This is a genomic window from Actinokineospora terrae (assembly GCF_900111175.1).
Taxonomy (GTDB): domain Bacteria; phylum Actinomycetota; class Actinomycetes; order Mycobacteriales; family Pseudonocardiaceae; genus Actinokineospora; species Actinokineospora terrae.
On the sequence record NZ_FOGI01000010.1, the window covers coordinates 1 to 56,775 of the forward strand.

At 72.2% G+C, this 56,775-nt stretch carries 54 protein-coding genes (1 of these 54 only partly in view); 25 read left to right on the top strand and 29 right to left on the bottom strand.

Annotated elements, in window-relative coordinates:
* Positions 1-115 precede the first annotated feature (115 nt).
* Both BMY07_RS22805 and BMY07_RS22810 read left to right on the top strand, forming a co-directional pair.
* Complete coding sequence (locus BMY07_RS22805) at positions 116-1,531, top strand: sugar ABC transporter permease (protein ID WP_092782345.1); 1,416 nt, start codon at positions 116-118, stop codon at positions 1,529-1,531.
* Positions 1,532-1,556: 25 nt separating this feature from the next.
* Positions 1,557-2,732 carry an ROK family transcriptional regulator gene (locus BMY07_RS22810; RefSeq protein WP_092782348.1) on the top strand — a complete coding sequence of 392 codons (1,176 nt, stop codon included), beginning with the start codon at positions 1,557-1,559 and terminating at the stop codon, positions 2,730-2,732.
* A 108-nt stretch (positions 2,733-2,840) separates the two neighbouring features.
* On the opposite strand, the gene BMY07_RS22815 is transcribed toward BMY07_RS22810, so the two are convergent.
* From BMY07_RS22815 to ppgK, 3 genes are all read right to left on the bottom strand, one after another.
* Positions 2,841-3,023, bottom strand: coding sequence for a DUF7455 domain-containing protein (locus BMY07_RS22815; protein ID WP_092782351.1), 183 nt, complete (start codon positions 3,021-3,023; stop codon positions 2,841-2,843).
* A 462-nt stretch (positions 3,024-3,485) separates the two neighbouring features.
* A complete protein-coding gene (locus tag BMY07_RS22820) occupies positions 3,486-4,778 on the bottom strand; it encodes an RNA polymerase sigma factor (RefSeq protein WP_092782354.1) in 1,293 nt (430 codons plus the stop codon).
* A 190-nt stretch (positions 4,779-4,968) separates the two neighbouring features.
* A complete protein-coding gene (gene ppgK / locus BMY07_RS22825) occupies positions 4,969-5,730 on the bottom strand; it encodes a polyphosphate--glucose phosphotransferase (RefSeq protein WP_092782357.1) in 762 nt (253 codons plus the stop codon).
* Positions 5,731-5,805: 75 nt separating this feature from the next.
* Between ppgK and BMY07_RS22830 the strand changes: the two genes are divergently transcribed.
* Entirely contained in the window at positions 5,806-6,591 is a 786-nt protein-coding gene (locus BMY07_RS22830; RefSeq protein ID WP_245782585.1) for an inositol monophosphatase family protein, read from the top strand.
* Positions 6,592-6,613: 22 nt separating this feature from the next.
* On the opposite strand, the gene cei is transcribed toward BMY07_RS22830, so the two are convergent.
* Positions 6,614-7,303, bottom strand: a complete 690-nt coding sequence (gene cei / locus BMY07_RS22835; RefSeq protein ID WP_245782586.1) for an envelope integrity protein Cei — start codon at positions 7,301-7,303, stop codon at positions 6,614-6,616.
* 485 nt (positions 7,304-7,788) lie between these two features.
* Between cei and BMY07_RS22840 the strand changes: the two genes are divergently transcribed.
* Entirely contained in the window at positions 7,789-8,097 is a 309-nt protein-coding gene (locus BMY07_RS22840) for a DUF4193 domain-containing protein (protein ID WP_092782363.1), read from the top strand.
* A 240-nt stretch (positions 8,098-8,337) separates the two neighbouring features.
* Here the strand turns inward: BMY07_RS22840 and BMY07_RS22845 are convergent, their stop codons facing one another.
* The gene (locus tag BMY07_RS22845) at positions 8,338-8,862 is read right to left on the bottom strand and encodes a DUF3093 domain-containing protein (protein ID WP_092782366.1); all 525 of its coding nucleotides are present in this window, start codon (positions 8,860-8,862) and stop codon (positions 8,338-8,340) included.
* Positions 8,863-8,886: 24 nt separating this feature from the next.
* Here BMY07_RS22845 and dut point away from each other — a divergent pair, with 24 nt between their 5' ends.
* Both dut and BMY07_RS22855 read left to right on the top strand, forming a co-directional pair.
* Positions 8,887-9,375, top strand: a complete 489-nt coding sequence (gene dut / locus BMY07_RS22850; RefSeq protein ID WP_092782369.1) for a dUTP diphosphatase — start codon at positions 8,887-8,889, stop codon at positions 9,373-9,375.
* The gene (locus BMY07_RS22855) at positions 9,375-10,013 is read left to right on the top strand and encodes a DUF3710 domain-containing protein (RefSeq protein ID WP_092782372.1); all 639 of its coding nucleotides are present in this window, start codon (positions 9,375-9,377) and stop codon (positions 10,011-10,013) included. The genes dut and BMY07_RS22855 overlap by 1 nt, the downstream gene beginning before the upstream one ends.
* 47 nt (positions 10,014-10,060) lie before the next feature.
* Here the strand turns inward: BMY07_RS22855 and BMY07_RS36075 are convergent, their stop codons facing one another.
* On the bottom strand, positions 10,061-10,501 hold the full coding sequence (locus BMY07_RS36075; protein ID WP_342741553.1) for a hypothetical protein: 441 nt from the start codon (positions 10,499-10,501) through the stop codon (positions 10,061-10,063).
* A 368-nt stretch (positions 10,502-10,869) separates the two neighbouring features.
* Between BMY07_RS36075 and BMY07_RS22865 the strand changes: the two genes are divergently transcribed.
* Positions 10,870-11,250 (top strand): OB-fold nucleic acid binding domain-containing protein, encoded by a 381-nt coding sequence (locus tag BMY07_RS22865; RefSeq protein ID WP_092782378.1) that lies wholly within the window; start codon positions 10,870-10,872, stop codon positions 11,248-11,250.
* Positions 11,251-11,263: 13 nt separating this feature from the next.
* Positions 11,264-12,031 carry a DUF3159 domain-containing protein gene (locus BMY07_RS22870; protein ID WP_092782381.1) on the top strand — a complete coding sequence of 256 codons (768 nt, stop codon included), beginning with the start codon at positions 11,264-11,266 and terminating at the stop codon, positions 12,029-12,031.
* A 139-nt stretch (positions 12,032-12,170) separates the two neighbouring features.
* Here the strand turns inward: BMY07_RS22870 and BMY07_RS22875 are convergent, their stop codons facing one another.
* Together BMY07_RS22875 and BMY07_RS22880 are read right to left on the bottom strand one after the other, a co-directional pair.
* Positions 12,171-12,827, bottom strand: coding sequence for a potassium channel family protein (locus BMY07_RS22875; protein WP_092782383.1), 657 nt, complete (start codon positions 12,825-12,827; stop codon positions 12,171-12,173).
* Positions 12,827-13,492 (bottom strand): potassium channel family protein, encoded by a 666-nt coding sequence (locus BMY07_RS22880; protein ID WP_092782386.1) that lies wholly within the window; start codon positions 13,490-13,492, stop codon positions 12,827-12,829. The genes BMY07_RS22875 and BMY07_RS22880 overlap by 1 nt, the downstream gene beginning before the upstream one ends.
* A gap of 124 nt (positions 13,493-13,616) precedes the next feature.
* On the opposite strand from BMY07_RS22880, the gene BMY07_RS22885 reads away from it, so the two are divergent.
* On the top strand, positions 13,617-15,620 hold the full coding sequence (locus tag BMY07_RS22885) for an APC family permease (RefSeq protein WP_092782389.1): 2,004 nt from the start codon (positions 13,617-13,619) through the stop codon (positions 15,618-15,620).
* A complete protein-coding gene (locus BMY07_RS22890) occupies positions 15,617-16,849 on the top strand; it encodes a class I SAM-dependent RNA methyltransferase (protein WP_092782392.1) in 1,233 nt (410 codons plus the stop codon). The genes BMY07_RS22885 and BMY07_RS22890 overlap by 4 nt, the downstream gene beginning before the upstream one ends.
* On the opposite strand, the gene BMY07_RS22895 is transcribed toward BMY07_RS22890, so the two are convergent.
* Positions 16,846-17,577, bottom strand: coding sequence for a hypothetical protein (locus tag BMY07_RS22895; protein WP_092782395.1), 732 nt, complete (start codon positions 17,575-17,577; stop codon positions 16,846-16,848). The two genes, BMY07_RS22890 and BMY07_RS22895, sit on opposite strands and share 4 nt — an antisense overlap.
* A 366-nt stretch (positions 17,578-17,943) precedes the next feature.
* Here BMY07_RS22895 and dxs point away from each other — a divergent pair, with 366 nt between their 5' ends.
* Complete coding sequence (gene dxs / locus BMY07_RS22900) at positions 17,944-19,866, top strand: 1-deoxy-D-xylulose-5-phosphate synthase (RefSeq protein WP_092782398.1); 1,923 nt, start codon at positions 17,944-17,946, stop codon at positions 19,864-19,866.
* A gap of 53 nt (positions 19,867-19,919) precedes the next feature.
* Here dxs and BMY07_RS22905 read toward each other — a convergent pair whose 3' ends face one another.
* Entirely contained in the window at positions 19,920-20,570 is a 651-nt protein-coding gene (locus tag BMY07_RS22905; RefSeq protein ID WP_092782401.1) for a class II aldolase/adducin family protein, read from the bottom strand.
* A gap of 55 nt (positions 20,571-20,625) precedes the next feature.
* Between BMY07_RS22905 and BMY07_RS22910 the strand changes: the two genes are divergently transcribed.
* Both BMY07_RS22910 and BMY07_RS22915 read left to right on the top strand, forming a co-directional pair.
* Positions 20,626-21,306 carry a response regulator transcription factor gene (locus BMY07_RS22910; protein WP_092782404.1) on the top strand — a complete coding sequence of 227 codons (681 nt, stop codon included), beginning with the start codon at positions 20,626-20,628 and terminating at the stop codon, positions 21,304-21,306.
* Positions 21,303-22,430 carry a sensor histidine kinase gene (locus BMY07_RS22915; RefSeq protein ID WP_092782407.1) on the top strand — a complete coding sequence of 376 codons (1,128 nt, stop codon included), beginning with the start codon at positions 21,303-21,305 and terminating at the stop codon, positions 22,428-22,430. The genes BMY07_RS22910 and BMY07_RS22915 overlap by 4 nt, the downstream gene beginning before the upstream one ends.
* On the opposite strand, the gene BMY07_RS22920 is transcribed toward BMY07_RS22915, so the two are convergent.
* The 6 genes from BMY07_RS22920 to BMY07_RS22945 all read right to left on the bottom strand — a co-directional run bounded on the left by BMY07_RS22920 (position 22,427) and on the right by BMY07_RS22945 (position 28,532).
* Positions 22,427-22,768: an HNH endonuclease gene (locus BMY07_RS22920; protein ID WP_092783008.1), complete on the bottom strand. Its 342-nt coding sequence runs from the start codon at positions 22,766-22,768 to the stop codon at positions 22,427-22,429. The genes BMY07_RS22915 and BMY07_RS22920 overlap by 4 nt on opposite strands.
* Positions 22,769-22,788: 20 nt before the next feature.
* Positions 22,789-23,592 (bottom strand): DUF72 domain-containing protein, encoded by an 804-nt coding sequence (locus BMY07_RS22925; protein WP_245782587.1) that lies wholly within the window; start codon positions 23,590-23,592, stop codon positions 22,789-22,791.
* A 71-nt stretch (positions 23,593-23,663) separates the two neighbouring features.
* Complete coding sequence (locus BMY07_RS22930) at positions 23,664-24,404, bottom strand: DUF72 domain-containing protein (protein ID WP_092782413.1); 741 nt, start codon at positions 24,402-24,404, stop codon at positions 23,664-23,666.
* Positions 24,405-24,451: 47 nt separating this feature from the next.
* Complete coding sequence (locus BMY07_RS22935) at positions 24,452-26,557, bottom strand: 3-hydroxyacyl-CoA dehydrogenase NAD-binding domain-containing protein (RefSeq protein ID WP_092782416.1); 2,106 nt, start codon at positions 26,555-26,557, stop codon at positions 24,452-24,454.
* Entirely contained in the window at positions 26,557-27,783 is a 1,227-nt protein-coding gene (locus BMY07_RS22940) for a thiolase family protein (protein WP_092782419.1), read from the bottom strand. Before BMY07_RS22940 ends, BMY07_RS22935 begins: the two co-directional genes overlap by 1 nt.
* 83 nt (positions 27,784-27,866) lie before the next feature.
* Positions 27,867-28,532, bottom strand: coding sequence for a TetR/AcrR family transcriptional regulator (locus tag BMY07_RS22945; RefSeq protein ID WP_092782422.1), 666 nt, complete (start codon positions 28,530-28,532; stop codon positions 27,867-27,869).
* A 144-nt stretch (positions 28,533-28,676) separates the two neighbouring features.
* Between BMY07_RS22945 and BMY07_RS22950 the strand changes: the two genes are divergently transcribed.
* Positions 28,677-29,144 carry a nitroreductase family deazaflavin-dependent oxidoreductase gene (locus BMY07_RS22950; RefSeq protein WP_092782425.1) on the top strand — a complete coding sequence of 156 codons (468 nt, stop codon included), beginning with the start codon at positions 28,677-28,679 and terminating at the stop codon, positions 29,142-29,144.
* 8 nt (positions 29,145-29,152) lie between these two features.
* Here BMY07_RS22950 and BMY07_RS22955 read toward each other — a convergent pair whose 3' ends face one another.
* On the bottom strand, positions 29,153-30,397 hold the full coding sequence (locus BMY07_RS22955) for a ribonuclease D (protein WP_177215721.1): 1,245 nt from the start codon (positions 30,395-30,397) through the stop codon (positions 29,153-29,155).
* 98 nt (positions 30,398-30,495) lie between these two features.
* A complete protein-coding gene (locus BMY07_RS22960) occupies positions 30,496-31,212 on the bottom strand; it encodes a response regulator (protein ID WP_035282988.1) in 717 nt (238 codons plus the stop codon).
* A 257-nt stretch (positions 31,213-31,469) separates the two neighbouring features.
* Between BMY07_RS22960 and BMY07_RS22965 the strand changes: the two genes are divergently transcribed.
* Entirely contained in the window at positions 31,470-32,621 is a 1,152-nt protein-coding gene (locus BMY07_RS22965; protein WP_245782588.1) for a dipeptidase, read from the top strand.
* Between the two features lie 259 nt (positions 32,622-32,880).
* Positions 32,881-35,316 (top strand): M14 family zinc carboxypeptidase, encoded by a 2,436-nt coding sequence (locus BMY07_RS22970; RefSeq protein ID WP_092783014.1) that lies wholly within the window; start codon positions 32,881-32,883, stop codon positions 35,314-35,316.
* A gap of 491 nt (positions 35,317-35,807) precedes the next feature.
* On the opposite strand, the gene BMY07_RS22975 is transcribed toward BMY07_RS22970, so the two are convergent.
* Positions 35,808-36,368 (bottom strand): DUF3000 domain-containing protein, encoded by a 561-nt coding sequence (locus tag BMY07_RS22975; RefSeq protein WP_092782431.1) that lies wholly within the window; start codon positions 36,366-36,368, stop codon positions 35,808-35,810.
* A gap of 141 nt (positions 36,369-36,509) precedes the next feature.
* Here BMY07_RS22975 and hemE point away from each other — a divergent pair, with 141 nt between their 5' ends.
* The 4 genes from hemE (at position 36,510) to BMY07_RS22995 (ending at position 41,490) form a co-directional block, all read left to right on the top strand.
* Entirely contained in the window at positions 36,510-37,577 is a 1,068-nt protein-coding gene (gene hemE, locus BMY07_RS22980) for a uroporphyrinogen decarboxylase (protein ID WP_245782589.1), read from the top strand.
* Positions 37,574-38,977, top strand: coding sequence for a protoporphyrinogen oxidase (gene hemG, locus BMY07_RS22985; protein WP_092782437.1), 1,404 nt, complete (start codon positions 37,574-37,576; stop codon positions 38,975-38,977). Before hemE ends, hemG begins: the two co-directional genes overlap by 4 nt.
* Before the next feature lie 567 nt (positions 38,978-39,544).
* Positions 39,545-40,237 carry a hydrogen peroxide-dependent heme synthase gene (gene hemQ / locus BMY07_RS22990; RefSeq protein WP_092782440.1) on the top strand — a complete coding sequence of 231 codons (693 nt, stop codon included), beginning with the start codon at positions 39,545-39,547 and terminating at the stop codon, positions 40,235-40,237.
* Positions 40,234-41,490 carry a CoA transferase gene (locus BMY07_RS22995; RefSeq protein ID WP_092782443.1) on the top strand — a complete coding sequence of 419 codons (1,257 nt, stop codon included), beginning with the start codon at positions 40,234-40,236 and terminating at the stop codon, positions 41,488-41,490. The genes hemQ and BMY07_RS22995 overlap by 4 nt, the downstream gene beginning before the upstream one ends.
* 50 nt (positions 41,491-41,540) lie before the next feature.
* Here BMY07_RS22995 and BMY07_RS23000 read toward each other — a convergent pair whose 3' ends face one another.
* A complete protein-coding gene (locus tag BMY07_RS23000; RefSeq protein WP_092782446.1) occupies positions 41,541-44,762 on the bottom strand; it encodes a S8 family peptidase in 3,222 nt (1,073 codons plus the stop codon).
* A 290-nt stretch (positions 44,763-45,052) separates the two neighbouring features.
* Between BMY07_RS23000 and BMY07_RS23005 the strand changes: the two genes are divergently transcribed.
* Positions 45,053-45,811 carry a VOC family protein gene (locus BMY07_RS23005; RefSeq protein WP_092782449.1) on the top strand — a complete coding sequence of 253 codons (759 nt, stop codon included), beginning with the start codon at positions 45,053-45,055 and terminating at the stop codon, positions 45,809-45,811.
* Positions 45,812-46,151: 340 nt separating this feature from the next.
* Here BMY07_RS23005 and BMY07_RS23010 read toward each other — a convergent pair whose 3' ends face one another.
* The 6 genes from BMY07_RS23010 to hisS form a co-directional block, all read right to left on the bottom strand.
* A complete protein-coding gene (locus BMY07_RS23010; protein WP_092782452.1) occupies positions 46,152-46,484 on the bottom strand; it encodes an SCO6045 C-terminal-like domain-containing protein in 333 nt (110 codons plus the stop codon).
* Complete coding sequence (locus tag BMY07_RS23015; protein WP_092782455.1) at positions 46,481-47,284, bottom strand: MbnB/TglH/ChrH family RiPP precursor modification enzyme; 804 nt, start codon at positions 47,282-47,284, stop codon at positions 46,481-46,483. The genes BMY07_RS23010 and BMY07_RS23015 overlap by 4 nt, the downstream gene beginning before the upstream one ends.
* 38 nt (positions 47,285-47,322) lie before the next feature.
* Positions 47,323-48,234: a TIGR04222 domain-containing membrane protein gene (locus BMY07_RS34490; RefSeq protein WP_092782458.1), complete on the bottom strand. Its 912-nt coding sequence runs from the start codon at positions 48,232-48,234 to the stop codon at positions 47,323-47,325.
* Positions 48,235-48,430: 196 nt separating this feature from the next.
* Positions 48,431-48,853 carry a peptide-methionine (R)-S-oxide reductase MsrB gene (msrB, locus tag BMY07_RS23025; protein WP_092782461.1) on the bottom strand — a complete coding sequence of 141 codons (423 nt, stop codon included), beginning with the start codon at positions 48,851-48,853 and terminating at the stop codon, positions 48,431-48,433.
* Positions 48,854-48,902: 49 nt separating this feature from the next.
* Entirely contained in the window at positions 48,903-49,235 is a 333-nt protein-coding gene (locus BMY07_RS23030; protein ID WP_245782590.1) for a hypothetical protein, read from the bottom strand.
* Between the two features lie 35 nt (positions 49,236-49,270).
* Positions 49,271-50,524, bottom strand: coding sequence for a histidine--tRNA ligase (hisS, locus tag BMY07_RS23035; RefSeq protein ID WP_245782614.1), 1,254 nt, complete (start codon positions 50,522-50,524; stop codon positions 49,271-49,273).
* Positions 50,525-50,613: 89 nt separating this feature from the next.
* On the opposite strand from hisS, the gene BMY07_RS23040 reads away from it, so the two are divergent.
* On the top strand, positions 50,614-51,654 hold the full coding sequence (locus BMY07_RS23040; protein ID WP_092782467.1) for a DNA polymerase domain-containing protein: 1,041 nt from the start codon (positions 50,614-50,616) through the stop codon (positions 51,652-51,654).
* Between the two features lie 368 nt (positions 51,655-52,022).
* Positions 52,023-52,217, top strand: coding sequence for a hypothetical protein (locus tag BMY07_RS23045; RefSeq protein WP_092782470.1), 195 nt, complete (start codon positions 52,023-52,025; stop codon positions 52,215-52,217).
* A gap of 113 nt (positions 52,218-52,330) precedes the next feature.
* Here the strand turns inward: BMY07_RS23045 and BMY07_RS23050 are convergent, their stop codons facing one another.
* The gene (locus BMY07_RS23050; RefSeq protein WP_092782473.1) at positions 52,331-52,570 is read right to left on the bottom strand and encodes a hypothetical protein; all 240 of its coding nucleotides are present in this window, start codon (positions 52,568-52,570) and stop codon (positions 52,331-52,333) included.
* Between the two features lie 107 nt (positions 52,571-52,677).
* Here BMY07_RS23050 and BMY07_RS23055 point away from each other — a divergent pair, with 107 nt between their 5' ends.
* Positions 52,678-53,310, top strand: a complete 633-nt coding sequence (locus BMY07_RS23055) for a DUF6319 family protein (protein ID WP_092782476.1) — start codon at positions 52,678-52,680, stop codon at positions 53,308-53,310.
* A 13-nt stretch (positions 53,311-53,323) separates the two neighbouring features.
* Here BMY07_RS23055 and BMY07_RS23060 read toward each other — a convergent pair whose 3' ends face one another.
* Complete coding sequence (locus BMY07_RS23060; protein WP_245782591.1) at positions 53,324-54,223, bottom strand: EamA family transporter; 900 nt, start codon at positions 54,221-54,223, stop codon at positions 53,324-53,326.
* Between the two features lie 140 nt (positions 54,224-54,363).
* Here BMY07_RS23060 and BMY07_RS23065 point away from each other — a divergent pair, with 140 nt between their 5' ends.
* Entirely contained in the window at positions 54,364-55,899 is a 1,536-nt protein-coding gene (locus BMY07_RS23065) for an alpha/beta fold hydrolase (protein ID WP_092782482.1), read from the top strand.
* Here the strand turns inward: BMY07_RS23065 and BMY07_RS23070 are convergent.
* Positions 55,810-56,775, bottom strand: partial view of a caspase family protein gene (locus tag BMY07_RS23070; RefSeq protein WP_092782485.1) — the 3' portion only. It continues 1,101 nt past the right edge of the window; only the last 966 of its 2,067 coding nucleotides appear in the window; its start codon lies off the right edge, out of view; its stop codon occupies positions 55,810-55,812. The genes BMY07_RS23065 and BMY07_RS23070 overlap by 90 nt on opposite strands.

A 56,775-nucleotide genomic window follows, 5' to 3' on the forward strand; every position in this document is an offset into this window, starting at 1 on the left:
GCCACCCGCCCTCCCTGCCCTGCCCTCTTGCCACCCGCCCTCCCTGCCCTGCCCTCTTGCCACCCGCCCTCCCTGCCCTGCCCTCTTGCCACCCGGAAGCCACGAGCGAGGAACCATGACCAGTACCGCCACCCCCCGCGGTGAGGGGGCCATCGCCGACTTCGGCATCGACACCACGGCGCAGTCCACCGGCGAGGCCGTGCGCGACTACGCCGCCCGGCTGCGCGGCGGCGACCTCGGCTCGCTGCCCGCGGTGCTCGGGCTGGCCGCGCTGGTCGTCGTGTTCTGGGTGCTGTCGGAGGGCTTCATGACCCTCGACAACACCGCCAACCTGCTGGCCCAGGGCGCGGGCAAGATGATCATCGCGATGGGGCTGGTGTTCGTCCTGCTCCTGGGCGAGATCGACCTGTCCGCGGGCACCGCGTCCGGGGTCTGCGCCGCGGTGATGGCCATGCACTACGTCCGGTCCGGCAATCTGCTCGGCGGCATGGGCAACACCGTGTTCTACGTCTTCGTCGGCGGCCTCGTCGTCGCCGCCCTGCTCGCGGTGCTGATGCGGATCTGGGCGGGCGCGGTCCTGGCGCTGGTGGCCATCGGCATCGCGCTGTCCGGCGCCGCCCCGAACCCGTGGCTGGAGATGCTGCTCGCGGTGTGCGTCGGCGCGGCCATCGGCGTCATCACCGGGTTCCTGGTCTCCAAGATCGGCATGCCGTCGTTCGTGGTGACGCTGGCGCTGTTCATCACCTGGCAGGGCGTCATCCTGCAGTTCATCGGCGACGGCGGCGTGTTCGGCATCGGCACCCAGCCGGTGCTGTTCGCCGTGGCCAACGGCAACATGTCCGTCGCGGGCAGTTGGGTGCTGTGCGGGGTCGCGGTCGGCGGCTACGCGCTGGTCGTGCTCGGCGAGCACCTGGGCAGGCTCGGCAGGGGGCTGGTCACCGCGCCCACCCCGATCGTGGTCGCCAAGATCGTCGCGGTCGCCGCCGTCGCCGTGCCCGCCACCTACGCGCTGACCCTCAACCGGTCCTCCAACGACTTCATCGTCATCCAGGGCGTCCCGTACGTGGTGCCGATCGTGCTCGTCCTGCTGGTCGCGGGCACCTACGTGCTCAACAGGACCCGCTACGGCAGGCACATCTACGCCGTCGGCGGCAACGCGGAGGCGGCCAGGCGCGCGGGCATCAACGTCGGCCACATCCGGGCCAGCGTGTTCGTCGTCGCCTCGGCCACCGCCGCGCTGGGCGCCATCGTCTACTCGTCCAAGGTGGGGTCGGTCGACCCGCAGGCCGGTGGCCTCAATACGCTGCTGTTCGCCGTCGGGGCGGCGGTCATCGGCGGTACCTCGCTGTTCGGCGGGCGCGGCAAGGTCTTCCACGCCGTGGTCGGCGGCCTGGTGCTCGCGGTGGTGGAGAACGGGTTGGGCCTGCTCAAGCAGCCCGCCGCCGTGGTGAACATCGTGACCGGGCTCGTACTGCTGCTCGCGGCCACCGTCGACGCGCTGTCGCGGCGCAGGGCGGCGCTGAGCAGGTAGGACGGTCGGCGGAGGGGCGAGCAAGGTGAGCAGCACACCCACCGCGGGCGCGCGCCCGGACGAGGTGCGCAGGCACAACCGCACCGCGCTGTTGCGCAGGCTGCACGTCGTCGGACCGTGCACCAGGGCGGCGCTGGCCACCGAGCTCGGCCTCAACCGCAGCACCATCAAGGCCCTGGTCGACGGGCTCGCCGAGTCCGGGGTGGTCGAGGAGCGCGTGCCCCGCGCCCGCTCCGGCGCCGGGCGGCCGTCGCTGCTGGTGCTGCCGCAGCCGCTGGCCGCGGTCGTGCTCGCGGTCGACATCCGGGTCGAGCAGGTCGCCATCGCGCTGGTCGGCCTCGGCGGGCAGCTGCTGGGCCGCGACAGCTGGAACCTGCGCGGCCGGGCCGGGGAACCCGCGGAGATCATCACCAGGATCATCGAGTCGACCAGGCTGCTGACCGAGGAGCTCGGCGTGCAGGTGGTCGGCGCGGGCGTCTCGGTCCCCGGCGTGGTCCGCCGCGGCGACGGGTACGTGCACGAGGCGCCCAACCTGAAGTGGACCGACGTCCCGCTCGGCGACCGGCTCACCGGCGCGTTCGGCGTCCCGGTCCGCGTCGCCAACGACGCCGAGATCGCCGCACTCGCCGAGCACCTGCGCGGCGCCGCCCGCGGCTCCCTCGACGCCGTCTACGTCTCGGCCGACATCGGCGTCGGCGGTGGTGTCATCTCCGACGGCACCACGCTGCGCGGCACCGCGGGCTACGTCGGCGAACTCGGCCACATCGTGGTCAACCCCGACGGCCGCGCCTGCTACTGCGGCAGCCACGGCTGCTGGGAGACCGAGGTCGGCGAACTCGCCCTGTGCCGCGCGCTCGACCTGCCGGAGCACTCCCCGCGCGGCATCGTCGTCGCCGAACTGCGCGCCCTGTCCACCGACCCCGACCGGGTCGCGGCCACCCTCGGCGACTTCACCCGCTGGCTCACCCTCGGGCTGATCACCATCGTCAACGTCTTCGGCCCCGAACTGGTCGTCCTCGGCGACCTGTTCACCGCCCTGCCCCCCGCCCTGGTCACCGACGTGGCCGCCGCCATCGCCGAGCGCAGCCTGGTCAGCAGGGCCATCGGCGGCACCAGGGTGGTCACCTCCACCATGGGCGCCGACGTCAAGCTCATCGGCGCCGCCGAACTCGCCTTCGAACCGGTGCTCGACCTGGTCTGACCCGTTCGGCCCCGGTCTTACCCCCCGGAACGCGGAAACGGGCGGGGCCCGTCGGCCCCGCCCGTTCCCGGTCGGTTCTGTCGTTGGAGTCGTGTCCGCCGGGGCTTCTCAGCCCTTCTGCAGCTCCGCGGCCATCTCGCGCAGCCTGTCCTCGTGCGCACGGGCGTGGTGCCCGCAGAACAGGAGCTCGCCTCCGGAGGGAAGTACGGCGCGGACCTGGGCCGCCGCTCCGCACCGGTCGCACCGGTCGGCCGCGGTCAGCTCGGGGCGGGTGAGCGTCGTAGTCGTCATGGGAGTTCTCCCTCCGTCCCGGCACCGGTGAGGCCCGGTGCCCTTTTCGGCTGCGGTCACGGAGGCGAACTCTCCGCCGTGGTCGCGCTTCCTACTCTTACAGACGCTCGAGCCTCCGGCAGTGTTCCCGCGCCCGTTCTCCGAGAGCGGGAACACGGATTAACCCGGATGGCCCAGAGCTACCTGGAATTTCGGCCCTACGCTGGGCTTCTCCCGGCGCAGAGTTGGTGCGTACCCGTCGTTCTGCCCTACGTCGTTCACCATCGGCGAACACGGAGCCAACCGTAGGAAAACCGCGAACGCCACACCTGAGTGTTGCCGGACAGCACTCCCGATGTCCACAGCCCACTCCAGGTAGCCGCACGACCCCCGCGAGCGACGACCGCCCCGCCCACAACGGCAAGGGGCCGCCCACTCGCGCGAGTGGGCAGCCCCTGGTGTCCGCTGGGTGTGGGTCGCGGTTTATTCGAGGTAGTCGCGCAGGACCTGGGAGCGCGAGGGGTGGCGGAGCTTGGACATGGTCTTGGACTCGATCTGGCGGATCCGCTCGCGGGTGACGCCGTAGACCTGGCCGATCTCGTCGAGGGTGCGGGGCTGGCCGTCGGTGAGGCCGAAGCGCAGCCGGACGACGCCCGCCTCGCGCTCGGACAGGGTGGCCAGGACCGACTGGAGCTGGTCCTGCAGGAGAGTGAAGGAGACCGCGTCGACGGCGACGACGGCCTCGGAGTCCTCGATGAAGTCGCCGAGCTGGCTGTCGCCCTCGTCGCCGATGGTCTGGTCGAGCGAGATGGGCTCCCGGGCGTACTGCTGGATCTCCAGCACCTTCTCCGGGGTGATGTCCATCTCCTTGGCGAGCTCCTCCGGGGTCGGCTCGCGGCCGAGGTCCTGGAGCAGTTCGCGCTGGATGCGACCGAGCTTGTTGATGACCTCGACCATGTGCACCGGGATGCGGATGGTGCGGGCCTGGTCGGCCATCGCGCGGGTGATCGCCTGGCGGATCCACCACGTCGCGTAGGTGGAGAACTTGTAGCCCTTGGTGTAGTCGAACTTCTCCACCGCGCGGATCAGCCCCAGGTTGCCCTCCTGGATCAGGTCCAGGAACGCCATGCCGCGGCCGGTGTAGCGCTTGGCCAGCGACACCACCAGGCGCAGGTTCGCCTCGAGCAGGTGGTTCTTGGCCCGCTCGCCGTCGCGCACGATCCACCGCAGGTCGCGGCGCATCTGCGGCTGGAGCTTCTCGTTCTCGTCCTCGGACTTGCGCACCCGCTCCGCGGCGTAGAGGCCTGCCTCGATCCGCTTGGCGAGCTCGACCTCCTCCTCGGCGTTGAGCAGGGCGACCTTGCCGATCTGCTTGAGGTACGCGCGGACCGAGTCGGCGGAGGCGGTGAGCTCGGCGTCCTTGCGGGCCTGCCGCAGCGCCTCGGACTCCTCCTCGTCCCAGACGAAGTCACCGTCCTTGCCCGACTCCTTGGGGTCCTTCTCCTCGGGTTCCTCGACGGGCTCCTCGACCGGCTCGACCTCGACCTCTTCCAGGTCGGACAGGTCGGGGTTCTCCAGGTCCTCGGGCTCCTCGCCCTCGGGCCCGTCGCCTGCCTTCTTGGGGCCGCCCTTGGCCGCGACGGCCTTCTTCGGGGCGCGCGCGCCAGCGGCCTTCTTGGCGGCGCCGGTGGTCTCTTCGTCCTCGGCGCCCTTGGTCGTCTTGGCGGCGCTGGCCGACGCCGTCGAGCGTCGGGTTGCGGTTCGTGCGGCTGCCACGTACGCCCTTTCACAACAGTCCATCGCGGCCGCGGCCTGAAATGGTGCGATGACCAGGCCGTTGCCGGGAGTTCGGGGGAGAGCCCTCTGGCTTGTTCCGCCGTGGGCCGTGTTCCATTGTAGCGACGTACGGCGTGTCCCCGGGAAACGCCAAGGCCGAAATGTCTCGACCGGTGTCGCGAAGGGGGTGCTACCCCGCTGTGACCTGGCGCGCGGCGTACGCGGCGCCCACGATCCCGGCGTCGTTGCGCAGCTCGGCGGCCACCACCTTGGTGCGCACCTTGAGCAGCGGGAGCCACTTGTCGGCCTTCTTGCTGACCCCGCCACCGGCGATGATCAGGTCGGGCCAGATCAGGTCCTCCAGCCCGGAGACGTACCGGCTCACCCGGTGCGCCCACTGCTCCCACGACAGGTCCTTCTCCTCCTTGACCGAGGCCGCCGCCCTGGTCTCGGCGTCGTGGCCGTCGATCTCCAGGTGCCCGAACTCGGTGTTGGGCACCAGCCGCCCGTCCAGGAACAGCGCGCTGCCGATGCCGGTGCCGAAGGTCAGCAGGACCACCACGCCGTCGCGGTCGTCGGTCCGGCCGTAGTTGATCTCGGCGATCCCGGCGGCGTCGGCGTCGTTGAGCACCACGACCTCGCTGTCGGCCCGGCCGAGCCGCTTGGCGAACAGCGCGGCGGCGTCGGTGCCGATCCAGCCCTTGTCGATGTTGGCCGCCGAGTGCGCGACCCCGCGCTTGACCACCGCGGGCAGCGTCACGCCCACCGGCCCGGTCCAGCCGAACCGCTCGACGATCTCGGCCACCACGTCGGCCACCGCGTCGGGCGTCGACGGCACCGGGGTCGGGATCCGCAGGCGGTCGCCGACCAGCGCGCCCGCGTCCAGGTCGACCTCGCACCCCTTGATGCCCGATCCGCCGATGTCCACGCCGAAGCCGCGGGCTGCACCCATCCCCGGTCCTCTCGTACTCGATTCAGTCCTTGGGCAGACCCTAGCCGCCGGGTCGGGGTGTGGTCGGATAGCCGGGTGCGTGACCTAGCTGAGATCGCGGTGGCCGTCGCCACCGAGGCGGGGGAGCTGGCCAAGTCCACCCGCGAGAACGCCATCCGCGACATCGACACCAAGAGCACCGGCACGGACGTGGTCACCGCCGCGGACAAGGCCGCCGAGGAGTTGATCCGGGACCGGCTCGCGGAACTCCGGCCGGGTGACGCCGTCCTGGGGGAGGAAGCTGGGGGCGCTACCGGATCCGGTGTCACCTGGGTTGTTGATCCCATCGACGGAACAGTGAACTACCTGTACGGCTACCCCTGGTACGCGGTCTCCGTGGCTGCCCAGATCGAGGGAGTCTCTGTCGCGGGCGCGGTCGTGGAGCCCGCGTCCGGCCGGACTTGGTGGGCGGCTCAAGGGGCTGGGGCGTGGCTCAACGGCGAGCGGTTGACCGTGTCGGCTCCGGTTGACCTGTCTGTCACGTTGATGGCCACGGGCTTCGCCTACTCCGCCGAACGTCGGCGCGCGCAAGCGGCCGCGGTCGCGAACCTGATCGGGACAATCCGGGACATCCGCCGCAACGGGTCGGCTGCCCTGGACCTCTGCGCGGTGGCCGCGGGGTGGGTCGACGCCTACTGCGAGCGCGGCTTGTCCCGCTGGGACTGGGCGGCGGGTGCCTTGATCGCGGCCGAGGCCGGTGCCGTGGTGGCGCTGCCGGGCGCGGCGGGCGAGCTGGGCGCCGACGCGATCTTCGCCGCCTCGCCCGCGATCGCCGAGCCGCTGCGGGCCGCGTTGGTCGAGGCCGGGATGGGCGCCTTCTAGCGGCGCGGCCGGGCCCGCCGGGTCAGCAGTTGACCTGGCGGGCGGACTCCAGCAGGGACTGGTCGATCGGGGCGGCGGTGGAGCCGTCGTTCTGCAGGCCGCCCTGGGTGTCGGGGTTGGCCTGGGACCACTCGGTCAGCTGCTCGAGCGCGCGCCGCGCGGCCGGGGTGGGCTGGAGGTGGTCGAAGCGCTTGCCCAGCGCCAGGTCGACGGTCGCGTCCTGGCGCTCGTCGCGGACCAGCTCGGCGCACGGGTCGACCAGGCTGAGGGTGCGGGCGACGCCCATGCCCTGCTGGCCGAAGCGGATCTGGGCGCGGCAGCCGAGGGTGCCGTTGGGGTACAGGGTGTCGTTGCCCGGTTCGCCGATCTGGGTGAAACCCAGGTCGCGCAGGGACTCGGTGACCGCGCCCGCCAGCCGGTTCTGGCCGCTGGCGTTGATCACCCGGACCAGGGCGCCCGGCGCCGGGCTCGGCGGGGTGCGGTCGAGCGCGTCGGTGGGCAACTGCTGGCCGAGCGTGGGCAGCGGCTGGCCCTCCACCGGGACCACGGTCGGCGGCGGGGCGCAGGCCTGGGCGGTGGTGACCGCGCCGTCGGACTGGATCACCCGCAGCCACACGATCCCGGCGACCAGCCCGAGCACCGCCATCAGGATCACCGCGGGCAGCGGCCGCCGCCTGCGGTAGCGCTGGGTCCTCAGACCGCCTGTCGACACGCGCGGACCCTCCCTACGGACCCCATGGCCCCACCCCCCTGGACGCGCGGCCCGGGTCGCACACCAGGGCCGTCAGACGTCGCTGCTCAGCCTATTCGTTTCGGCGCGGGACGCGGCACGGACCCGCCGGTGCGCTGGTGTGCCGCGCGCGACCGGTCGGTGGCGGGACGTCACCCCCGGGCATCGCACCACGCGCGACCGGCGCGGGGCAAGCGGGTTCGCCCGGTTCGCGACACGCCGGGCACCCGGTGTCACCACGGCGGACACCCCCAGCGGGGTGACGCTATGCGCGGCGCGGTCCGTCATGGGCTACCCTCTGCCCGCTCCAGTCGCCGAGGACGGCCTGCGGAATCGATTCCGACGGGCGGGCGGACCCGACGCGGCCTGCGAGACCTCCGTCACTCGGGTGGCGGGCACAAACCGGGGCGCTGGAACGTTGTCCAGCGGCACGACCCACATCCTGAAGGACCGCAGGGGTGAAATAGATGGCGACCGACTACGACGCACCACGGCGCAGCGAGGCCGACGATCTCGCGGAGGACTCCCTCGAGGAGCTCAAGGCGCGCCGCAACGAGAACCAGTCCGGAGTCGTGGACGTCGACGAGACCGACACCGCCGAGAGCTTCGAGCTGCCCGGTGCCGACCTCTCCGCGCTCTCCGGCGAGGACCTGACCGTCCGCGTGGTGCCGAAGCAGGCTGACGAGTTCACCTGCTCCAAGTGCTTCCTCGTGCACCACCGCAGCAGGCTGGCCGAGGACGACGGCGGCGTGTTCGTCTGCCGCGACTGCGCCTGAGACCGAGGACCTCGGTGCCCCGCGCGGGCACCGGGGGAGTTTGGGCTGGGGAACAGCCGGGTCGCCCGCGGATCCAGGGGCACCCGGCTGTTGCTGTCCCCAGGTTCGGCCCCGCCCGCGAGTCGACGGCGGGCACAGCCAAGAAAATGCCCTGAGCTGGGCCGCCGTGCCGGGCGGTTCAGCCCTCGGCGCGTTCAGTCCCGATGCGTTCAGTCCCCGACGCGTTCAGTCTCGGAGAGCTCAGCCTTCGGTGCGCTCGGCGCGGCCCGCGGCGATGGCCTCGGCCAGTTCCCGCGGCCGCCGGGTGCTGAACACCCAGTACGGGGTCGGGTCGTCCGGGTCGGTCACCCGCACCCGCAGCAGCGGGCGCACCCAGCCGCGGTGCAGCAGGAACGCGGCCGGGTCCAGGTTCGGCCCGAGCACCTTGCGCTTGGCGGCCGCCTGCCCGCTCGCCCCGGCCACGTCGAAGACCTCGACCTCGCCCGCGTGCTCCAGCGGCAGGTGCGCGTCGCCGACCCACAGCTCGCCGTCGGCGACGGCGACCCTGGTCGTGCCCGCGCGCAGGATCAGCACCAGCGTCAGCGGGATGATCACCAGGTACGGCAGCCAGGCCCGCACGCCCGGGTGGCCCATGTGGATCTCGGCGGCCAGCAGCGTCGCGGCGACCAGCGGCAACGGCCACCAGTACCAGGTGACGTACAGCCGTTCCCGGTAGGCGGCGCGCGGTGGCGCCGCGGTGGCTGCCGTGCCTGAGGTGTCGGTCACGGGCCCAGGGTAGTCTCGCCGCTCGTGCCCAGCGTGGAGGTCCTGCTCACCCGTACCGACCCCGGAGTCCCCATCCCGGCCTACGCCAGGCCGGGTGACGCCGGGGCCGACCTGGTGACCACATCGGACGTGGTCATCGCGCCGGGGGAGCGGGTGGTGGTGGGCACCGGGATCGCGATCGCGCTGCCGGAGGGCCACGCCGGGTTCGTGCACCCGCGCTCCGGGCTGGCCGCGAGGCTGGGGCTGAGCGTGGTCAACACCCCGGGCACCATCGACGCGGGCTACCGCGGCGAGATCAAAGTCTGTTTGATCAACCATGACCCGCGCGAGTCCATCGCGCTGCGCCGGGGCGACCGGATCGCGCAGCTGGTGGTGCAGCGGGTCGAGCACGCGGTGTTCCGCGAGGTCGACGCGCTGGGCGGCTCCCAGCGCGGCGACGGCGGGTACGGGTCGACCGGCGGGCACGACGTGCTCGCGGGTTCGGCGGTGTCGGGAAACGCGACGGAGGAGTAGTGGGACTGTTCGGGCGCGGTAGACGCGGGCGCGACGAGGACGTCGAGGTCGGCGCCATCACCGATGAGGACGACGTTGACCTGCCGGTCGCGGTCGAGGCACCGGACGGCCCCTACGACGAGGCCGACGCCCCCGACGACGACTTCCCCCGGCTCGACCTGGGCTCGGTCCGGGTCCCGGTGCCCGACGGCGCCCAGCTCCAGGTGGAGATGGACCCGTCCGGCTCGGTCCGGGCGGTGCACGTGCTGACCCCGGTCGGCCAGGTGACCCTCAACGCCTACGCCGCGCCCCGCTCCGGTGGGCTGTGGCGCGAGGTGTGCGGTGAGCTGGCCGAGCAGCTGCGCGGTGACGGGGCCACGGTCCGCAGCCACGCCGGCGACTGGGGCCAGGAGCTCAGCGCCTCCCTCGGCGAGATGAGCCTGCGCTTCGTGGGGGTCGACGGCCCCCGCTGGATGCTGCGCGGCGTGGTCGCCGGTCCCCCTGAGCTGGCCGACACCAGCGCGGCCGCCCTGCGCGAGCTGGTCCGCAACTCCGTCGTGGTGCGCGGCCAGCAGCCGATGCCGGTGCGCACCCCGCTGCAGATCGACCTGCCCAAGGCGATCGCCGAGCACATCGCGGCCCAGCAGCCCGGCGAGTAGCCCTCCCGGCGGGCGCGCGGCCTCGACCGGCGGCGCGCCCGACCGGGTCAGCGGGTGAACCGGGCCCGGAGCCAGGCCAGCACGGCGGCGCGGCCGAGGGATTCGCGGTCCGCGCCGAGCGCGGCGAGCGTGGTGGTGCCCAGGTGGGCTCGCGGGAGCGCGTCGACCCACGTTCGGGCGATCTCGGACGGGTGAATCGGGTCGTCCGTGCAGCACGCCACCCCGGCCGGGACGTCCAGGGACGCCAGGTCGGCCGCGGTCGGCGCGGGCTGGTCGGCCGCCACCACCAAGGAGTCGGCCAACCCGGCGCCATAGGTGGGCCACGCGCGGGACAGCTCCGCGGCCAGCCACGGGTCCACCCCGGCAACGGCGGCCGCCAATGCCGTCTCAGTACCTCTAGCGCGCACGTCAGCAGCGCTGTACCGCGCCGCGACGGCCGCAGGAGCGTTGCCAGGTTCACCGGTCCAGGCAGGTAGCGCTAGCAGCAAACCAGTGCACCGCTCGGGATTTCGAGCCGCCCACAAAGCCGCCAGGTGCGCGCCGAGGGAAATACCGCCGACCAAGACCGGGCCTGTTGTGGCGTTCAGCGCCTCTAGATGGCCTCTGACCAGGTCTTTCCCCGGTCGCGGATCAGGAGTACGCAGGGTTACGCCAACAGCGGCGAGAGGTCCGGCGAAAACGGACCGAACGAACATCGCGTCCGATCCGGTACCCGGTAGTAGTACCGCCATTAGCGGCTGGGTCACACTCACGCCGCGATCCTTGTCCAGTGACCACCCGGCGCGGTTACGCTGATTCGGCATGGGCCGCGAAAAAGGTTGTCGGGGACGGCCCCCTCACGGGAGAAGACTGCGCTATGGCCACCAAGGGGGACGGATATTGGCACCGTCTCGTCAAGCGGCTCACGGTCGACGTGGACCAGCTCGACGCGGACGACCTGTCCACGCACGCCGAGGCCCAGGGTGCCAGGCGGGCCTGCGACTGCCGATCCGGTGAGGAGGTCACGGTGTTCGGCCGGTTACGCACCGTCGAGCTGTGCCCGAGGGACGCCGCGGCCACGCTGGAGGCGGAGCTGTTCGACGGGACCGAGGGCGTGACACTAGTGTGGCTCGGGCGTCGCCGTATCCCGGGCATCGAGCCTGGCCGGACCGTCAAGGCCCAGGGCAGGATCGCGGTCAGGGACGGGCGCAAGGTGCTCTACAACCCGTACTACGAGCTGCAGACCACGGCTCCCTGACGAAACCGGTGCCATGACCAACCCGGCCGCACATGCCAACGGTTCGGGTGATCCCGACCGTCGCGACGACCTCGACGAGCAGCGGGACCCCGGCGAGCGGGGCACCGAGGAGACCGAGGAGTCGCAGCCCACGCTGCTGGAGCAGATGGGCGGCATCAGCGGGCTGATCTACTCGTCGCTGCCGGTCCTGGTGTTCGTGCTGGCCAACCAGCTCGGCGGGCTGACCGTCGGCATCTGGAGCGCGCTGGGCAGCGCCGTGCTGATCACCGTCGTCCGGGTGGTCCGCAAGGAGCCGCTGCAGCCCGCGATCTCCGGGTTCTTCGGCGTCGGCATCGCCGCGTTCATCGCCTACCAGACCGGGTCGGCGAAGGGGTTCTTCCTCTTCGGCATCTGGACGAGCCTGGTCTACGGCGGGGTGTTCGCCCTGTCCATCCTGTTCCGGTGGCCGCTCGTCGGCGTCATCTGGTCCAGTTTGAACGGGCACGGTCAGGGCTGGCGCAAGGACAAGAAGTCGGTCTTCGCCTATGACCTCGCGACGGCCACCTTCGTGCTCATCTTCGCTGCCCGCTACGTGGTGCAGAAATGGCTCTACGACGAGGACCTCACGGGCTGGCTCGCCGCCGCCCGCCTGGCGATGGGGTACCCGCTGTTCGCGGTGGCCCTCGTGGTCACGGTGTGGGCGGTCCGCAAGGCCAAGCTCCGGCAGGAAGAGCTGGAGCAGACCGAGTCTGTCGACGACGAAACCGTCGAGGCAGCCCTACGCGCGAAGTACTCGGACTGACTTCTCCCGCCACCCGCCCCCTCGTCCCCGCCCGGCACGGTTCCCGACTTGGTCGGTCGGCTCGCCCAAGACGTCCCCGACCCGGTCGCCGGGAACGATGCCGGGTGGGGACGAGGGCGGGTGGCGGGAGGAATGAACCTCAGTGCCCTAGTGCCTTGCGGATCTCGCCCTCTACCTGCGCGGATGCCACGAACAGCAGCTCGTCGCCGCCCTCCAGGGGGTCGTCCGGCTGCGGCACGATCACCCGGCCGCCGCGCAGGATCGTCACCAGGGCGGCGTCGCGGGGCAGCTTCACGTCCCGCACCGGTCGGCCTGCCCACGGCGTGTCGTCCGGCAGGGTCATCTCGACCAGGTTGGCCTGACCCTGCCGCAGCGTCAGCAGCTGCACGAGCCCGCCAACGCTGACGGCTTCCTCGACCATCGCGGCCAAGACCCTCGGTGTCGACACGGCGACGTCAACGCCCCACGCGCTGGTGAACAGCCACTCGTTGCTCGGGTCGTTGACCCTGGCCACGACGCGTTTGACCGCGAACACGGTCTTGGCCAGCAGCGACACCACCAGGTTCACCTTGTCGTCGCCGGTGGCGGCGATGACGCAGTCGCACAGCTGCACGCCCGCGTCCTCCAGCGAGGCCAGCTCGCAGGCGTCGGCGAGCACCCACTCGGCCTGCTCGACGGTGTGCGGCTCGAACTGGGTGGCCTCGCGCTCGATGAGCATGACCTGGTGGTCCCCGCCCACCAGCTCCGCGGCGATGGAGCGGCCTACCGCGCCCGCTCCGGCGATGGCGACGCGCATCAGTTGCTCTCCTCGGGTGCCTGTGCCGCTGCCGCGGTGACGTCGCTGAGGGTGCCGGACAGGGCAGCGACGTAGACGTGGTCGTCGGACTGGATGACGGTCTTGGCGACCGGCAGCACGGCGGTGCCGAACCGCATCACGAACGCGACCCGGCAGCCGGTCGCGCCCTGGAACTCCTTGACCGTGTGGCCGATCCAGTCCTCGTGGTAGGGCACCTGCAGCACCGCGACCCGGCCGGTGGGGTCGCGCCACGCGGAGGCGACCCCGTCGGGCAGCAGCGTGCGCAGCAGCCGGTCGGTCGTCCACGGCACGGTCGCCACGGTCGGGATGCCGAGGCGCTCGTAGACCTCGGCCCGCTTGGGGTCGTAGATGCGGGCCACCACGTGCTCCACGCCGAAGGTCTCCCTGGCCACCCTGGCGGAGATGATGTTGGAGTTGTCGCCGCTGGACACCGCCGCGAACGCCCCGGCCCGCTCGATGCCCGCCTCGATGAGCACCTGCCGGTCGAACCCGGTGCCCACGACCTGCTGGCCGTGGTAGTCCGAGCCGAGCCTGCGGAAGGCCTGCGCGTCCTTGTCGATCACCGCGACGCTGTGGTCGAGCCGCTCCAGGGCCGCGGCCATCATGGCCCCGACCCGGCCGCAGCCCATGATCACCACGTGCACGCCAACCGCCTCCTCGCTCCGGTGAACCCGATCGGCACCCACCGCGGGTGATGCTGCCCGATCGTGGACGAACCTACCGGTGGGTGCGCCGGATCGGTGATGTGACCGCCTACGCTGTGCGTCCGTGTCCAAGTTCTCCACGGCGGCGAAACGACTGGTGGTCGGGCGTCCGTTCCGCAGCGACCGGCTGGCGCACACGCTGCTGCCCAAGCGCATCGCGCTCCCGGTCTTCGCCTCCGACGCGATGTCGTCGGTCGCCTACGCGCCGGAAGAGATCTTCCTCATGCTCTCGGTGGCCGGGCTCTCGGCGTACACCTTCGCGCCCTGGGTCGGCGTGGTGGTCGTCGTCGTGATGCTCACCGTGGTCGCCAGCTACCGGCAGAACGTGCGCGCGTACCCCTCCGGCGGCGGTGACTACGAGGTCGCCACGGTCAACCTGGGCAAGCAGGCAGGGCTGACGGTGGCCAGCGCGCTGCTGGTCGACTACGTGCTCACGGTGGCCGTGTCCATCGCCTCCGCCGCGGCCAACATCGGGTCCGCGGTCCCGTTCGTGGCCACCCACAAGGTGGAGTTCGCCGTGGTGGCGATCGTGGTGCTCACCGCGATCAACCTGCGCGGCATCCGCGAGTCCGGCGCCGCGTTCGCGGTCCCGACCTACGCGTTCATGGCGGGCATCGTCCTGATGATCGGGTTCGGCCTGTTCCGCGGCCTGGTGCTCGGCGAGGACATGCGCGCCGAGAGCGCCGACCTGCAGATCAACGCCGAGCACGGCGAGCTGGCAGGCCTGGCGCTGGTGTTCCTGGTGCTGCGCGCGTTCTCCTCCGGCTGCGCCGCGCTGACCGGCGTCGAGGCCATCAGCAACGGCGTGCCCGCCTTCCGCAAGCCCAAGTCGAAGAACGCGGCGACCACGCTGCTGCTCATGGGCGGCATCGCGGTGGTCATGCTGATGGGCCTGATCGTGCTGGCCCAGCTCACCCAGGTCCGGGTGGCCGAGGACCCGGCGACGCAGCTGGTCAACGCCCCGCCCGGCTACGAGCAGAAGACGATGGTCGCCCAGATCGCGGGCGCGGTGTTCGACGGCTTCCCGGTCGGGTTCTTCTTCATCACCATCGTCACCGCGCTGATCCTCGTGCTGGCCGCCAACACCGCGTTCAACGGCTTCCCGGTGCTCGGCTCGATCCTGGCCCAGGACCGCTACCTGCCCCGCCAGCTGCACACCCGGGGCGACCGGCTGGCCTTCTCCAACGGCATCATCGGCCTGGCCGGGTTCGCGATCGTGCTGGTCATCGCCTTCGACGCCGAGGTGACCCGGCTCATCCAGCTCTACATCGTCGGGGTGTTCGTCTCGTTCACGATGAGCCAGACCGGCATGATCCGGCACTGGAACCGCAAGCTGGCAGGCGAGACCGACCCGGTCGAGCGGCGCAGGATGCGCCGGGCGCAGGCCATCAACGCCTTCGGCCTGGCGATGACCGGCTCGGTGCTGGTGGTGGTGCTGATCACCAAGTTCCTGCTGGGCGCCTGGATCGCGATCGCCGCGATGGCGGGTATCTACCTGGTGATGACCGGCATCCGCAGGCACTACGACCGGGTGGCCGCCGAGCTGGCCCGTGCCGAGGAAGAGGGCCCGTTCGTGCTGCCCTCCCGGATCCACACGATCGTGCTGGTCTCCAAGCTGCACCTGCCGACCCGCCGGGCGCTGGCCTACGCGCGGGCCACCCGGCCGGACGTGCTGGAGGCCATCACCGTCAACGTGGACGACGTGGACACGAAGAAGCTCGTGGCCGAGTGGGACAAGGAGCGGTTCTCGGTGCCGCTGAAGGTCATCGAGTCGCCCTACCGGGAGATCACCAAACCGGTGCTCGACTACGTCAAGAGGATCCGTACGGACAACCCGCGCGACGTCGTCACGGTGTTCATCCCCGAGTACGTCGTCGGCCGCTGGTGGGAGCAGGTCCTGCACAACCAGAGCGCGCTGCGGCTCAAGGGCAGGCTCTTGTTCCAGCCAGGCGTGATGGTGACAAGCGTGCCGTGGCAGTTGGCGTCGTCGGAGAAGGTCGCCGAGCGCGACCTGATCGCTCCCGGCGCCATCCGCCGCGGCCTTACCGGTAAGGACGCACCGAAATGACCAGCGGGACAGTGGCGGATTGGACCGGGCGCCGGTTCGAGGTCGAGGTCGGCGCGGTGGCCCACGGCGGCCACTGCGTGGCCAGGGCCGAGGGCCGGGTCGTGTTCGTCCGGCACGCGCTGCCGGGGGAGCGGGTGGTCGTCGCCATCACCGAGGACAAGGGCGGCTCGTTCTGCCGGGGTGACGCCGTCGAGGTGCTGTCGGCCTCGCCGGAGCGCGTCGACCCGCCGTGCCCGCTGGCGGCGCCCGGGGGCTGCGGCGGGTGCGACTGGCAGCACGCCTCGGCCGACGAGCAGCGCAGGCTCAAGGCCGCGGTCGTCGTCGATCAGCTCGAACGCCTGGCCGGGGTGCGGTGGGACGTCGAGGTCGAGGGGTTGGCGGGGGGCCTTGAGCACTGGCGCACCCGGACCCGGCTCGCGGTGGACCGCTCGGGACGCGTGGGGTTCCGCGCGCACCGTAGCCACAAGATCGTGCCGGTCGCGGACTGCGTGATCGCCGCTCCCGGCACCGTGGACGTCCTCGCCGGGCAGGAATGGACTCCTGGCGCGGAGCTAGAGGTGTCGGTTGACGCCACCGGCCGTACCCACGCCAGCGAGCTCCTGCCGGACAAGGGGCGGCTGCGCAGCGGTAAGCCTGTCTTGCGCCCGCACCGGGTGTTGGGGTCGTCGGTCGCCGTGGAGCAGGCCGCCCGCCGGGAATGGCGGTTGGACGCGCACGGGTTCTGGCAGGTCCACCCGGACGCCGCTGACGTGCTCGCCGAGGTGGTCGCGGAGTGGACCGGTCTTGCCGAGGGTGGCGCTGCCTGGGACCTCTATGCCGGTGTCGGACTGTTCGCGGCCGTCCTGGCCGGGCAGGTAGGCGAAGACGGCACGGTCGTCGCGGTGGAGTCGTCGCGTCGGGCAGCCGAGGACGGCGCGGAGAACCTGGCCGACCTTCCGCAGGTCCGGGTGTTCGCGGGCAAGGTCGAGGACGTCCTCGCTGACGGCGACCTGCCCGCTCCTGACGTGGTCGTCCTCGACCCGCCGCGCAAGGGCGCGGGGCGCTCGGTCGTGGACGCCATCGCGGCCCGTGAGCCCGCTCGTGTTGTCTATGTGGCCTGCGACCCCGCCGCTCTGGCCCGCGATGTGGCTACCTTCGCCGACCACGGCTACACCCTGACGAAGCTGCGAGCCTTCGACACGTTCCCCATGACCCACCACGTGGAGTGCGTGGCGCTGCTCCAGCGCTAGCGGCCGTTGTTGTCCACTGGCCCGGGTGGACCGAACGGGCGCGGTCCACTCGCCGGTGGCCGACCCGGGCCTGCCGCGTGCCTGCCCGGTCCACCTGACGGTGCCGGGTTCTCCCACGGCGGTGGGGGGGCCGCGTGTCGGCCGCCCTGCGGTCCGTACGGCGGGGTCTGCTGCACGGGCGGGCCCTGGGGTGGCTGGGCGGCTGGCTGTCCGCCCGGTGGTGTCGCCGGTGGTAGCGGGATGCCGTGCGGTGGTGTGCCCGCCGACTGGGTCTCCGCGGAGATGGCCGGGGGCATGCCCGCGCGGGCCCGGAACCAGTCGGGGATGAACTCCTCCGAGCGCGGGAACGAGCGCAGCTCGTCGACGAACCCGACCGGCGGCGGCACCCGGCGCCAGGTCGGCTCCACGTCCGGGTCGAACTCGCAGGCGAAGGTCCCCGGCGGCTCGATCTCGTAGACCGCGCCGATCCAGGTGCCCCGGCCGGGCCGGTACATGCCCGCGCGCAGCCTGGCCAGGCCGTCGACCACCTCGGCAGGCGGCCGCACCGGGCGCGCCACCCCGTCCGGGCCGGTCACCAGCAGGTCCGCCTCGACGTGCCGCCCGACCGAGCGGTACTCCGCGCGCACCCTGGTCCAGCCCTGGCCCGCGGCGCGCACCATCTCCCTGCCGACCGCCTTGGTCATCCTGTCCAGCTCGGCCTGCGCCACGACGGGCTCCACCCCGGTCACGCCGCGCCCCCCGCCGCTGCCGGTACCAACACCGCCCATGTGCTCGCGGTAGCCAGTGTCCCCGCAGTAGCTGATGTCACCAAAGACACAGCAGAAGCCCAGCCCACCGGTCGGTTCCCCCTGTCCAGCCCCCTTGACGTGTCGCGAACCCTACCCAATCGGGGCCGCGCGCACGGCCGGGTCCAGCAGGAACAGCGTGATCAGCACCGCACCCCGGTGACCCGGATGGGCGATCGCCGGGCGCGCCCCCGGCGCCGATACCGGAAGTCGGGGGTGCCCGACCGCTCGTAGACTGGGTCGAAAGCCCGCACCCGCTGCCGACCGCCAGACCCCACACGACACCGCTCTCCGACGAGGTGACGACGCGTGACCCTGCTGGACTCCGTGCACGGACCGGCCGATCTCCGGCGGATGACCCACGAGGAACTCGACCGGCTCGCGGTGGAGGTCCGCTCGTTCCTCGTCGACAAGGTCACCAGAACGGGCGGGCACCTGGGGCCGAACCTGGGTGTGGTCGAGCTGACCATCGCGCTGCACCGGGTGTTCGACTCGCCGGCCGACGGGCTGATCTTCGACGTCGGCCACCAGGCGTACGTGCACAAGATCCTCACCGGCCGCCGCGACGGGTTCGACGAGCTGCGCCAGCAGGACGGCATCTCCGGCTACCCGAGCCAGGCCGAGAGCGAGCACGACCTGGTCGAGAACAGCCACGCCTCCACCGCGCTCTCCTACGCCGATGGCATCGCCAAGGCCCACGAGCTCCGCGGCGAGAAGCGCACCGTTGTCGCGGTCGTCGGCGATGGGGCCCTCACCGGCGGCATGTGCTGGGAGGCGCTGAACAACATCGCGGCGGGGACCGAGCGGTCGGTCGTCATCGTCGTCAACGACAACGGGCGCTCTTACTCACCCACCATCGGCGGCCTGGCCGACCACCTGGCCACGCTGCGCCTGCGTCCCGGGTACGAGCGCGCGCTCGAAGGCGGCAAGAGGGTCCTCCAGGGCACTCCTGTCGTCGGCAAGCCCCTCTACGCGGCCCTGCACGCGGCCAAGCGCGGCATCAAGGACGTGTTGAGCCCGCAGGCCATGTTCGAGGACCTGGGCCTGAAGTACCTGGGCCCGGTCGACGGGCACGACCTGGAGGCGCTGGAGGCCGCGCTGCGCCGGGCGAAGGACTTCGGCGGGCCGGTGATCGTGCACGCGGTCACCCGCAAGGGCAACGGCTACCCGCTCGCCGAGAACGACGAGCTCGACCAGATGCACCAGACCGACCCGATCGACCCGGTCACCGGCAAGCCGCGCAAGTCCAAGGGCACGGTGTGGACCTCGGTGTTCGCCGAGGAACTGGCCGCGATCGGCGCCGAGCGCGAGGACGTCGTGGCGATCACCGCCGCGATGCTGCGCTCCACCGGGCTGGCGCCGTTCGCCGAGCGCTTCCCGGAGCGGGTGTTCGACGTCGGCATCGCCGAGCAGCACGCCATCACCTCGGCGGCGGGCATGGCGATGGGCGGGCTGCACCCGGTCGTCGCGATCTACTCGACGTTCCTCAACCGCGCCTTCGACCAGATGCTGATGGACGTCGCGCTGCACAGGCAGCCGGTGACCGTCGTGCTCGACCGCGCGGGCATCACCGGACCGGACGGCGCCAGCCACCACGGCATGTGGGACCTGTCCATCCTCGGCGTCATCCCGGGCATCCACATCGCGGCGCCCCGGGACGCGGCCACCCTGCGCGAGGAGCTGCGCGAGGCGGTCGCCATCGACGACGGCCCGTCCGTGCTGCGCTTCCCGAAGGCCACCGTCGGCGAGGACATCCCGGCGCTGGAGCGGCTCGGCCCGGTCGACGTGCTGCGCCGCGACGACTGCCAGGACGTGCTCCTGGTGACCGTCGGCTCGTTCGCCGCACTGGGCCTCGCGGCCGCCGAGCGACTGGCCGACCAGGGCATCGGCGTCACCGTCGTCGACCCGCGCTGGGTCACGCCGGTACCCGCCGAGCTGGCCGGGCTGGCCAGTCGGCACAAGCTGGTCGTCACCGTCGAGGACAGCGGCCGCCACGGCGGCTTCGGCTGGGCCCTCGCCGCCGCCCTGCGCGACGCCGATGTGGACGTCCCCCTGCGCGACCTGGGCATCCCCAACGAGTTCCACGCCCAGGGCACCCGCGACGAGGTCCTCGTCCGCCTCGGCCTCACCGCCCAGCACATCGCCCGCCGCGTCACCGGCTGGGCCTCCGACCTCATCGGCACCGCCGCGGTGGCCCCGAGCGAGCAAACGGAATCCGCTGACCGGAGCTAGAAGCCAGCTGCGCCGGGGGTTACGTGAACCCCCGGCGTTCGCTCTAGCGCTGCCTAGTCGAGTTCGCGGGTGACGCCGTAGCGCAGGCGGGCGACCTGGCGTTCGTAGTCGGCGCGTTCGGTGCGGTCGAGGGTGCGGGGTTTGCCCAGCAGGGACGCCCGCCAATAGAGCTCACAGCCCCACTCCAACAACAGCGCCCGGTGCGCCGCGGTGGCGAGGTCGGCGCCGAAGGTGATGCCGCCGTGGTTGGCCATCAGCGCCGCGGTCCGGCCGTCGAGGGCTTCCAGCACGGCGTCGGCCAGTTCGGTGGTCCCGAACGTCCGGTACGGCGCGACCGGGACGGTCCCGCCCAGCTCGACCAGCTGGTAGTGCACACACGGCAGCTCGTCGACGACCAGCGACAGCGCCGTGGCCATCGGCGCATGGGTGTGCACGACCGCTCCCGCGCGGAACCGCCGGTAGACGCCCAGGTGAAGGTCCAGTTCGGACGTCGGCGCGAGTGTCCCCTCGACAACGCCGCCGTCCTGGTCCACGACCGTCACGTGCTCCGCGCGCAGGTCCGCGAGCCGAGCGCCGGTAGGGGTAACCGCGACCAGGTCGCCCTGACGGGCGCTGATGTTGCCCGCCGTGCCCAGGACCAGTCCCGCCTCGGCCAGCGCCCTGGCGTGGGAGGCCACCTGTTCGCGCAGCGAGCGCAGCATCATGGGGTGATCATGCCCGACGAGTGGGGCCGGTCGGGGCGTGTGGCACCGTGGTGGGGTGCGGATTCTGATCGTGGAGGACGAGGCCGCCCTCGCCGAGGCCGTGGCCCGGGGGCTGCGGCGCGAGGGCATGGCCGTCGACATCGCCCTGGACGGGGCCGAGGGGCACGAGAAGGCCTCGGTCACCCGCTACGACGTGGTGGTGCTCGACCGGGACCTGCCCGGCATGCACGGCGACCAGCTGTGCCGCGAGATCGTCGCGTCCGGCGCGCTGACCAGGGTGCTGATGCTGACCGCCAGCGACGCGGTCGCCGACCGGGTGGAGGGCCTCTCGCTCGGCGCGGACGACTACCTCGCCAAGCCGTTCGCCTTCCCCGAGCTGGTGGCCAGGGTGCGCGCGCTGGCCCGCAGGGCGACCCCGGTCACCCCGCCGGTGCTGGTCGCGGGCGATGTCGAGCTCGACCCGGCCCGGCGCACGGTGACCAGGGCCGGGCGGCCGGTGGAGCTGACCCGCAAGGAGTTCGGCGTGCTGGAGGTGCTGCTCGCCGCGCGCGGGTCGGTGGTCAGCAGCGAGGAGCTGCTGGAGCGGGTGTGGGACGAGAACGCCGACCCGTTCACCACCACCGTCCGGGTGACCGTGATGACGCTGCGCAAGAAGCTGGGCGACCCGGGGGTGATCGACACCGTCGTCGGTTCCGGGTACCGGGTGCCCGCATCGGCCGGTGAGCCGGGGGTGTGACCGACCGCAGGCGCGGCCCGGGGTTGCGGGCCAGGATCACCCTGCTGGCCACCGGGCTCGTGGCCGTGGTCAGCGTCCTGCTGCTGTGGCTCGGGTGGGTGCTGGCGGGCGAGGTCGTCAACTCGGTCCCGTCGCTGCCGTCCGGTACGACTGTCGTGGTCGGTGGGATCAGCGTCGAGGCGGATCAGTTGGCGGAGGCGTTGTCGAACGACGCTAGAGACCGCTTGCTGCTGGCAGGCTCGGTGGCGTTCGTGTGTGTGGTGGCTGCGACCGCGTTGTTGGCCTGGGTGATCACCGGGCGGGTCTTGCGGCCACTGAGGGAAGTTACGGCTACCGCGCACCGGTTGTCCGTGGAGTCGCTGGGGGAGCGGATCAACCACCAGGGCGCGCGCGACGAGGTGGCCGAGCTCGCGGACACGTTCGACGCGATGCTCGACCGGCTTCAGGCGGCGTTCTCGGCGCAACGGCAGTTCGTCGCCAACGCCAGTCATGAGCTGCGCACGCCTCTAGCCGTTATCCGCACCGAGCTAGACGTGACTCTGTCCGATCCGGACGCTGACGCTGCCGAGCTACGCCGCATGGCCGACGTCGTGCGCACCGCGACCTTGCGCGCAGGCGACCTCGTCGAGGCACTGCTCGTCTTGGCCCGTACCGACGGCTTGGGCGTTGGCGCTACCGGGCCGGTCGAGCTTCCCGTCGTCGTCTCCGGTGCCTGGCGCTCCACGCGAGCCGACGCCGAGCGCCGCGGCATCACCGCCCGCTTCCACCACGACCACGCCACCGTCACCGGCGACGCCGCCCTGCTGGAACGCGTCGCGGGCAACCTCCTGGAAAACGCCGTGCGCCACAACCTCGACGGCGGCTGGATCGAGGTCCGCACCACCAGCGGTCCACAGTGGACCACCCTGGAGGTGGCCTCCTCCGGCCCGGTCATCCCCCCCGACCGAGTCCCCGAACTCTTCGAACCCTTCCGCCGCGGCGGCGTCGACCGCACCTCCCACACCGGTACCGGCCTGGGCCTGTCCATAGTCCGAGCCGTAGCCCGAGCCCACGGCGGCACCGTCCAGGCCGACCCAGTCCCGTCCGGCGGCCTCCGCGTGGTCGTGACCTTCCCGTCCCTCTAGAGCTTCGCCAGCCGTCTAAGCTGCCGCTCAACGTAAGCCCGCGCCCGCCGCTGCCCACCCCGCACGGCGATGGCAGCCTCTAACTCCCGCAACACCTTGACGACCCGCTCGGCATCTGGTGCCCACCCGTGCCTCTGACACTCGGCAAGCCAATCAACCGGACTCGTGTGCCCGCGCAACCGGTTACATCCACGGCAGGCCGCGACCTCGTTCTCGATCCAGGAAGGCCCACCTTTGACGCGCGGCACTAGATGGTCGGTGGTGGGGACAGCCTGACCGCGGAACGGGCGCGCGCACCAGATGCAGGTAGCGCCATCCCGAACCAGAATCAGCTCCATCCGCTCAGCGCGCCCGATATTCACAACCTGCCGGCCAACGCTTCAGCGTCCCGCGGGGCCATGACCTTCATGTCGTTGTCGAAGTAGACAAACACGTCCCGCCCCTGTCGGCGGTATGGAGCAGGCCCGGCCTTCGCGGACGCCACGTTCTTGCCCGCGCGCCAGGTCCGGATCTTCGCGGCCCACAGGTCGAGCGCCTCGTCCGAGTACCCGCTGGCGTACAGCTCCTTGTCGCCGTGCAAGCGGACGTACACGAAGTCCGCTGTCACGTCCTCCAGGAACGGCCACTTCCCCGCGGTGTCGGCCACCACGAGCGCGATCCCCTTGTCCCGCAGCATCTCGACGAACTCGGCCGTGGCGAAGTCCGGGTTGCGCACCTCGACCGCGTACCGCACCGGCCGCTCCACGTCGGTCTGGAGCCACTCCCGCCCCGTCATCCGCTCGTCACGCCCCCGTGCCACCGCCACGGCCTCGCCGGTGGTGCGCGGCAACCCGTCGAAGAACGCGGCGAGCACGTCCGGCTCGTACGTGAAGTTCTGCGGCAACTGCCACAGCACCGGCCCCAGCTTCGCCCCCAACGCCAGCACCCCCGAAGCGAAGAAGTTCGCCACCGGCACCGCCACATCCCGCAACCGCTTCATGTGCGTGATGAACCGCGGCCCCTTCACCGAGAACACAAACCCCTCCGGCGTCTCCCCACCCCACCGCAGATAGCTCTCCGGCTTCTGCAACGCGTAGAACGACCCGTTGACCTCCACCGAGTTCACCCGCCCTGCCAGGTACCCCAACTCCCGCCGCTGCGCGAGCCCCTCGGGATAGAACACTCCCCGCCAAGGCGGATACACCCACCCCGACGTCCCTACCCTCACGTCCCCGCCCACACCCCCATCCTCCGTCACCCCTCCGGTGATCGCAGCTGGGGTTCACGCAGGCGTTCGGCTAAGCGGAGGGCGTCCCAGGGGGCGGCGCCGGTCATGGTGTTGTCCAGGTAGGTGTAGACGTCGCCGGATTTGTGCCAGGTTTGGATTTGGGTGGTCCATTGGTCTAGGGCGGCGTCGGTGTAGCGGTTGGTGTAGAGCTCGGTGTCGCCGTGGAGGCGGAGGTAGGTGAAGGTGGTGGTGTTGGCGAAGAGGCAGGGCCAGAGGCCGGGGTTGTCGGCTACCACCAGGGCCACGCCGTGGGTGGTTAGTTGGTCTATGAAGGTGTCGTTGTAGAAGCTGGAGTGGCGGACTTCGAAGGCGTGGCGGGTCGAGGTGGGTAAGGCGGTCAGGAAGGTTTCGATCAGGGCCTCGTCGTAGTGCAGGGAGGCGGGGATCTGCCACAGGATGGGGCCGAGCTTCGGACCCAACTCGAGTAAGCCGGAGGAGTGGAACTCGTCCAGTAAGCCCGAAACGTCCCGTAACCGCCGGGAATGCGTGACTTCGCGTGGGCCCTTCAAGGCGAACACGAACCCCGGCGGCGTCACCTCCCGCCAACGCACATAGTCGGAAGCCTTGCGGGGCCCGTAGAAAGTCCCGTTGACCTCCACCGTGTCCAACCGCCGCGACAGGTACGCCAACTCGTCGCGCACGCCGCGCGGGTAGAAGTCCCCACGCCACGGGCGGTAGGTCCAGCCGGAGGTGCCGACGCGGATCATCACCCCATGGTGGCGGAGTTGATCACGGCCCGCACCTCCGGCTCACCTCACGCCGGGACCGAGGCCACCCCCGGTGCCAGGAACGGCTTGCCGTGCACGCGTTCGGACACCCCGGCCCGGTCCAGGTACGGGGTCACGCCGCCGAGCCAGAACGGCCACCCGGCGCCCAGCAGCAGGCACAGGTCGATGTCCTGGGCCTCGGCGACCACACCCTCGTCGAGCATGATCCGGATCTCCTCGGCCATCGCGTCGAGCACCCGGTCCAGGACCTCCTGCGCGGTCAGCGGGTTCGGCCCGAACTGCCACAGCGCGGCCACCTCCGGGTCGACCGACTGGTTGCCCGCGCTGTCCCACGTCCACACCGCGTTCTTGCCCGCCGCCACGAACCGGCGCATGTTCTCGCTGACGCCGAAGCGGTCCGGGTACGCGCGGTGCATGGTCTCCGCGACGTGCAGCGCGACGGGGGCGCCGACCAGTTGCAGCAGCACCAGCGGGCTCATCGGCAGCCCGAGCGGCTCGGTCGCGCGGTCGGCCACCTCGAACGGCGTGCCCTCGTCGATCGCGCGGACCACCTCGCCCATGAACCGGGTCAGCAGCCGGTTGACCACGAACGCGGGCGCGTCCTTGACCAGCACCGACGACTTGCGCAGCGCCTTGCCGACCGCGAACGCCGTGGCCAGGGTCGCGTCGTCGGTCCGCTCGGCGCGCACGACCTCCAGCAGCGGCATGACCGCGACCGGGTTGAAGAAGTGGAACCCGACCACCCGCTCCGGGTGCGCGAGACCGGCCGCCATCTCGGTGATCGACAGCGACGAGGTGTTGGTCGCCAGCACGCACTCCGCGCTGACGTGCGCCTCCACCTCGGCGAAAACCTTCTGCTTGACGCCGAGTTCCTCGAACACGGCCTCGATCACGAAGTCCGCGTCCGCGAACGCCGCCTTGTCCAGCGACCCGGACACCAGCGCCGTCAACCGGTTGACGCCGTCCGGTGACAGCCTTCCCCTGGCGCCCAGCTTGTCGATCTCGTCGTGCACGTACGCCACGCCCTTGTCGACGCGGGCCTGGTCGATGTCGGTCAGCACGACCGGGACCTTGAGCTGCCGCACGAACAGCAGCGCCATCTGGCTCGCCATCAGCCCGGCACCGACGACGCCGACCTTGGTCACGGGGCGCGCCAACGACTTGTCCGGCGCGCCCGCAGGCCGCTTGGCCCGCTTTTGCACCAGGGTGAACGAGTACAGCCCGGCCCGCAGCGGGTCGGTCATCAGGACGTCCGCCAGCGCCTCGGTCTCGGCCGCGTACCCGGCGTCGAGGTCGTTGGCGCGCGCCAACTCCAGCAGCTCCAACGCCTTGAGCGCGCCAGGCGAGGCGCCCTTGGTCCTGCCGTGCACGATCCCCTTGGCGCGCTCGACGGCCGTGTTCCAGCCGGCGCCCCGGTCGATCTCCTTGCGCGGCACGGAAACCACGCCATTGACCACATCGGACGCCCACGCCAGTGACCGCTCGATGAAGTCGGCCGACCCGAGCAGCACGTCGGTGATCCCGAGCTCGGCGGCCTGCGCGGGCTTGAGCATCCGGTTCTGGCTCAGCGCGTTCTCGAAGATCACCGTCACCGCGGCGTCCGGCCCGATCAGGTTCGGCAGCAGCTGCGTGCCGCCCCACCCGGGGAACAGGCCGAGGAACACCTCGGGCAGCGCGATCGCGGCCGTGTTGTCCGACAGGGTCCGGTAGTGGCACGACAGCGCCAGCTCCAGGCCGCCGCCCAGCACCGCGCCGTTGACGAAGGCGAAGGTCGGCACCGGTGACTCGGTGAACCGCCGGAACACGTCGTGCCCGGTCTGCGCGATGTCCACAGCGGACGACCGGTCGGCCACCTGCTCCACACCGGACAGATCGGCCCCGACGGCGAAGATGAACGGCTTGCCGGTCACCGCGATCGCCGAGGGTTGCGCGGCGACGGCGGCGTCGAACGCGGCGTTCAGGCTCACCAGGCTCTGCGGCCCGAAGGTGGACGGCCGGGTGTGGTCGTGGCCGTTGTCGATGGTGATCAGCGCGACCGGCTTGGCCAGCCCGGCGACCCGCACCAGCCTGGTGACCGCCTTGGTGACCACCTCGTCCGGGAAGGCCTTCGCGGCCTGCTCGTGGGTCAGCATCACTTGCCCCCGTCCCAGTTCGGGTTCTCCCAGATCACGGTGCCGCCCATGCCGATCCCGACGCACATGGCGGTGATCCCGTACCGCACGTCCGGCCGCTCGGCGAACTGCCGCGACAACTGCGTCATCAGCCGCACCCCGGACGAGGCGAGCGGGTGCCCGCAGGCGATCGCCCCGCCCCACACGTTGACCCTCGGGTCGTCGTCGGCGAGCCCGAAGTGGTCGAGGAACGCCAGCACCTGCACGGCGAACGCCTCGTTCAGCTCGAACAGCCCGATGTCCGAGATGGACAGACCGAACCGCGCCAGCGCCTTCTCCGTCGCCGGGACCGGCCCGATCCCCATGACCTCCGGCTCCACCCCGACGAACGCGTAGCCGACCAACCGCATCCCGATCGGCAGGCCCAGCTCCCGCGCGGTCTCCTCGGCGGCCAGCACGCACCCGGTCGCGCCGTCGTTGAGCCCGGCCGCGTTGCCCGCGGTCACCCGGCCGTGCGGCCGGAACGGGGTCTTCAAGCCGGCCAACGCCTCCACCGTCGTCCCCGGGCGCGGCGGTTCGTCCTCCGTGGCCAGTCCCCAGCCCAGCTCGGCCGAGCGGGTCGCCACCGGCACCAGCTCCGGGCCGATCTTGCCCGCCTTCACCGCGTCGGCGAACTTCTCCTGGCTGCGCGCGGCGTAGGCGTCGCAGCGCTGCTTGGTCAGCGCCGGGAAGCGGTCGTGCACGTTCTCCGCGGTCTGCCCCATCACCAGCGCGGTGGGGTCGACCAGCTTGTCGGCGATGATCCGCGGGTTCGGGTCGACGCCCTCGCCCATCGGGTGGCGGCCCATGTGCTCGACCCCGCCCGCGATGACCACGTCATAGGCGCCGAACGCGATGCCGCTCGCGGTGGTCGTCACCGCGGTCATCGCACCCGCGCACATCCGGTCGACGGCGAAGCCGGGTACCGACTTGGGCAGCCCGGCCAGCAGCGCTGCGGTGCGGCCGATGGTCAGGCCCTGGTCGCCGATCTGCGTCGTCGCCGCGACCGCTACTTCGTCCACCCGCTCCGGCGGCAGTTCCGGGTGGCGGCGCAGCAGCTCGCGGATGACCTTGACGATCAGGTCGTCCGCGCGGGTCTCGGCGTAGACGCCCTTCGGTCCCGCCTTGCCGAACGGCGTCCGCACGCCGTCGACGAAGACGACCTCGCGGGCGGCGCGCGCGGCTGCGGGGGCAGCGGGTGCGGCCACGGGTGCTCCTTGGCTCGATCTGGCTCGATGGGGCTACCGCGTGGTAACCCAGGTCCACTCTACCGCTTGTTACCGATGGGTAATCAGACGATCCCGACCTGTTCGGCCATCCGGTCCACCGCGAACCCGAAGAACGCGTCCGCCGGGTCCGCGCTGCCCGCGAGCTGGCCGAACAGTTCGAAGCTGACCATCCCGAACAGCTGCGTCCAGGCAAGCACGACCCGGGCGAAGGCGCCCGTCGGCACCGTGACCGGCACCGCGTCGGCGATCGCGTCGAACTGCCCGCGCAGCTCCGCCGGGATCTCGCTGTCGCCCACCCCGGCCGCCGCCGCGATGCCCAGCAGGACGATCGGGACCCGGACCGCGGAGGCGACGGTGTCCTGCGGCGCCTTGTACCCGGGGATGGGGGAGCCGTAGATCAGCGCGTACTCGTGCCGGTGCGCCAGCGCCCACTCCCGGACCGCGGTGCAGGCGCCGCGCCAGCGCTCGGCCGGGGTGTCGCCCCGGTCGGCCTGCTCGACAGCGGCGCCGAGCGCGTCGTAGGCGTCGATGATCAACGCCGTCAGCAGGTCTTCGCGGCTCGGGAAGTACCGGTACAGCGCTGAGGACACCATGCCCAGGCTGCGCGCCACCGCCCGCAGTGAGAGCTGGTGCGCGCCGTCGGTCGCCAGCTGCCGCCTGGCCTCGTCCTTGATCTCCCTGGTCAGCTCGTGCCTGGCCTTGTCGCGTGCCGTTCGACCTGCGCTCATGCCGCCAGTCTGACACCGACGAGAGCGCTGCACAAATTCGAGAGCAGTGCTCTTGACAAGCCGCGCGCCGCCGCGTTGACTGGCGGCAGACAGAGAGCGCTGATCGCAAACGAGATCACCGCTCTCACCACGGGAGGAGCCACCATGACCGAGAAGACCACCAACGCCCGCTACCTGCGCCCCGGCCGGATCGTCCGGCTGCTGCGGTTCGACGCCATCGTGTCGTTCCTGGTCCGCCGCGGCTTCGACGTCTGGGGCGCCCGGGTCCTGTCCGTGCGGGGCCGCAAGAGCGGCGAGCCGCGCAAGACCCCGGTCAACCTGCTCACCATCGACGGGGTCCAGTACCTGGTCGCCCCGCGCGGGCACACCCAGTGGGTGCGCAACCTGCGGGCGGCCGGGGAGGGCGAGCTCAGCGTCGGCAAGCGGGTCGAGCGGTTCACCGCCGAGGAGCTGCCCGACGAGGTGAAGCCGCCGATCCTGCGCGCCTACCTCAAGCGCTGGGCGTTCGAGGTGGGGGCCTTCTTCGACGGCGTCAACGCCAAGTCGACCGACGCCGAGCTGCTCGCCGCCGGCCCCAGCCACCCGATCTTCCGCGTGACGACCGCGGTCTAGCGCGAGACCTAGCCCGCGGACGCCTTGAGGGCCGTGGTCAGCGCGTCCAGCGTCAGCCCTACCTGCCAGTTCCTGGCGCCACCCGTGCGCAGCACCTCGGCGACCGACCCCTCGTCGATGTCGGCGGGCGGCTGCCAGCAGGTGCGGCGGACCAGGTCCGGCTGCAGCAGGTTCTCCACCGGCAACCGGTGCGCCTCGGCGATCTTGCTCAGCGCGCCGCGCGCCGCCGAGAGCCGGGCAGCGGCCTCGGGGTCCTTGTCCGCCCAGCGGTTGGCGGGCGGCGGGCCGTCGGCGGGCGGGGCCGGGTCGGGCAGGTCCGACTTGGCCAGCGCCGCGGCGGCGCGCAGGGCCCGCATCCAGGTGTTGGCCAGCCTGCGCTGCGCCCGCCCCTTGAACACCGGCAGCTGCAACAGCGCCTGCTCGTCCTGCGGGTTCACCGACGCCGCCTGGATGATCGCGCTGTCGGGCAGCACCCGGCCGGGGGCGATGTCGCGCTCGCGGGCCATGCCGTCGCGGGCCTCCCACAGCGCCCGGATGGCCGCCAGCCCGCGCGGGGTCCGCACGCTGTGGATGCCGGAGGTGCGCCGCCACGGCTCCTTGCGCGGCGGGGCCGGGTCCGCGGTGCGCAGCGCCTCGAACTCCTCCAGCGCCCACTCCAGCTTGCCCTGCTCGCGCAGCTCGGACTCCAGCGCGTCGCGCAGCTGGATGAGCAGCTCGACGTCGAGCGCGGCGTAATTCAGCCAGTCCACCGGCAGCGGCCTGCGCGACCAGTCGGCGGCGCCGTGGCCCTTCTCCAGGTGGTAGCCGAGCAGCAGCTCGACCAGCGTGCCGAGCGCGACCCGCTCGAAGCCCGCGAGGCGACCGGCCAGCTCGGTGTCGAACAGCTTGGCGGGGCGCAGGCCCAGGTCGGACAGGCAGGGCAGGTCCTGCGAGGCCGCGTGCAGCACCCACTCGTCGTGGGCGAGCGCGGCGATGAGGGCGTCCACCTGGTCGTCGACGGCGACCGGGTCGATCAGGAAGGTCCCCGCGCCCTGGCGGCGCACCTGCACCAGGTAGGCGCGTTGGGAGTAGCGGTAGCCGGACGCCCGCTCGGTGTCCACGGCTATCGGGCCGTGACCGGCGGCTATGCGCCCTGCCGCGCGGTCGAGGGCCTCGAGGTCGACGACGACGTCGGGCGTGCCCTCCGCGGGCTCGGTGAGCAGGACCGGAGCAGGCGGGTCGGCGGCGCTGGGTCCTGAGCCGGGGATCGTCACGGCCGATGACCCTACGGCACGACCGGTGACAATCGTCGGAGATCAGCAGCAGTCGTGTGGCTGGGCCATGCCCAGCCCAGCCACACGACTGCTGTTGTCTACCGGATGACGCCTGCCCGCATGGCCAGCGCGACCATCTGGGCCCGGTCGCCGGTGCCCAACTTGCGGCCGATCCGCGAGAGGTGCGACTTCACCGTCAGCGCCGAGAGGTTCAGCGCCTCGCCGATCTCCTTGTTGGACTGGCCGTCGGCGACCAGTTGCAGCACCTCGACCTCGCGCGCCGACAGCTCGCGCGGGGTGTTGTCGGTGCCGGGGACCCTGGTGCCGGTGGCGAGGACCGGGGCGACACTCGGGTCGGCGTAGACGCCACCCTCGAGCACCCTGCGGACCCCGTCGGTCACCACGACCGGCGACGCGGACTTCAGCAGGTAGGCCTGTGCGCCTGCCTGGAAGGCCGATCGAACGGCGTACGGGTCGTCGGACGAGGCGAGCACGACGATGCGCGGCCAGCCGTGGCTGCGCAGCTCCGTGACCAACTCGATCCCGCTACCGTCAGGCAGACCCAGGTCGAGGATCGCCAGGTCGCACGGCCCGGTGGCCTGCGCTCGCGCCCTCGCCTCGGCCACCGTGGCGGCCTCGTGCACTGTGCCCGCGCCCATCTGTGTGAGCCGAGCCGCTATCGCCTCCCTCAACAGTGGGTGGTCGTCGACCACCAGCACTGAGAACAGCTCCTCCCGCGGGTGCGGGACCATGTTCGCCGGCAATGAGCCGGCTGGCGTGGTTCGAACGGCCTGACCTAAGCCGACGGCAGCCACGTCACTACCTCCCTGGAGTCGGTCGTTGCCCCCCGACCGGCACTGGGACTTTCGACCAAACAGCCGCGCCGCCGTTGGACCGAAAGTGGTGTCGACGAAGGCAGCCTAGCCGCCCAAGCGGGTTAGCGGGACGATCAATCGGGTAAGTATCCGATCGGGTTGTGACTGAAGCCGGGGCGTGTCACACGATCGGGTGAGTCCCTAGACGGTGACGTAACGGACGGCCTCCGCTACGCGATGAAATGGAGTCACGGGTAGTGCACACCCCCTCAGTCGACCGGGCCCGACAGCTGCTGGCCCGGACCCCGCTGGTCGACGGTCACAACGATCTGCCGTGGGCTCTGCGTGACCGCCATGGGAGCGTTCCCGCCGTCACCGCCGCCCGCAGCGACCTGCACAGCCACCTCGACGGCCTGCACACCGACCTCGGGCGGTTGCGCAGCGGAGGCGTCGGCGCCCAGTTCTGGTCGGTGTACGTCCCCTGCCAGCTTGAGGGGCACGAGGCCGTCTCCGCCACCTTCGAACAGGTCGAGCTGGTGCACCGCCTCGTCGCCGCCTACCCGGCCGACCTGGGCCTGGCCACCACCGCTGACCAGGCCGAATCCGTGTTCGCCTCCGGCAGGATCGCCTCGCTGATCGGCGCCGAGGGCGGCCACAGCATCGCGGGCTCGCTCGGCGTCCTCGGCGCCCTGCACCGGCTCGGCGTGCGGTACATGACGCTGACCCACAACGACAACACGCCCTGGGCCGACTCCGCGACGGACGAACCCGCTGTGGGCGGTCTGTCCGATTTCGGCCGCGAGGTGGTCGCCGAGATGAACCGGCTGGGGATGCTCGTCGACCTCTCCCACGTGGCCGCGACGACCATGCGCGACGCCCTCGACGCCACCACGGCGCCGGTCATCTTCAGCCACTCCTCGTGCCGCGCGGTGACCGAGCACCCCCGCAACGTGCCCGATGACGTGCTCGAACGCCTCCGCGGCAACGGCGGCGTGCTGATGGTGACCTTCGTGCCCCGGTTCGTCTCGCCCGCCATCGCGGCCTGGGACGCCCGGATGGCCGAGGCGATGGCGGCGGTCGGCCGCAAGCACGCCGACCTGGCCGACCGCGAGCGCTTCTACGAGACCTGGGAGGGCCGCCACGAGCAGCCCGTCGCCACCCTGGAGGACGTCGTCGCGCACCTGGAGCACGCGCGCGAGGTCGTCGGGGTCGACCACATCGGCATCGGCGGCGACTACGACGGCTGCCCCGAGATGCCCACCGGGCTGACCGACGTCGGCGGGTACCCGGCGCTCCTCGGCGCCCTGCTCGACCGCGGCTGGAGCGAGGACGACTGCGCGAAGGTTGCAGGGCGTAACGCCCTGCGGGTCCTGCGTTGCGCCGAAGAGGTGGCCGACACCGCCGAATAACTGGCAAAAGGTAATAAGTCTTGAGCGTCCGGTAATCGGACAGCGCGCTGGATTCGGCCAATTCCCGTCGTGGCCCCATCGGCGCAACGCCGTTGCGCTGACTCCCAACTGGCAACCGGTAACGCATTTCGCTGTTTCGATCGTGGCTACCGTCACGCTCGATCGCCCCCGCGCGCGCGAGGGCGGCGTTCGGGAGGAGACGAGCTTGAGCCCTTCATCCAGACGTTTACCGCCGTGGCGGGTGCTCGCCGCGGTCGGCATGAGCGGGGCCGTGGTGTTCGGCCTGACCGCCGCCACGGCGACCACCGCGGCCGCCGCCGACAACGTCCTGCGCAGTGACGCCGACGTGGCCCGCTCCTGCTTCGAGCGGCTGCTGCCCACCGGGACCAGGGGCACCGCGCACCGCGAGGTCACCTCGACGGTCGCCGGGCTCGTGCAGGCCAGGCTGACCGCGCACGGCTCGGGCACCGGCGACTGGGACCTCGCGGTGTTCGACAAGAAGACCGGCGCCGTCGTGGCCGCCTCCGCCGCGCTGCGCAGCGCGGAACTCGCCGAGAGCTTCGTGACCAAGGACCAGCAGCTGGTCGTGCAGGCCTGCCGCTACGCGGGCACCTCCCGCACGGTGAAGCTGGGCGTCGACTTCCTCGCCATCAACAACCAGGGCGGGCCGACCGCCGCGCCGCGCGCGGAGATCGTGCGCGTGGAGACCCCCACCCGCCAGCAGAAGGACCGCCTGCTCGCGCTCGACCTCGACGTCACCGAGAAGGCCGACGCCACCGGGGTCGAGGTCGTGCTCGCCGACGACACCGACCGCAAGACCCTCGCCGACAGCGGGCTGCGCTCGACCGTCGTGCAGGCCGACCTGACCGCGCGGTCGATCGCGAACGCCAAGCGGGACAAGGACTTCGCCGGCCGGGGCAAGGCGTCGGTGCTGCCGTCGGGGCGCACCTCGTACCGCCACCTCTACGAGTACGACTACGAGATCAAGGACCTCGCGCGCCGCAACCCCGGGCTGGTCAAGGCCTTCACCCTGCCCAACGCCACCTGGGAGGGGCGTGAGGTCAGCGCGCTGGAGATCGCGACCGACGTCGACAACGCCACCGACGGCAAGGCCGTCAACGTGCTCATGGGCGTGCACCACGCGCGCGAGTGGCCCGCGGGCGAGCACGCCATCGAGTGGGCGCACGAGCTGGTCAAGGGCTACCGCTCCGGCGGCGAGATCCGGGCGCTGGTGGGCAAGACGCGCAACATCGTCATCCCGATCGTCAACGTCGACGGCTTCTCCATCTCCCGCGAGGCCGAGCCCAAGGGCGACTTCACCCGCTTCGACTACGAGATGAAGCGCAAGAACTGCAACGTCAACGACTCCCCGGAGGCCTTCCGCACCGGCGTGTGCAAGGCCAACCCGGCCGGTCGCCAGCGCGGCACCGACCCCAACCGCAACTACGCGGGCTTCTGGGGCGGCGCGGGCGCGTCGACCGCGTGGAGCAGCGACACCTACCGCGGCTCCGCGCCGTTCTCCGAGCCGGAGACCCGCAACATCCGCGCGCTGGTGTCCACCCGCCAGGTGACCAACCTGATCACCCTGCACACCTACTCGAACCTGGTGCTGCGCGTGCCCGGCGTCGCCGACGTGCGGCCGCCGCTCGACGAGCCGGTCTACAAGGCGCTCGGCGACAAGATGGCCTCCCGCAACGGGTACACCAGCCAGCCGTCGTGGGCGCTCTACGACACCACGGGGTCCACTGAGGACTGGTCGTACTTCGCCACCGGTGGCTACGGGTTCACCTTCGAGATCGGCAGCAGCGAGTTCCACCCGCCGTACGAGACCGGCGTCATCGCCGAGTACGCGGGCCTCGCCCCGGCGCCCGGCGCAGGCAAGGGCGGCAACCGCCAGGCGTTCCTGGACATGCTGGCCAACGCCGCCGACCCCGCCGCGCACTCGACGCTGATCGGCTCGGCGCCCAAGGGCTACCAGCTGCAGCTGCGCAAGGCGTTCCAGACGCCGACCTCGCCGGTGGTCAACGCCGACGGCACCGTCGGCCCGCCGCTCTACGTCGCCGACACGCTGACCTCGAACCTGACCAGCACCGGCGGCCGCTTCAGCTGGGCGGTCAACCCGTCCACCCGCCCGTACGTGGCGGGCCGCTGGGGCCGCGACCCGAAGGGCCCGGCGCAGGCAGGCGTGACGCTGCCCAACCCGCCCGGGGTCCCGGCCGCGAACACCAACTTCCCGGAGGACATGACCGCCGAGCGCATCCCGTTCCATGTGGACGGTCTGCCGAAGGTGGACAACGGCAAGCTGCAGGTGTCCATCAGCTGGGCCACCCCGGCCACCGACTGGGACCTCTACATCTTCGACGCCGCGGGCAACGTGGTGACCTCCTCGGCCAGCGGCGGCACCACCGCCGAACACGCCGTCCTGCTCGACCCGCCCGCCGGCGACTACACCGCCGCCATCGTCAACTACTCCCAGGCAGGCCCCGAGACCGACGACTGGACCAACCTCCGCGTCGACTTCGCCTCCCCGCTGCCGACCACCTACGGCCCCAAGGAGCCCTACCAGCTCACCTGCTCCGACAAGCGCGGCCGCCTCATCGGCCTGACCGACGTCTACATCGACCGCTCCCAAACAATCGACGTAGGCGACATCTGCCAGCGCTCCGCCCGCACCAACAAGGAACGCAAGCGCTGAACCGGCTTTACCGCACGGGCCGCCCTTTCCGGGCGGCCCGTGCCCCTTTTCACGCCCAATCCCCACCGGACCAACACACGTCTTCTCGCGGCAAAGCAACTCGTCCGCAGGCTTCTTTGAAGCTGCTCCCTCCTGATGTCGAACCAGCCCCCTTGCCCCCTACCGGGCTACCGGCCCCACCCCAGGCCTCTCAGCCCCACACCGCCCTCTTGTCCCACACCGAGCTCTTGGCCCCGCCAAACCCGCTTCGCGCGCCCGCGCCAGTCCGGCCCCAGCCCCCACCCTCTCCGGGGGGCGTCCCAGGTCCCACTCTACCGGCACCCTCCGACAGTGGATCTTGAATGAGGCCGCCGAAGATCTACATGTGGATAACTTCTGTCGCTGAACCGGGTGAATTGCGGCCACCGGGCAGCGCGGTTCCAGCAGGTCGAAGGCATGACGAGGCAACGAGGCAACCGGAGTCGGGCTAGGTCGCGGAAAACGAGCGGGAGCTACTCGCCCTTGCGCTGTTCGAAGAGGGCGACGCCGACCGGGGGGAGGCCCACGACGCTGGCCATGAGGTCGAGGAAGGCCTCGCCGTGGGGGTGGAGTTCGCCGGTGGGGGTCCAGGAGGCGCGGAGTTCGAGGTCGTCGGTGCGCTCCGGGCCCGCGATGTCGCCGAAGCGCGCCGAGGAGGTGTCGGTGACGGTGCCGCCGAGGGCGGTGAACTCGGCGCCGGAGGCCTCGAGGGCGTCGGTCAGCCAGGACCAGCCGACGCTGGGCAGCAGGGGGTCGTCGGCGAGTTCGGCGTCGAGTTCGGCGCGCACGTAGGCGACCACCCGCAGCACCCCGTCCCAGGCCTGCTGGCCCTCCGGGTCGTGCAGCAGGATGAGCCGCCCGGTCGCCTGGACCTCGGCCGGGCCGGTCGCCTCCGCGGTCAGCGCGAACGCCCAGGGGGCCAGCCGCTGGGGTGGCCGGACCTCGGCCAGTTGCAGCTCTGGCCGGGGCCGCAGCGACTTCAGCGCCTGGACGGCCTGGGTGAAGAGTTCAGGCGCGGTCGACGTTCCAGTCACGACTGGTAACTGTAGGACCACCCGAGTCAGTGAGCGGGGAGGGCGCGCCGACCACGCACAACCAGGTTCACGCCACCGACAGTGTGACCTTCTGCCCACGCGAACGGGGACGGGGGTGGTCGTGGGACCATGGCGGACGCGATGACTGAACTAATCACCCCGGCCGCCGCGCGCCGCCGGAGCCTGCCGACCGCACCGTTCCTGGTGGCCGCGCGTGGTGGCGTACCGGACCGGGTCCCGGTGTGGTTCATGCGCCAGGCGGGCCGCTCGCTGCCCGAGTACCGCGCGTTGCGCGCCGGTACCGCGATGCTCGCCGCGTGCTTCGACCCGGCAATGGTCACCGAGGTCACGCTCCAGCCGGTTCGCCGTCACGGTGTTGACGCCGCGATCCTGTTCAGCGACATCGTTGTGCCGCTGGTCGCCGCCGGTGTCGACCTGGACATCGTGCCCGGCACCGGCCCAGTCGTCGCCGCACCGGTGCGCGACGCCAAGGCCGTCGCCGCACTGCCGAGGCTGCACGCGCACCAGGTGGACGCCGTTGCCGACGCCGTGCGCCTGCTGACCGTCGAGCTGGGCCGGACACCGCTGATCGGCTTCGCAGGCGCGCCGTTCACGCTCGCCTCGTACCTCGTGGAGGGCGGCCCGAGTCGCAACCACGAGCGCACCAAGGCACTGATGTACGGCGACCCGGTCACCTGGCACGCGTTGCTGGACAACCTCGCCGACACCGCACTGGAGTTCCTGCGCGCGCAAATTGCCGCCGGGGTCGACGCGGTGCAGTTGTTCGACTCCTGGGCAGGCGCGTTGTCGCTGCGGGACTACCGCGAGTTCGTCCTGCCGCACTCGACGAAGGTCCTGTCCGGACTGGCCGACGCGGGCATCCCGAGGGTCCACTTCGGTGTCGGCACCGGCCACCTGCTCGGCGCGATGCGCGAGGCGGGCGCCGACGTGGTCGGGGTGGACTGGCGCACCCCGCTCGACGTGGCCGCCCGGGCCGTTCCCGGCGCCGCGGTGCAGGGCAACCTCGACCCGGCCGCACTGTTCGCCGGTGACGACGTGCTGCGCCGCGAGGTCACCAGGATCGTCGCCGAGGGCAGGTCCGCCGCCGGGCACGTGTTCAACCTGGGCCACGGCGTGCTGCCGGACACCGACCCGGATGTGATCACCCGCACCGTCGCGTTCGCGCACAGCCTGTCGACCCAGCGGTGAGGGTCGCGGTCGTCGGCGGCGGGATCTCCGGCCTGACCGCGGCCCACCGCCTGCGCGCCCTGCTCGGCCCGACCGCGGCGATCACCGTGGTCGAGCAGTCCGACCGGCTCGGCGGCAAGATCAAGACGGCCGAGCTGGCAGGCAGGCGGTTCGACGTCGGCGCCGAGGCGTACCTGGTGCGCCGCCCCGAGGTGAGCGCCCTGCTCGACGAACTCGGCCTCGCCGACGGCGTCGCGCACCCGACCGGCGCCCGCTCCACCGTCCGCGCGGGCGGCGTGACCAGGCACATCCCCGGTCGCCACGTCATGGGCGTGCCCGCCGACCCGGCCGCGCTCACCGACCTGCTGACCCCCGAGGGCCTGGCCAGGGTCGCCGCCGAACCGGACCTGCCGCCGCTGTCGCTCGACGGCGACGCGGCGCTCGGCCCGCTGCTGCGCGCCCGCTTCGGCGACGAACTCCCCGAGCGCCTGGTCGACCCGCTGCTCGGCGGCGTCTACGCGGGCGGCGTCGACGGCCTCGGCCTGCGCGCCACCCTCCCGGCCATCGCCCAGGCCCTCGACGCGGGCGCGACCTCGCTCACCGAGGCCGCGGCCCGCTCGCTGCCCACCCCGACCGGTCAACCGGTCTTCGGCACCCTCCGCGACGGCCTCGGCACCCTGGTCGACCGCCTCGCCGAGTCCGCCACCGTCCGCCTCGGCGTGCCGGTCCGCGAACTCGCCCGCACGGCCACCGGCTGGCGCCTCACCCTCGGCGCCAACGCCGCCGCCCACCAGCCGCCCGACCCGGTCCTCGACGTGGACGCCGTGGTGCTCGCCGTCCCGGCCCCCGCCGCCCGCAAACTGCTCGACGGCGTGGTGCCGGTCGCGTCCGCCGCCTACGGCCGGGTCGAGGTCGCGTCCATGGCCGTCGTCGCGTTCGCGCTGCCGGAGGGCACGGAACTGCCCGGGACGTCGGGGGTGCTGCTCGCCACGGGGGAACGGCGGCTCGACGGCACCCCGTTCGCGGTCAAGGCGTTCACCTTCTCCGCCTCGAAGTGGGCCCACCTCGGCGGCGAGTCCGTCATCATCCGCGGCTCGGTCGGCCGCTTCGCCGACCCGGGCGCCCTGAAGGCCGACGACACCGAGCTGACCCGCCTGGTCCGATCCGACCTCATCGAACTCACCGGCGTCAGCGCGCCCCCCATCGCCACCACCGTCACCCGCTGGGGCGGCGGCCTACCCCAGTACGCCCCCGGCCACACCGACTTGGTCGCCACCATCGAACGCGCCATCGCCGCCGAACCCGGCCTGGCCGTGGCAGGCGCCACCCTCCACGGCGTCGGCATCCCCGCCTGCGTGGCCACCGGCACCGCAGCCGCCCACCGCATCGCCGACCACCTGCGGAACCACCGCACCGGGTAGTCCACGGGCGACGTGGTCGGTCTAGCGCTGCTTCACCGCGACCGGACCGGCGCGCCGGCGTCGAGATCGCCACCCGCGGCAGGCGCCAACGCCGGGCCGCAGTGCTGGTCGACGATGAACCGGCAGGTGCCGGCGTGCCGCACCAGCATCGACGAGGCCGCTCACAGCGCCAATCCCGCCCCGCACCATGGACACAATTCCGCAACGCTCGACCCCAGCACCCCACCAGGCCCGCCGCCGACCAAGATCAACTCCGCGACCGGGGCCCGCCCTCCCGGGGTCCGGGGTCCCATTTCTGAGAATATCGGAGTTGGGGGGCTGTCAAGAGGGGCGCGTGCGGGCTGTGGATGGGGCGCGGGGTTGTGGACAACTGCTCGAAGCGCGGACTCCTGGCCGCTTCGGGACGGCGCGGCTGTTCGGTCGGGTCCGGGCGCGTTGCGTGCAACGGCTCCAGTGGCAGGCCGGTTCGGTCGTGGCCACGACCCGGGGACCCGATGACGGCTGCTCGGCGTGTCGCGGGACACCTGTGGCGGCGGGGGCGTGGGGGAGGGTGGGACGATGGCGGGCATGGCGCGTCTGAACTATGCCGAGCTCAATGACACCATCCGGTACACCATGTGGTCGGTGTTCCGGATCGAGCCGGGGCGGCTGCCCGATGACCGGGGGAGTGCGGCCGCGGAGACCACGGAGTTCCTCGACGCGTTGGCGGGCAAGGGGGTCGTGGTCCGCGGCGTGTACGACGTCGCGGGGTTGCGGGCGGACGCGGACTACATGATCTGGTGGCACGCCGAGGAGATCGAGCAGGTGCAGGCCGCCTACACCGGGTTCCGGCGTACCGCGCTGGGGCGGGCGTCGACGCCGGTGTGGAGCCAGGTGGCGTTGCACCGGCCCGCGGAGTTCAACCGCAGCCACGTCCCGGCGTTCCTCGCCGGTGAGGAGCCGCGCCGGTTCATCTGCGTGTACCCGTTCGTGCGGTCCTACGAGTGGTACCTGCTGCCCGACGAGGAGCGCCGCAAGATGCTGGCCGACCACGGCAAGGAGGCCCGCGACTACCCCGACGTGCGGGCCAACACCGTCGCGTCGTTCGCGCTGGGCGACTACGAGTGGATCCTCGCCTTCGAGGCCGACGAGCTGCACCGGATCGTGGACCTGATGCGGCACCTGCGCGGCACCGAGGCCCGGTTGCACGTCCGCGAGGAGATCCCGTTCTACACCGGCACCCGGGTGCAGCCCGCCGAGCTGGTGGCGAACCTGCCGTGAGGCTGGTCGGCGACGAGCGGGTCGTGGCGGGGCCGTACCGCGTGGCGCACCTGGCCGCGCGGTGCGTCGGCCTGGTCACCACCCTCGCCGCCGACCTGCTGCGCGACCGCGGCACGGAGCCGGGCGAGGTGTCGGTCGACCTGCGGCACGCGGCGGAGGCGTTCCGCAGCGAGCGGCACCTGCTGGTGGACGGTGAGCCGGTCGGCGACCTGTGGGCGCCGCTGTCCGGGGACTACCGCGCCGCCGACGGGTGGCTGCGGCTGCACTGCAACTACCCGCACCACGAGGCCGCGGTCCGGTCCGTGCTCGGCGACGACGTCACGGCGGCGGTCGCGGCCAGGCAGGCGTCGGACGTCGTCGAGGCCGTCCTGGCCGCCGGTGGGGCCGCGGCGCAGCTGAGGTCGCCCGCGGCGTGGGCCGACCACCCGCAGGGCCGCGCGGTCGCCGCCGAGCCGCTGGTCGCGGTCGAGCGGATCGGCGACGGTCCGCCGAGGCCGCTGCCGCCCGCCGACCGCCCGCTCACCGGGGTCCGGGTCCTCGACCTGACCCACGTGATCGCCGGTCCCGTCTGCGGCCGCACCCTCGCCGCGCACGGCGCCGACGTCCTGCACGTGGGCGCCGAGCACCTGCCGGTCATGCGCCCGGTCCTGGTCGACACGGGCTTCGGCAAGCGCACCACCTGGCTTGACCTGCGCAGCCAGGAGAACGCCACCAGGCTCCGCGAACTGTGGTCCGACGCTGACGTTCTGGTCCAGTCGTACCGGCCCGACTCGTTGTCCGCCAAGGGCTTCGGGCCGGACAACGCTCCACAGGGGACGATCCTGGTCTCGCTGTCGGCCTATGGCCACACCGGCCCGTGGCGCGCCCGCCGGGGCTTCGACAGCCTCCTGCAACTGGCCACCGGCATCGCCCACCGCGGCGACGGCAAGCCGGTCCCGCTCCCCGCGCAGGCACTCGACCACGGCACCGGCTGGCTCGCCGCCTCCGGCGTCCTCACCGCCCTGCGCCGCCGCGCCACCGAAGGCGGCACCTGGCACGTCAAGGTCTCCCTCGCCCGCACGGCCCACCTGCTCGACTCCCTGGGCTGGACAGACTCCGTCGAGTCCGACTCCCCGGTCGACGCATACCTGTCCGAAGTGGACACCCCCATCGGCCGAGTCCGCCACGTCCTACCCCCCGGCACCCTCCCCGCCGCCCCGCCACACTGGGACCACGGCCCACACATACCCGGCTCCGACCCCGCCACGTGGTGAACGGCGGCCCACCCGAACCGGGGTGGACCGCCGCCTCCTTCCATTGGGGACTAGTGCTTGTTCACCAGGTAAGCGCGGATGATCGTCTGCTCCACCGTCCCCCCTCGGCCGTCCTCGGCCTTGGCCCGCAACGACACCGAGGTGGCGCCGCGTGGGTGGTCGAGTACCAGGTCGTTGCCCCTGACCTGGGCCCTGCGCCAGGTCTTGCCCTCGTCGTAGGAGACGTTCACCGAGAGGTTGCGGGGGTCGACGTGGGTGCCGTTCTCCAGTTGCAGGGAGACCGGGATGGTGAACTTGCCGACCGGGGCGGAGTTGTCGTCGCGCAGGGGGGCGTGGAAGCGCACCGTCGACAGGGGGATGGTCCGCTGCCGGGAGTCGGAGCGGAACGTCCAGGTCGCTGAGACCTTGGTGCTCACGCCGAACGCCGGGTCGCGGGTCGCCGAGGTTTCCAGGCGGTAGTTCGCCGGTCCGTCCGGCACGGTGAACAGGCCGCTGCCCGGGTCGGTCGTCTCGCCGACCTTGACCCCGTTGCGGGACAACGTGGTCTTGGCCGAGGTCACCGCACCGAAGCCCGCGTTGCCGCCGCTGTCGCCCCACAGGCCGATGGTGAACGAGAGGTACTGGCCGTCGCGCTCGGCCCACGGCGTCGTGGAGCGCGGCAGCGCGGGGCCGAACACGCCGAAGTTGGCCCGGTTGCGGTGGGTCTGCCCGGCCTTGGACCGCACGGGCTCGCCCACGAGGTACAGGTCGATCTCGGGCCGGTCGCGGCGGCCGAAGAAGATCGAGCCCTCCCACTGCACGGTCCCGGCGTTGACGTACTCGACGACCTCGTCGCCCGTGAAGGTGCGCCCGACGCCGAGCAGCCCGCCGCGGCCGGTCAGCGACGACGAGAACAGCGCGCGCCCACTGGTGCTGCCCGGCAGCGACGGCCCGACCTTCGTCCGCAGCGTCGCCAGGTCCTTGCGGTGCACGGTCCTGACGAACCCGGTCGGCACGGATTTCTCCTGGAACCAGGCGAAGTTGTAGAAGTCGCCCGCGCCGGCCACGGTGTCGTAGTACACCGCCGACAGCGACCAGATGAACACGTCCGCGGGCAGTTCCGGGCCGATCTGCCCGGTGCTGAACCCGTCGAACAGGGCCCCGCCGACGCCGATCCCGACGGAGTAGCCCGCGGTCGTGGTCACCTGGTAGCCCGCGACCGCCACCCACAGCGGGACCCGCGGGTCCGGCGGCGTCACCTTCACCGGCTTGGTCTTGCGGGCGTCGACGACGACCTCGGCCGCCCCCTTCACCTCGAAGGCCGGGTACGGCAGGCTCCGCAGGTCCCGCTTGTCGCCGGTCGCCTCGTACAGGCTGTCCAGGACGTAGGACCCCTTGGGCAGGCGGAGTGTGACCGCGCCCGAGGCGTCCGGCACGGCACCGGTGAACAGGTCGGAGTCGAGGCCGATCGCCAGCGTCCGCCAGTCCTTGCTCGGCTTGCCGTCCGGCCCCAGGTACCGCAGCCGCACGTCGTAGCTCTCGACCTCCCGGTCCAGCGCGACCGGCGTGCGCAGCGACTGGCCGGAGCCCGACGCGACGACGGTGCCGGAGTACGCGCCGTCCACGGTGCCCCCCCGGGCGTCACCGGTGACCTTGACCGTCGCCGACCCGCCCGCGGGCACGGTGACCCTGGCGGGGGAGACGCCGAAGAACCCGGCGGGCGCGGGCTTGCCGTCCGGCCCGGTCCCCTCGACCGCGACGTCCAGGGTGACCGCGGTGGCGGAGCTGTTGCGGTAGGCCAGGTCCTTGGTGACCACGACGTCGTCTTGGTGCGGCCACAGCTGGGTGCCGAGGCTGACCGAGCCGGGCACGGTGGTCAGCGACTGGGTCAGCGCCTTGGCCACGTCGACCCGGCCCGAGCCCTGGGCGAACGCGCCCTCGCCCGCGGTCGGCTTGGCCGAGGCGGTCAGCACCGCCTTGAGCTGCGCGCCGGTCCAGTCCGGGTGCTGCTGGGCCAGCAGCGCCGCGGCACCGGCCACGTGCGGAGCGGCCATCGAGGTGCCGGAGAGCGCCACGTAGCCGGGCTCGACCTCGTCGCCGATGACGCCGTTGGCGGCCTTGGCGGCCACGATGCCGGAGCCGGGCGCGGTGATGTCCGGCTTGATCGCGCCGTCACCGACGCGCGGGCCGCGGCTGGAGAAGGGCGAGACCGAGTCGTCGCGCTCCACCGAGCCGACGGTCAGCGCCGCGTCCGCGCTGCCGGGCGTGCCGACGGTCCGCGCGCCGGGGCCGGAGTTGCCCGCGGAGATGACGAACAGCGTCCCCTTCTCCGCCGAGAGCCGGTTGACCGCCTCCTCCAGCGGGTCCACCTCGGGGGTGTCGCCGCCGCCGAGGCTGAGGTTGACGATCTTGGCGCCCGAGGCGACCGCCCACTCGACGCCCGCGATGATCCACGACAGCTGACCGCCGCCGGTTGCGCTGAGCACCTTCGCGTCGATCACCTTCGCCCCGTGCGCGACGCCCTTGTACTTGGCGCCGCCGCCCGCGACGGTCGACGCGACGTGCGTGCCGTGCCCGACCTGGTCCTCGGTGGTCGGGTCGTCGGTGAAGTTGCGCTCGGCGACCTCGCGGCCAGCCAGGTCGGGGTGGGTCTGGTCGACCCCGGTGTCGACGACCGCGACCGTCACGCCCGCCCCGGTGAGCCCGGCCTGCCAGGCCGCGGGGGCGCCGATCTGCGCGGTGCTGCGGTCCAGGGTGGCCTCGACCTTGCGGTCCAGCCACACCTTGCCGCCCGCGGCGGTCAGCGAGCGCCACGAGTCGGCCAGCGCGGCCTTGTCCGCGGCGAGCGCCCTGGCGCCGACGACCGGCAGTTCCCGCACCGACCGCACGCCCGCGGAGCGGGTGCTCGGGCCGGTCTGGATCAGCGGCAGGTCGCCGCGCCGGTCGTCGTAGCCCGCCTCGGCGAGCGCGGTGACGTCGAACAGCTGCCGGTCGAGCGCCCCGGAGAGCACCTGCGGCAGCGCGTCGGACGGGAAGACGTAGGTGTGGCCGCCGCGGGTGTAGGTCTGGAACACCACGCCCGCGCGGCGCGCGTCGGGCAGGATCGCCGGTCTCCTGGTGCCACCGGAATCGGTGCCGACGAGCACCTTGTCGCCGGTGAGGAGGGTGACGGTGGCCGCTGGGCCGCTCGCCGAGCCGCCGGGCGGCGCGGCGGCCGCCTGGGTGCTCGTCGCGAGCGCCACGCCCAGGACGAGCGTTGTCGAGGTGAGTACCGCTGTCGTGCGGATTCGCATGGGAGTACCCCGGTCCTTGGTCGGAGAAGGGGAACACTGAAGGGCCGGATCACCGGCAGTGGAAAAGGAATGTCGAATGTCTGGCCCCAGTGCCGAAGAAGCTATCCAGGGCCGACCCCGGATCGCAATCCGCCAAGTGACTGATCGCCCCAGCTGCGAATAGCGCGCCATTCGCTCCCACGGGCCGGGAACTGTCCACAGGAGACAGTCTGGCCAGGTGTCGGTGCCCGGGGTTAGCGTGGCCGGGTCCGCGACACCGGCGGACGAGCTGCTCACCCAGGAGGTATCCCATGGTCGTCCGCACCACCGCGTGGCCCGTCGGCACCCCGTGCTGGGTCGATCTCGGCACCGACGTCGAGCGCGCGGCCGCGTTCTACACCGCCCTGTTCGGCTGGCGGGTCGAGATCGGGCCCGCGGAGTTCGGCGGCTACGCGAACTGCTACGTCGGCGACCACCCGGTCGCCGGTCTCGGCCCGTTGCAGGAGGGCCAGGTCAGCGCCTGGGTCACCTATCTGTCCACTGAGGACGTGACGGCGGGCGCGGCCGCGATCGACGCTGCCGGTGGCCAGGTCGTCGCGCCGCCGGTGCCGATCGGCGCGCTGGGGGCGATGACGGCCGCGGTCGACCCCACCGGGGCGTTCTTCGCGCTCTGGCAGTCGGGCACGCACACCGGCACCGACCTCACCGCCGAACCCGGCTCCCTGCTGTGGGCCGACCACCACAGCGCCGACCCGGAGGCGGCGAAAGCCTTCTACGGCAACGTTCTCGGCCATACCCACCGCGAGGTCCGGCCCGATCCGCACTACTGCACGGTGCACGTGGGCGAGTCCGACGAGCCGGTCGCCGGACTCGGTGCCGCCGCCCCCGGAACCCCGCCGCGCTGGACGGTGTACTTCGAGGTGGAGGACGCCGACGCGGCCGTGGCCAAGGTCATCGAGCTGGGCGGCACGGTGCAGGAGGGGTTGACCGACACCCCTTACGGCAGGCAGGCGGTGGTGACCGACGATCAGGGTGCGCGTTTCGTGGTGAACACCTCACCCGAGTCCTGACCCGGGACGCGGTGGGTGGTGGCCGTCCCCCAGTAGCGGCCGCCACCCACCACCCCCCGGTCACGTGCCCCTGACGCCGGTCCGACGGCGAGGAGGTCGCGTTGAGCAGGTGGATCGGTTGTCGCGCCCCGGTTTCCGGGCGCGCGTCGCCGCGCAGGCAGGTGGTGTGGTCCATCGGGTCGATGGTGCCGAGACCGCCACGGGAACCCAGGGCACTGACGATGATCGTGTGTGGCGCGCGCCCTCGATAAGGGCCACACCGGGCCGGTGGGCGGCAGGGGCCTTGCGGCGGCGGTTTGCCCGACCGGCCTGGTGGCGCCCCCGAGCACCACCAGGCCGGTCACCGCTCCTTCCGCCACCAGCGACGTCTGGCCCGCGGCAGGTGCCCGTGCTCGACCGCCCACTCGGCGAAAGCGGCCGCGTCCTCCCGGAATCGCGAACCGGAGCGCCGCGGATTTCCGCGCGCGTACTCGGCGAACAATTCGGCGAACCGGTCGCCGAGCGCGTCCGCCGTTTCCGGATCGATGTCCCGCACAATCCGCCGCCGTTTTCCCAACAACGCCGCGGCTTCCACCCGGACCACCTCGGGGTCGAATCCGGGCGGCACGTCCGCACCCGCCAGCACAGCCCGCAACAACGCCCCCTGCGCCGCCGCCACGTCGTCCCGGCTCACCGGTCGACCACGGCGCGGATGGCGGCCAGTTCATCAGCCAGCACGGTGTCGGCGGGGTAGTGGTCGTCGCGCTCCAGCAGGACGCCCGGTGGCCGGACGCGGTCGCACAGCTCGCCGAGCAGGTCCAGGACGCCCTGGGGGACCGCGTGGGCGTGCGTGTCGTGGTAGACGCCGTCCACTTCCATCCCTCCCGCGACGTGGACGTACGCGAGTCGTTCCAGCGGGAGCCCGTCGAGCAGGGCCACCGGGTCGGCGCCGAGGTTCTTGGCGTTGGCCCACATGTTGGCGACGTCGACCAGCAGCAGGCAGTCGGTGCGCTCGACCAGTTCCCGCAGGAACCGCGCCTCGGTGAGCTCCGCGTCCGGCCACTCCAGCAGCGCGGCGATGTTCTCCAGCGCCAGCGGCCTGCCCAGGATCGACCTGGCCTCGGTCACGTTGGCCACCAGCACCTCCAGCGCGTCGCGGGTGCGCGGGACCGGCATCAGGTGCCCGGAGTCCAGCCCACCGGCGCGCACGAAGCACACGTGGTCGCTGACCAGCGGCGCGTCGAGCAGGTCGGCGACCGCGGCCAGGTGCTCGACCCGGTCGGTGTCGAGCGGCTCGGCGCCGCCCAACGACAAGGAGACGGCATGGGGGAGCACCGGGAGCCCCCTCGCGCGCAGCACGCGCAGCGACTCCGGGAGGTGGTCGCGGTGGATGTTCTCCGCGACGACCTCGACGAAGTCGACCCCCTGCATCCGCTCGACGGTCAGGTCGATCTCCGACCGCCAGCCGATGCCCACTCCCAAGTGCTCACCCATGCCGTCATCCTCCCCCTTACCTCCCCACCCCGGGGCGTCTAGACACCTCCACCACCGCAACCCCCGCCTCCGCCGCCGCAGCCCCCACCGCCCCCGCAGCCGTGGCCCCCGCCGCCGTGGCCGCCGGAGTCGCCTCCACCGGCGCAGCCCGCCGTGTAGGACGAGCAGCCCGTGGAGCTGTGGGTGCGGGTCGCCGCCGCGGAGCGCGCGATCGTCTCGTCCGGGTGCCCGGCCAGGCCGGAGAACACGACCACCCCGACGGACCCGGCGAACACGTACTCGTCGGCCAGCGGGCTCCCCGTCCGCTTGGCCTGCTTGGTCTCCCGCAGGACCCGCTCGCCGGCGTAGGTCCGCTCCGGCACCGCGACCGCCGCGATGAGCACGGCCAGCCCGATCGCGCCGATGACCGCGACGGTCAGCCAACCGGGCTCGGACTCGCCGCCGACCTCGCTCACCCAGCGCAGCACGCCGACCGCGGCCACGACCGCCATCGGCAGCGCCGAGCGCCGCGACCACCGCCGCCGCCCCCCGACGACCAGGCCCTGGCGCACCAGCGCCGCGCCGATCGCCGTCACCACGCCCTTGCCCGCCATCGCCGAGACCAGCACCTCGGCCGACCGGTGCCGGTGCTGCTGGATGTCGCGCAGCACCGCGGCGTCGACCTCGTCGTCGCGCTTGCCCGCCTTGGCGCCCGAGACCACCGACAGCCTGCCGTCGCGGGTGGCCCGCAGCTTCCCCTTGTCCAGCAGCCGGGTGATGGCGAGCTCCACCACCCGCCGCGCGCCGCCCGCGAGGTAGGCCAGCTCCTCCACGCTGAGCCGGGCCCCGCTCTCGCCCCGGCCGCCGCGCGCCTTGATCCGCACGGCGGCGGCGAGCAGTGCCGCGAACGCGATCCCGACCAGGTACAGCCGGAGGAAGTCAGGTCCCGAGACACCCCATGGTCGATCCATCTCTCCCCCTACCCCGGGGAGCGCCCACCCTCGGCTTTCCCCTGTGTCCCACCGGGTTTCCGCTCCCGGTCGCTGACCATGCTCGGGGTCGTGTGACCGGCGGCACAAGCGTGCTTGAGCAAGACTTAGGGGTACCGAGGGCTGGATTTAGGCTTCTTGACGTCGCCTTGATGTGACCGGGGAGTAGGGGTGCCGCTCAGGCGTCGGGCACCAGGGTCAGCGACACCGAGTTGATGCAGAAGCGCTGGTCGGTCGGCGTCGGGTAGCCCTCGCCCTCGAACACGTGGCCCAGGTGGCTGTGGCAGCTCGCGCACAGCACCTCGGTGCGCACCATCCCGTGCGCGCGGTCCTCGCGCAGCACGATGCTCTCGCCCGCCAGCGGCGAGAAGAACGACGGCCAGCCGCAGTGCGACTCGAACTTGGTGTCGCTGCGGAACAGCTCGGCGCCGCACGCGCGGCACTGGTACACCCCGACCGTCTTGGTGTCGGTGTACTCGCCGGTCCACGCGGGCTCGGTGCCCGCCTGGCGCAGCACCGCGAACTCCTTGGCCGACAGGTGCGCGCGCCACTCCTGCTCGGACTTGACCACGCGCGGGGTCGCGCCGACCACCGGTTCCATAGCCACTTGTGCGCTCACTCCTCACTCACGGGGGCAGATCGCCGACGGGTCAGAACAGGACGCCCGCGATGAACACCAGGGCGTCCCACGCGGCGACCACCACTCCCAACAAGATGAGCGCCGCGAGTATGCCCGCGGTCAGCCGGTAGTGGCCGCCGAGCCGGTTGGCCGACTCGGCGAAGTCGCGCACCCCGCCCAGGTAGCCCTCGACGGTGTAGCTCGGGCGGACCCGCTCGACCCGGTCCAGGTGCTCGGCGAACTCGCGCGCCTCCTGGTCGGTCGGGTCGAGCCCGACCAGGTCGTCGTGGAACCGGTTCGGGCGGGCGCGGCGCACCGCGTCGCCGGACTCCTCCGAGTCCCCGAACGTCCCTGTCTCGGCCATGTGTCCACGGTAACCCGGCGGTCCAGTGACCGGGCTTACCTCTCGCCGAGTGGGCGCTCCTCGGGGGGCGTCACCGCGTCCTTGACGTGCAGGACGGAGGTGAAGCCCCACTCCTGCAGCTTGCCCAGCTGCGCGCCGAACTTGCCGCGCCTGCGCACCGCCGAGGCCGTGCGGCCGCCCTGGCGCACCTCGCGCGCGGTCGCGGTGACCACGGGCAGTGGCACGTCGGCCTCGTAGAGCACCGCGACGGCGTCGGTGGCCGTGCTTCCCTCGATCAGGTCCACGATCCGCTCGAAGCCGATGGAGAAGCCGCAGGCGGGCACCTCGCGGCCCAGCGAGCGGCCGATGAGCTTGTCGTAGCGCCCGCCGCCCGCGATGGAGCCCTTGCTCGCCGGGTGGGTGATCTCGAAGATCTGCCCGGTGTAGTACCCCATGCCGCGCACCAGGGTCGGGTCGAACTCCCAGGCCAGGCCGTCCACCCCGGCCAGCGCGGCCGCGGTGTCGGCGAGATCGGCCACCACCTGCTCGGGCAGCCCGGGCAGCGCGTCGAGCAGGCGCTTGTCCAGCGTCGCCTGGTCGCCGCCCTGCAGGCCGGTGATGCTCGCCTGGAGCCGGTCGACCGCGGCGTCGTCGAGGCCGCGGCCGGACAGCTCGGCGCGCACCCCGTCCCAGCCGATCTTGTCGAGCTTGTCGAGGGTGATGAACAGCCCGGTCCACTCCGACTCCGGCAGCCCGACCGACGCGGCCAGCGCGGAGAGGAACCGGCGGTCCGACACCCGCACCGTCGCACCGCTGAGCCCGGCCGCGGCCAGCGCCTCGGTGGTCGCCTCGATCAGCTCGACCTCGGCCAGCACGGTCTCCTCGCCGAGCAGGTCGATGTCGCACTGGTAGAACTGCCGGTAGCGGCCCTTCTGCGGGCGCTCCGCGCGCCAGACCGGGCCGAACTGGAACGACCGGAACGGCTGCGGCAGGCTCGCCTGGTTCGCGCCGTAGAAGCGGGTCAGCGGGACCGTCAGGTCGTAGCGCAGGCCCAGGTCGACCAGGTCGGTCAGCGCCGTGTCGGCGGCGACGGTCTCGTCGAGGCCGCGGCGCAGCACCCGGTAGATCAGCTTCTCGTTCTCGCCGCCCTGCCCGCCGGTGAGCCTGTCGATGCCCTCCAGCGCCGGGGTCTCGATGCGCTGGTAGCCGTACCGGTGGTAGACCTCGGTGATCCTCGCCAGGACGTGGTCGCGCACGGCGACGGTCGCGGGCAGCAGGTCACGGGTGCCCCTGGCGGGGCTGTTGTCCATCTTCACCGGTGGTGGTCCTTCGTCGTCGAGGTGTGACCACGTTACCGAGCCGCGCGCGCGGTTTTCCGGCCGCCCGTAGGCTTGCCGCCATGGCGCCAGCGGAGGAGATCGAGGTCGGCGGACGGAGCGTGCGGGTGTCCAATCCGGACAAGCCGTATTTCGCCGAGCTGGGCATCGTCAAGCGGCAGGTGGTCGAGTACTTCCTGGCGGTCGGACCCGGCATCCTGGGCGCGCTGCGTGAGCGACCGACCACGCTGGAGCGCTGGCCGGGCGGGGTGTTCGAGGGCGCGAAGCTCTCCACCCGCGCCGACCACACCGGCGACGCGTTCTACCAGAAGCGGCTGCCCAAGGGCGCCCCCGACTACGTCGAGTCCGCGCGGATCACCTTCCCCAGCGGCCGCCCCGCCGACGAGGTGTGCCCCACGGAACTGGCGGTGGTCGCCTGGGCGGCGAACCTGGGCACCCTCACCTTCCACCCGTGGCCGGTATCGCGCGCCGACGTCGACCACCCGGACCAGCTGCGCGTCGACCTCGACCCGCAGCCGGGCACCGACTTCGCCGACGCGGTCGCCATCGCCCACGAGGCCAGGGACCTGCTGCGCTCCCTGGGCATGGACGCGTTCCCGAAGACCTCCGGCGGCCGCGGCGTGCACCTCTACATCCCGATCGAGCCGCGCTGGACCTTCGTCGAGGCCAGGCGCGCGCTGATCGCCCTGGCCCGCGAGCTGGAGCGGCGGCTGCCGGAGCGGGTCACGGTGAACTGGTGGAAGGAGGAGCGCGGCAGCCGCGTGTTCATCGACTACAACCAGATGGCCCGCGACCGCACCATCGCCTCGGCGTACTCGATCCGCCCCACCCCCCGCGCGCTGGTGTCCGCCCCCGTGACCTGGGACGAACTCGGCTCGGTCCACCCGGAGGACTTCTCGGTGCTGACCATGCCCGCGCGCTTCGCGCAGGTGGGCGACCTGCACGCCCCCGTGGCCGAGCACGCCTACTCCCTCGACCCCCTGCTCGACATGGTCGCCCGCGACGAACGCGACCACGCCCTCGGTGACCTCCCCTATCCGCCCGAGTACCCCAAGATGGCGGGCGAGCCCAAGCGCGTCCAACCCTCCAAGGCCCGCGACTGACCCGCTCACGGTGGGGCGGGCGAGGCTGCTCTGGTGGCCTGGGTCGGAAGTTCGGGCGTTCGGCGGTAACGGCGGTTCGGCGGCGAGCGACCTTCCCCGTGACCTCACTGGGTTGCCGCGCCGCCGCGGGCGGGGACGGCAGGCGATCGACGGTGGGTCGGCTCCACTGTGGTCGAACGCGGCGGCGGCCGTCCACAGGGGTGCGCGTGCACCGTGGCGGGAGTCCACGATACGCGGGAAGCGCCGTGCCCGCACCGATGTTGCTCCATCCGGTGGACCGCGTCCGATCCGGCGGATCCGGACCCGCCGAAACGTCGGTCGCAGCACTTACACTGCCCCGACAGGCCCGAGGCGGAAGGGGACGAACCATGTCGGAGACCTACCTCGTCCGCTACGTCGGCGGCCCGCTCGACGGCCGCGTCGACACCCTCGACGGCGCACCGGAGGACCCCCGGTCCACGGTCACCCACGTCCACTTACACGGCGGCCCGAAGATCGTGCACCACTACGACCTGGAGTACGCCCTGGAATACGGCTGCGAGTACCGGGTCCGCGAGGCCTGAGTCCTCACAGGACAGACGCCTCACCGCGCGGGTCCACCACCTGCCATCGACCACCTCCCCACGCGCTCGCCTGTTCCCGTCCAGCCGGCATGGCGCCCGAGCGCGGCGGCGCACTAGGCCCCGGTCGAACCTGTGGATGACGGCAGGGGTTGTGGAAGACCGGGCGCGCCGATGATCAGCAGGCAGAGGTGGCAGCGCGGGCCCTCGGTGGTGCCGCCCGCGAGGTCCGGCGGCGCGGCGTGGGTGCAGGACGCGCGGTAGTGCTGGTGGGACAGGCGGGTGCCCGCCGCCATCGGGAAGGCGTGCAGAACGCCGTCGTAGCAGCTCCGCCACCACAGGTACCGGACGCTCATCACCGTCAAGCTAGGTGCCGTCGCGCACGGTGGCACCTCGGGCCGCCCGAACGAGTGACTGTCGGTGCCACCCGGCACACTCGGCACCCGGTGTGCGGAGAAGGGGGATGCGGGTGGCGGAATCGGGTGCGCTCGGACCGGACGAGGTCGAGCGGTTGCGGGTGGCGTTGGCGGAGGGCAAGCCGACGCCGGTGTGGTTCACCCCGGCCGCGGTCGGGGTCGAGGCCGGTCAGCAGGCGAAGGTGGTGGCGTTCGACGAGCCCGCGGAGGGCGACTTCATCCAGGTCCGGCCGCACGGGTCGCGCGACGTGCTCGCGTTCTCCCCGGCGGAGCTGACCACGGTCAAACCGGCGCCCAGGCCCAAGCCCGCGCCGGTCGCGCCGCCGCCACCGCAGGCGGAGCCGCCCGCCGTGGTGCAGGGCATCGAGCCCGCCCCGGCCGAACCGAGCAGGCCGCGCCAGCGCGCCAAGCAGCAGCAACCGGTGGAGATCACCGTCACCCTGCACGCCACGCCGGACGGCGAGTGGAGCGTCGACGTGCTGGTCGGCAAGAAGCGCACGGTGCGCTGGGTGCCGGTCCCGGCAGGCGACATCGCGAGGGTGGCCAAGTCGCTGCCCGCCGAGGTGGGGGCGGCGATCGCGCTGTCGCTGGACACGGCGCGGGAGCGCCAGCTGCGCCGGGTCGCGGAGCTCAAGGCCGAGCTGGAGGCCGCCCAGCGGGCGCTGCGCGACCTGGGCTGACCGTCCACAGTGGTCACTGGCGGGCGTACCTGGTGGCACCGGCCGACGCGGCGACAACGCACACGATCGCGATCCACTGCGGCGGCCGCAGCTGCTCGCCCAGCACGAGCAGACCGGCGACGGCGGCGACCGCGGGTTCGAGGCTCATCAGCACGCCGAAGACCCGCGGCGGGATGCTGCGCAGCGCCTTGAGCTCGAGCGAGTAGGGGATCACCGAGGACATCAGCGCGACGCCGAGCCCGGCGAGCAGCACGCCGGGCGCGAGCAGCGCCGTCCCCGCCCCCGCGAACCCGAACGGCGCCACCAGCAGCCCGGACACCACCGCGGCCAGCGCCAGCCCGGAACCGTCGGTGGTCCGGCTGCCCAGCGCGGCGCTGAGCAGGATGTACCCGGCCCAGCACGCGCCTGCCGCCAGCGCGAGCAGCAGCCCGACCACCGACACGTCGCCGCCGGTGTTGGCCAGCAGGACCACGCCCGAGGCCGCCAACAACGCCCACAGCCCGTCGAGCCACCGCCGCGACCCGGCCAGCGCGACCGCCAACGGCCCCAGGAACTCGACGGTCACCGCTATGCCCAACGGGATCCGATCCAGCGCGGCATAGAAGCACAGGTTCATGACCCCGAGCACGACCCCGTAGGCCACGATCACCGGGATAGCGCGCCGGTTCGCGCGTAAGGACGGCCGCCACAACGCGACCAGGACCACTGCCGCTAGGACTAACCGCAGCGTCACCGTCCCAGCCGTTCCCGTGGTCGCGAACAGCTGCTTCGCCAGCGCCGCACCCACCTGCACGCTGACGATCGCCGCCAGCACCTGCACCGTGGGCGGCGCCGCCCCGACCATCCTGGGCACCCCGGACAGGACTGCCGACCAGCGCGGCACCGGACTGCGATCAACCTGCGCGACCACCACGCCCGCACACTACGACAGCGCCCCCGGATTCATCCCATGTGTTTCGGTTGGCGCTGCTCACGGGGCCGCTCACCGGGTTCTCACCCGGGCCGTGCCAAGGTGGGGGTGTTCGGTCGGCGAGGGAGAGGGACGGCGCAGGCGTGAGGGTTGGTCGCGGTGCCTTGCTGCTGCCGCTGGTCCTGCTGGCCGCCTGCACCGCGGGGCCGTCGGTCCGACCGGGCATCGTGGTCAACGACGGCGGCGACCCGGGTGTGTCGACCTCGAGCGCGGCCCCTGGTCCCGCCCCGGTGCCGCAGCTGAACCAGCCGAACCCCGGCCGCTCCATCTGGGGACCGTGCGGGCCCGAGGTGCTGGAGGCGTTCCCCGCACCGGCCAAGGTGGACCTCGCCTGCGGGAAGATCACCGGCACCCTCGACTCCCCGTACGCGCCCGGTCGCGGCGGTGTGCGGCTCCAGGTGCTGAAGGCGGGCACGGGCCCGATCCCGCTCGTGGTGGTCAACGAGGTCGACGGCCTGCCGGGCACCGTCTACGCCGCGCGCCTGGCCGAACTGCTGCCGCCCGAGCTGCTGGCGAGGTTCTCCCTGGTCGGGATCGACCGGCGGGGGACGGGCAACTCCGACGCCGTGCGGTGCGTGCCGGAGGAGGTCCGGTTCGCGCTGCTCGACGCCGACCCGCGCGCGCTCGACGTCGAGGGCTTGGTCGACCAGGCGCGCACCGCGGGTCAGCAGTGCTCGATCGCGCTCGAGTCCCGGCTGCCCGCCATCGACACCTGGCGCACCGCCGCTGACGTCGAGTCGCTGCGGGTCGCGCTCGGGATGGACCGCCTGCACGCGATCGGCCACGGCGAGGGCTCCCGGGTGCTCGCCGTGTACGCCGACCGCTACCGGGACCGGGTCGGCCGCATGGTGTTCGACGGCGCGCCGGACCCCAACGAGGACGCCGTGGTCGCGCTGGAGGGCGTCGCGGCGGGCGCCGACGCCACCTTCGCCGCGTTCGCCGACGACTGCGCGAAACGGGCCTGCGAGCTGGGCGCGAACGCCAGGCAGGCTTTCTCCGAGGTGCTCAACCAGGCCGCCAGCGCCCCGCTCGCCACCGACGATCTCGACCTGACCCCCGGTCTCATCCTCCGCGCCGTCCAGACCGCCCTCGCCGACCGCGCGGGCTGGCCCGCCCTGTCCAAGGCCCTGGCCGACGCCCGCGGCGGCAACCCGACCGCCCTCGCGGCGCTGGTCACCCCGCTGGTACTGGAGTCCGAGGAGGTCCCCGCGACCTTCGACGCCACCCTGGTCACCCGCTGCAACGACACCAAGTCCCGACTGTCCACAGAGGCCCTGAACGCGGCCGCGAAGGACTGGAACACCCGCTACCCCTACTTCGGCGCCCTGACCGCCGAGTGGCTCGCCGTCTGCAGCCCCTGGCCGGTCCCGTCACACCCGGTCACCACCCCCACCGCGCCGACCGCCCCCCCGATCGTCGTCCTGGCCACCGCCACCGATCCGTTGACCCCGTTGTCGGGCACCGAACGCGCCGCCCAACAACTCACCACCGCCACCCTCATCACCTGGCAGGGCACCGGCCACGGCGCCCTAGGCCACTCCCCCTGCGCCACCGAGGCCGCCCAATCCTTCCTCCTCAACGCCACCACCCCCCGCGACGGCACCGCCTGCCCCCCGTGATCCCTCGTCACGAGGCGTGACGGAGCGGTAGTACGACACCAGCGCGAGCAGTGCCATGGCAACCGCCACCACGGTGTGCACGGCTTGGATGGCCGAGTTGTGGGCGTAGGGCTGTATCGCGCTGACGGTCGTGATCAGCCCGCCCAGCGCGCCCACGCGAGCGAGGAGCAGGGGCCGGGGCACTCCGTCGAACGCGACCTGGGCGAGCAGCACCCCGGTGGTCACGCAGGTGGAGGCCGCCACGGCAGCCGAGTCGTCGAGGTCCAGGAACACCAGGTTGGCGTTGATGAGCAGCAGCGCCAGGAAGCCGCCGTCGAACCCCACCCGCTCGCCGTGGCTGCTCCGCCGCAGCAGGTCGCCGATCGAACACCCGGCCAACAGCACCACGCAGAGCCCCAGCGCGACGGTGAGGTAGAGGTGCTCGCTGTCCTGGACCCACCTGGGAGCCAGGGCGTTGATGACCATCCCGGCCATGCCGACAGCCAGGAGTGCCACCCTTCGCGCCGACAGCTGTCCGGATCCCTTGCCGAGTGGGCGCGTTGCGCAGGCGACGAGGATCCCGGCGGCCGCGCCGATCGCGATCGCCCAGTACGCCAGGCCGATGACGGCGCCCCCGTGTCGGAACCACAGCTTGGTGAGCATCATCAACAGCACCACCCCCGACCCCGCCAGCACGCCGGACGACCAGCGCTGGGAGCGGTGTCCGGTCGGGACGGTCGCGAGGACGAGCGCCACGACCACCGAGGTCACGAGCGCCAGCACCGCCAACGGGCCCAGCTCGGCGAACCTGGCATTGCCCGTGGGAACCGCGAGGCCGATCGACAGCGCCAGCGCCGAGACGGCACTGACACCCCGGGCCCACCTGTTCGGCGTGGC

Excerpts from the sequence above, each read along its gene's own strand:
- BMY07_RS22805 (WP_092782345.1), top strand. The coding sequence starts at position 116 with ATGACCAGTACCGCCACCCCCCGCGGTGAGGGGGCCATCGCCGACTTC.
- BMY07_RS22815 (WP_092782351.1), bottom strand. The coding sequence starts at position 3,023 with ATGACGACTACGACGCTCACCCGCCCCGAGCTGACCGCGGCCGACCGG.
- ppgK (WP_092782357.1), bottom strand. The coding sequence starts at position 5,730 with ATGGGTGCAGCCCGCGGCTTCGGCGTGGACATCGGCGGATCGGGCATC.
- BMY07_RS22840 (WP_092782363.1), top strand. The coding sequence starts at position 7,789 with ATGGCGACCGACTACGACGCACCACGGCGCAGCGAGGCCGACGATCTC.
- BMY07_RS22865 (WP_092782378.1), top strand. The coding sequence starts at position 10,870 with ATGGCCACCAAGGGGGACGGATATTGGCACCGTCTCGTCAAGCGGCTC.
- BMY07_RS22870 (WP_092782381.1), top strand. The coding sequence starts at position 11,264 with ATGACCAACCCGGCCGCACATGCCAACGGTTCGGGTGATCCCGACCGT.
- BMY07_RS22875 (WP_092782383.1), bottom strand. The coding sequence starts at position 12,827 with ATGCGCGTCGCCATCGCCGGAGCGGGCGCGGTAGGCCGCTCCATCGCC.
- BMY07_RS22890 (WP_092782392.1), top strand. The coding sequence starts at position 15,617 with ATGACCAGCGGGACAGTGGCGGATTGGACCGGGCGCCGGTTCGAGGTC.
- BMY07_RS22905 (WP_092782401.1), bottom strand. The coding sequence starts at position 20,570 with ATGATGCTGCGCTCGCTGCGCGAACAGGTGGCCTCCCACGCCAGGGCG.
- BMY07_RS22920 (WP_092783008.1), bottom strand. The coding sequence starts at position 22,768 with ATGGAGCTGATTCTGGTTCGGGATGGCGCTACCTGCATCTGGTGCGCG.
- BMY07_RS22930 (WP_092782413.1), bottom strand. The coding sequence starts at position 24,404 with ATGATCCGCGTCGGCACCTCCGGCTGGACCTACCGCCCGTGGCGTGGG.
- BMY07_RS22935 (WP_092782416.1), bottom strand. The coding sequence starts at position 26,557 with ATGCTGACCCACGAGCAGGCCGCGAAGGCCTTCCCGGACGAGGTGGTC.
- BMY07_RS22945 (WP_092782422.1), bottom strand. The coding sequence starts at position 28,532 with ATGAGCGCAGGTCGAACGGCACGCGACAAGGCCAGGCACGAGCTGACC.
- BMY07_RS22950 (WP_092782425.1), top strand. The coding sequence starts at position 28,677 with ATGACCGAGAAGACCACCAACGCCCGCTACCTGCGCCCCGGCCGGATC.
- BMY07_RS22970 (WP_092783014.1), top strand. The coding sequence starts at position 32,881 with ATGAGCGGGGCCGTGGTGTTCGGCCTGACCGCCGCCACGGCGACCACC.
- hemE (WP_245782589.1), top strand. The coding sequence starts at position 36,510 with ATGACTGAACTAATCACCCCGGCCGCCGCGCGCCGCCGGAGCCTGCCG.
- hemQ (WP_092782440.1), top strand. The coding sequence starts at position 39,545 with ATGGCGCGTCTGAACTATGCCGAGCTCAATGACACCATCCGGTACACC.
- BMY07_RS23000 (WP_092782446.1), bottom strand. The coding sequence starts at position 44,762 with ATGCGAATCCGCACGACAGCGGTACTCACCTCGACAACGCTCGTCCTG.
- BMY07_RS23005 (WP_092782449.1), top strand. The coding sequence starts at position 45,053 with ATGGTCGTCCGCACCACCGCGTGGCCCGTCGGCACCCCGTGCTGGGTC.
- BMY07_RS23015 (WP_092782455.1), bottom strand. The coding sequence starts at position 47,284 with ATGGGTGAGCACTTGGGAGTGGGCATCGGCTGGCGGTCGGAGATCGAC.
- BMY07_RS34490 (WP_092782458.1), bottom strand. The coding sequence starts at position 48,234 with ATGGATCGACCATGGGGTGTCTCGGGACCTGACTTCCTCCGGCTGTAC.
- msrB (WP_092782461.1), bottom strand. The coding sequence starts at position 48,853 with ATGGAACCGGTGGTCGGCGCGACCCCGCGCGTGGTCAAGTCCGAGCAG.
- BMY07_RS23030 (WP_245782590.1), bottom strand. The coding sequence starts at position 49,235 with ATGGCCGAGACAGGGACGTTCGGGGACTCGGAGGAGTCCGGCGACGCG.
- hisS (WP_245782614.1), bottom strand. The coding sequence starts at position 50,524 with ATGGACAACAGCCCCGCCAGGGGCACCCGTGACCTGCTGCCCGCGACC.
- BMY07_RS23040 (WP_092782467.1), top strand. The coding sequence starts at position 50,614 with ATGGCGCCAGCGGAGGAGATCGAGGTCGGCGGACGGAGCGTGCGGGTG.
- BMY07_RS23045 (WP_092782470.1), top strand. The coding sequence starts at position 52,023 with ATGTCGGAGACCTACCTCGTCCGCTACGTCGGCGGCCCGCTCGACGGC.
- BMY07_RS23050 (WP_092782473.1), bottom strand. The coding sequence starts at position 52,570 with ATGAGCGTCCGGTACCTGTGGTGGCGGAGCTGCTACGACGGCGTTCTG.
- BMY07_RS23055 (WP_092782476.1), top strand. The coding sequence starts at position 52,678 with ATGCGGGTGGCGGAATCGGGTGCGCTCGGACCGGACGAGGTCGAGCGG.